The 43952-nt window shown below is 61.9% G+C and carries 39 protein-coding genes and 2 pseudogenes (1 of these 41 cut by a window edge); 28 read left to right on the plus strand and 13 right to left on the minus strand.

Going from position 1 to position 43952, the window contains the following annotated elements; all coding sequences use genetic code 11:
* From J6525_RS27640 to J6525_RS27675, 8 genes are all read left to right on the plus strand, one after another.
* Nucleotides 1–201: the 3' portion of an MFS transporter gene (locus tag J6525_RS27640; protein WP_225647012.1), read on the plus strand. The gene continues 1122 nt to the left of window position 1, outside the view; only the last 201 of its 1323 coding nucleotides appear in the window; its start codon lies beyond the left edge, outside the window; its stop codon occupies nt 199–201.
* 169 nt (nt 202–370) lie between these two features.
* Entirely contained in the window at nt 371–1537 is a 1167-nt protein-coding gene (locus J6525_RS27645) for an enolase C-terminal domain-like protein (protein ID WP_225647013.1), read from the plus strand.
* A 111-nt stretch (nt 1538–1648) separates the two neighbouring features.
* Nucleotides 1649–2332 (plus strand): GNAT family N-acetyltransferase, encoded by a 684-nt coding sequence (locus tag J6525_RS27650; RefSeq protein WP_225647014.1) that lies wholly within the window; start codon nt 1649–1651, stop codon nt 2330–2332.
* A gap of 279 nt (nt 2333–2611) precedes the next feature.
* Complete coding sequence (locus J6525_RS27655) at nt 2612–3340, plus strand: autoinducer binding domain-containing protein (RefSeq protein ID WP_225647015.1); 729 nt, start codon at nt 2612–2614, stop codon at nt 3338–3340.
* Between the two features lie 208 nt (nt 3341–3548).
* Complete coding sequence (locus J6525_RS27660; RefSeq protein WP_225647016.1) at nt 3549–4184, plus strand: acyl-homoserine-lactone synthase; 636 nt, start codon at nt 3549–3551, stop codon at nt 4182–4184.
* A 354-nt stretch (nt 4185–4538) separates the two neighbouring features.
* A complete protein-coding gene (locus J6525_RS27665; RefSeq protein ID WP_376708570.1) occupies nt 4539–4865 on the plus strand; it encodes a Clp protease/crotonase-like domain-containing protein in 327 nt (108 codons plus the stop codon).
* A gap of 606 nt (nt 4866–5471) precedes the next feature.
* Complete coding sequence (locus tag J6525_RS27670) at nt 5472–6740, plus strand: YadA-like family protein (protein ID WP_225647018.1); 1269 nt, start codon at nt 5472–5474, stop codon at nt 6738–6740.
* A 59-nt stretch (nt 6741–6799) separates the two neighbouring features.
* Nucleotides 6800–7543 (plus strand): invasion associated locus B family protein, encoded by a 744-nt coding sequence (locus J6525_RS27675; RefSeq protein ID WP_225647019.1) that lies wholly within the window; start codon nt 6800–6802, stop codon nt 7541–7543.
* Between the two features lie 68 nt (nt 7544–7611).
* Here the strand turns inward: J6525_RS27675 and J6525_RS27680 are convergent, their stop codons facing one another.
* From J6525_RS27680 to J6525_RS27695, 4 genes are all read right to left on the minus strand, one after another.
* Nucleotides 7612–8505 (minus strand): 3'-5' exonuclease, encoded by an 894-nt coding sequence (locus tag J6525_RS27680; protein ID WP_225647020.1) that lies wholly within the window; start codon nt 8503–8505, stop codon nt 7612–7614.
* 233 nt (nt 8506–8738) lie between these two features.
* On the minus strand, nt 8739–9167 hold the full coding sequence (locus J6525_RS27685; protein WP_225647021.1) for a GlcG/HbpS family heme-binding protein: 429 nt from the start codon (nt 9165–9167) through the stop codon (nt 8739–8741).
* Complete coding sequence (locus J6525_RS27690) at nt 9160–12138, minus strand: FAD-binding and (Fe-S)-binding domain-containing protein (RefSeq protein WP_225647049.1); 2979 nt, start codon at nt 12136–12138, stop codon at nt 9160–9162. The genes J6525_RS27685 and J6525_RS27690 overlap by 8 nt, the downstream gene beginning before the upstream one ends.
* Nucleotides 12139–12270: 132 nt before the next feature.
* Nucleotides 12271–13023 carry a GntR family transcriptional regulator gene (locus tag J6525_RS27695; protein WP_092088147.1) on the minus strand — a complete coding sequence of 251 codons (753 nt, stop codon included), beginning with the start codon at nt 13021–13023 and terminating at the stop codon, nt 12271–12273.
* Nucleotides 13024–13155: 132 nt separating this feature from the next.
* Here J6525_RS27695 and J6525_RS27700 point away from each other — a divergent pair, with 132 nt between their 5' ends.
* The 9 genes from J6525_RS27700 to J6525_RS27740 all read left to right on the plus strand — a co-directional run bounded on the left by J6525_RS27700 (nt 13156) and on the right by J6525_RS27740 (nt 23398).
* Nucleotides 13156–14358 carry a pyridoxal-phosphate-dependent aminotransferase family protein gene (locus J6525_RS27700; protein WP_225647022.1) on the plus strand — a complete coding sequence of 401 codons (1203 nt, stop codon included), beginning with the start codon at nt 13156–13158 and terminating at the stop codon, nt 14356–14358.
* A 45-nt stretch (nt 14359–14403) separates the two neighbouring features.
* On the plus strand, nt 14404–15687 hold the full coding sequence (locus J6525_RS27705) for an MFS transporter (RefSeq protein WP_225647023.1): 1284 nt from the start codon (nt 14404–14406) through the stop codon (nt 15685–15687).
* Nucleotides 15688–15815: 128 nt separating this feature from the next.
* Entirely contained in the window at nt 15816–17009 is a 1194-nt protein-coding gene (locus J6525_RS27710) for a pyridoxal-phosphate-dependent aminotransferase family protein (RefSeq protein WP_225647024.1), read from the plus strand.
* A 48-nt stretch (nt 17010–17057) separates the two neighbouring features.
* Nucleotides 17058–17855 carry an enoyl-CoA hydratase/isomerase family protein gene (locus tag J6525_RS27715; protein ID WP_168858734.1) on the plus strand — a complete coding sequence of 266 codons (798 nt, stop codon included), beginning with the start codon at nt 17058–17060 and terminating at the stop codon, nt 17853–17855.
* A 253-nt stretch (nt 17856–18108) separates the two neighbouring features.
* Nucleotides 18109–19086 (plus strand): Bug family tripartite tricarboxylate transporter substrate binding protein, encoded by a 978-nt coding sequence (locus tag J6525_RS27720; protein ID WP_375166564.1) that lies wholly within the window; start codon nt 18109–18111, stop codon nt 19084–19086.
* A 135-nt stretch (nt 19087–19221) separates the two neighbouring features.
* A complete protein-coding gene (locus J6525_RS27725) occupies nt 19222–20097 on the plus strand; it encodes an S-methyl-5'-thioadenosine phosphorylase (RefSeq protein WP_225647026.1) in 876 nt (291 codons plus the stop codon).
* Between the two features lie 41 nt (nt 20098–20138).
* Nucleotides 20139–21239 (plus strand): S-methyl-5-thioribose-1-phosphate isomerase, encoded by a 1101-nt coding sequence (gene mtnA / locus J6525_RS27730; protein ID WP_225647027.1) that lies wholly within the window; start codon nt 20139–20141, stop codon nt 21237–21239.
* Between the two features lie 76 nt (nt 21240–21315).
* Nucleotides 21316–21858, plus strand: a complete 543-nt coding sequence (locus tag J6525_RS27735; RefSeq protein WP_028337728.1) for a tripartite tricarboxylate transporter TctB family protein — start codon at nt 21316–21318, stop codon at nt 21856–21858.
* Between the two features lie 22 nt (nt 21859–21880).
* Entirely contained in the window at nt 21881–23398 is a 1518-nt protein-coding gene (locus J6525_RS27740; RefSeq protein WP_225647028.1) for a tripartite tricarboxylate transporter permease, read from the plus strand.
* A gap of 808 nt (nt 23399–24206) precedes the next feature.
* Here the strand turns inward: J6525_RS27740 and J6525_RS27745 are convergent.
* A complete protein-coding gene (locus tag J6525_RS27745) occupies nt 24207–26180 on the minus strand; it encodes an acyltransferase family protein (protein ID WP_225647029.1) in 1974 nt (657 codons plus the stop codon).
* Between the two features lie 172 nt (nt 26181–26352).
* Between J6525_RS27745 and J6525_RS27750 the strand changes: the two genes are divergently transcribed.
* Together J6525_RS27750 and J6525_RS27755 are read left to right on the plus strand one after the other, a co-directional pair.
* Nucleotides 26353–26598 carry a DUF6471 domain-containing protein gene (locus J6525_RS27750; RefSeq protein WP_225647050.1) on the plus strand — a complete coding sequence of 82 codons (246 nt, stop codon included), beginning with the start codon at nt 26353–26355 and terminating at the stop codon, nt 26596–26598.
* A 216-nt stretch (nt 26599–26814) separates the two neighbouring features.
* Nucleotides 26815–27027: a hypothetical protein gene (locus J6525_RS27755; RefSeq protein ID WP_028337725.1), complete on the plus strand. Its 213-nt coding sequence runs from the start codon at nt 26815–26817 to the stop codon at nt 27025–27027.
* A gap of 106 nt (nt 27028–27133) precedes the next feature.
* Here J6525_RS27755 and J6525_RS27760 read toward each other — a convergent pair whose 3' ends face one another.
* The 5 genes from J6525_RS27760 to J6525_RS27780 form a co-directional block, all read right to left on the minus strand.
* Nucleotides 27134–27733 (minus strand): hypothetical protein, encoded by a 600-nt coding sequence (locus tag J6525_RS27760; RefSeq protein WP_225647030.1) that lies wholly within the window; start codon nt 27731–27733, stop codon nt 27134–27136.
* Nucleotides 27734–27755: 22 nt separating this feature from the next.
* Entirely contained in the window at nt 27756–28139 is a 384-nt protein-coding gene (locus J6525_RS27765) for a hypothetical protein (protein WP_225647031.1), read from the minus strand.
* 351 nt (nt 28140–28490) lie between these two features.
* A complete protein-coding gene (locus J6525_RS27770; RefSeq protein WP_225647032.1) occupies nt 28491–28766 on the minus strand; it encodes a hypothetical protein in 276 nt (91 codons plus the stop codon).
* Between the two features lie 1020 nt (nt 28767–29786).
* Nucleotides 29787–30980: a CaiB/BaiF CoA transferase family protein gene (locus J6525_RS27775; RefSeq protein ID WP_225647033.1), complete on the minus strand. Its 1194-nt coding sequence runs from the start codon at nt 30978–30980 to the stop codon at nt 29787–29789.
* A gap of 131 nt (nt 30981–31111) precedes the next feature.
* Complete coding sequence (locus J6525_RS27780) at nt 31112–31414, minus strand: hypothetical protein (protein ID WP_225647034.1); 303 nt, start codon at nt 31412–31414, stop codon at nt 31112–31114.
* A gap of 200 nt (nt 31415–31614) precedes the next feature.
* On the opposite strand from J6525_RS27780, the gene J6525_RS27785 reads away from it, so the two are divergent.
* Nucleotides 31615–34665 carry a M10 family metallopeptidase C-terminal domain-containing protein gene (locus tag J6525_RS27785; RefSeq protein ID WP_225647035.1) on the plus strand — a complete coding sequence of 1017 codons (3051 nt, stop codon included), beginning with the start codon at nt 31615–31617 and terminating at the stop codon, nt 34663–34665.
* Here J6525_RS27785 and J6525_RS27790 read toward each other — a convergent pair.
* A pseudogene (locus J6525_RS27790) lies at nt 34652–34854 on the minus strand (hypothetical protein); the annotation flags it as partial. The gene J6525_RS27785 and the pseudogene J6525_RS27790 sit on opposite strands and share 14 nt — an antisense overlap.
* Nucleotides 34855–34970: 116 nt before the next feature.
* Here J6525_RS27790 and J6525_RS27795 point away from each other — a divergent pair.
* From J6525_RS27795 to asnB, 3 genes and pseudogenes are all read left to right on the plus strand, one after another.
* Nucleotides 34971–35051, plus strand: a pseudogene (locus J6525_RS27795) (tripartite tricarboxylate transporter TctB family protein); the annotation flags it as partial.
* 477 nt (nt 35052–35528) lie between these two features.
* Nucleotides 35529–37082 carry a lipopolysaccharide biosynthesis protein gene (locus tag J6525_RS27800; RefSeq protein WP_225647036.1) on the plus strand — a complete coding sequence of 518 codons (1554 nt, stop codon included), beginning with the start codon at nt 35529–35531 and terminating at the stop codon, nt 37080–37082.
* A gap of 2 nt (nt 37083–37084) precedes the next feature.
* Nucleotides 37085–38923 (plus strand): asparagine synthase (glutamine-hydrolyzing), encoded by a 1839-nt coding sequence (asnB, locus tag J6525_RS27805; protein WP_225647037.1) that lies wholly within the window; start codon nt 37085–37087, stop codon nt 38921–38923.
* 75 nt (nt 38924–38998) lie between these two features.
* On the opposite strand, the gene J6525_RS27810 is transcribed toward asnB, so the two are convergent.
* Nucleotides 38999–39241 carry a hypothetical protein gene (locus J6525_RS27810; RefSeq protein ID WP_225647038.1) on the minus strand — a complete coding sequence of 81 codons (243 nt, stop codon included), beginning with the start codon at nt 39239–39241 and terminating at the stop codon, nt 38999–39001.
* A gap of 33 nt (nt 39242–39274) precedes the next feature.
* Here J6525_RS27810 and J6525_RS47295 point away from each other — a divergent pair, with 33 nt between their 5' ends.
* The 5 genes from J6525_RS47295 to J6525_RS27835 all read left to right on the plus strand — a co-directional run bounded on the left by J6525_RS47295 (nt 39275) and on the right by J6525_RS27835 (nt 43543).
* A complete protein-coding gene (locus tag J6525_RS47295; protein WP_225647039.1) occupies nt 39275–40015 on the plus strand; it encodes a glycosyltransferase family protein in 741 nt (246 codons plus the stop codon).
* A gap of 8 nt (nt 40016–40023) precedes the next feature.
* A complete protein-coding gene (locus J6525_RS27820; protein WP_225647040.1) occupies nt 40024–40878 on the plus strand; it encodes a methyltransferase domain-containing protein in 855 nt (284 codons plus the stop codon).
* Nucleotides 40875–41438, plus strand: coding sequence for an acyltransferase (locus J6525_RS27825; protein WP_225647041.1), 564 nt, complete (start codon nt 40875–40877; stop codon nt 41436–41438). Before J6525_RS27820 ends, J6525_RS27825 begins: the two co-directional genes overlap by 4 nt.
* A gap of 18 nt (nt 41439–41456) precedes the next feature.
* Complete coding sequence (locus J6525_RS27830) at nt 41457–42386, plus strand: NAD-dependent epimerase/dehydratase family protein (RefSeq protein WP_225647042.1); 930 nt, start codon at nt 41457–41459, stop codon at nt 42384–42386.
* A gap of 227 nt (nt 42387–42613) precedes the next feature.
* Complete coding sequence (locus J6525_RS27835; protein ID WP_225647043.1) at nt 42614–43543, plus strand: glycosyltransferase family 4 protein; 930 nt, start codon at nt 42614–42616, stop codon at nt 43541–43543.
* A 145-nt stretch (nt 43544–43688) separates the two neighbouring features.
* On the opposite strand, the gene J6525_RS27840 is transcribed toward J6525_RS27835, so the two are convergent.
* Entirely contained in the window at nt 43689–43940 is a 252-nt protein-coding gene (locus tag J6525_RS27840; protein ID WP_028343985.1) for a hypothetical protein, read from the minus strand.
* Nucleotides 43941–43952 lie beyond the last annotated feature (12 nt).

The following is a 43952-nucleotide window of genomic DNA, read 5'->3' on the forward strand; positions in this document are numbered from 1 at the left end:
CGCTTCTCTGGCATTGCATTGGCGCGCGAAATGAGCGCGCTGCTGATTGCAGGGCCGACACCATTCATCGCTTCGGCGCTGGTGGATGCGGGCGGTGGCAAGCCAACATGGGTGGTCGTCTATCTGATGTCGGCTTGTGCCATCAGCGTCGTTTCGATCCTCGTCATTCGGTCGCGGTCCCATGAGCGCGGCAGCGCCTGACTCGTGTCAGCAGGGCAGTAGCATGCGGAGAGGACGGACATTCTTGATCGCACCTCCGGGGCTGGAAGGTTTCGCGCTCCTGTTGACCATTGACCGACTGAAAGTCCCGATCTGAGGCCGACGATGTATTCGCGCGGTTTCCGTTATTTCCGTAGGAGGATCATGGCGTATGAGCAAGATATGCAAGGTTGAGATCATCGACTTCGTGTTTGACGTCCGCAATCTGCAGCGCACCGGTTTCGGTCTGCACGTTGGCTTCAAACGCGGCGCGACGTTACAGGTCGTGAAGAACGCCATTGCCATCGAGACGAAGGATGGGCTGCGCGGCGAGTATGTTACCAACTGGTGTGCCAGTCCTGCCACGCGGGGCGAGATGGAGATGCTCTCTCCATTTCTGCTCGGCCGCGACGCGCTGCAACGGGAAGCGCTGTTCGACGATCTCAAACGAGAGATACGGCAATGGTCGGGCATGGGACATGGACCGCTCGACATCTGCCTGTGGGATCTCGCTGGCAAGAAATACGGTGTATCGGTCTCCGAACTCATCGGCGGCTATCGTCACCGCCTTCCGGTATATGCCTCGACCTATCTGGGTGACGCGGAAGGTGGCCTTGATTGCAAGGAGGCCTACGCGGCATTCGCCGAACAGTGCTATGCGCTCGGCTTTCGCGCCTACAAGATCCACGGCTGGAATGATGGCGATGCACGCCGGGAGGCTGAGAACGTCCTACACGTAGCGAAGGTGGTCGGTGACCACATGGTCCTGATGCTCGATCCGGCCAACCAGTTGCGTACATTCTCTGACGCGCTCTATGTCGGCAGGGCCTGCGATGAAGCCAGTTACTTCTGGTACGAAGATCCGTTCCGGGACAACGGGAAATCCGCCTTCGTTCATAGGAAATTGCGCGAGATGCTGACAACGCCGCTACTCCTCACGGAATATGTGAGAGGTATCGAACCCAAGGCAGACTTCATCGTTGCGGGAGGTACGGACTTTCTGCGTGTCGATCCGGAGTACGATCACGGGATCACGGGGGCGCTGCGCGTAGCCCGTCTGGGCGAAGCGTTTGGCCTCGATGTCGAAATACATGCATGTGGCCCAGCACACCGCCACCTGATGTCGGCGATGCGCAACAGCAACTATTATGAGCTCGCCCTCGTCGGACCGGAATGCCCCAACGTGATCGCTCCGGTCTTTACCTGCGGCTATAGCGATCAGCTCGATTGCGTGGGCCAGGACGGATGCGTGCCGGTACCGACCGGACCGGGCCTCGGCGTATCCTACGACTGGGATTTCATCAGGAAGAACGCCGTGGCGAACCGGGTGTTCGCATAAAAGAGTTGGTCGCTCAACCCGGCGCTCGCTGTCGTGTTGTCGAAGTCCGGAGACGTGCGCGTCCTGAGGCCTGGAACGTCACCGTGCTCGAGAGATGGAAGGAGGAAGACCGTGTCACACAAGCCGTCCGAACCGGCGCCACAAGCGTCTGTGACCAAAGGCGATCGTCGAACCGGCTCAAGCGCTGGAGCCGGGCAAGCGACGTTCGCCCCAAATCCGACGATGGCTGTCGAGGTGATCGCTTACAATCGAGCCTCTCGCGCGCTGCGGAAGGAATTTGACTTGCTGCAGTGTCGCGTCTACGCGGAACCGGAGCAGGACGAAAATCCAGCGCCTCTTCACGATCCGGCGCTCGATGCACTCTCGTTCTACATCTGCGCGGACGACGGCAGGGTCATCAGCTATGCGGCTGTGGTCAGCAAGATAATCCGGCATGGTGCGCACACATTCAGCATCACCGGCTTGAGCCACGTAATGACAGATCCCGACTATCAGGGGCGCCATCTGGGCTCGCGCACCGTTGCGGCAGCAACCCGATGCATTGAGCGAAGCAGTGCAGATATCGGCATCTTCACATGCGATCCGCCGTTGGCGCAGTTCTACGAACGGGCAGGCGCCTGGCCCGTCGTATCGGATGTCGTGTTGATTGGCAGCCGGGATGAGGAAGCGCTCTCCAGCGCGACCTTGAAAAAAATTGTCCTCATGCGGCTTCTTTCGACGAAGGCCCGTGCTCAAGCGTCGATTTTCACGAATGCGACCATCGACCTCGATCTGCCCGTCGGTCAATTTCTATGAAGCTCCCATGATTGACGGATGAAGCAAGCGTTTGCTGTCTTTACTGGGCATGATGCAGCTGCGCTGAAAGCGGGCGTCCAACTCTGCCGGTTGCGGTATTCCCCGCTTGGGCCCGTGGCTTTGGACGCATATCGAGCCCCGCGAAGCAGGCGCAGGCGGCGCCGTTGCAGCTTGCAGGCGGTATCCACGCAATCCTGCAGGAGCGCTTGGCCGCGCGGCCCTTGTCGGTACGGGTCCACACTGCGAGTTCAACTCTGCGCCACATACGGGCCGAAAACCATGAGGCGGATAGAGCATTCGTTTCAAGAGTTCGTCGACGCCATCCAGATGGCCAATGGGGCCGCCGACTTCGAGCGTATCGCGAGACGGATCACGGAGCGGCTGGGCTTCAAGTGGTTCGCCTATCTGCGCTTGACCGATAATGTACCGACGCTGATCTCCTCTTATCCGAAATCCTGGACTGAGCGGTACTTCGATCTCGGCTATCAGGATCTGGACCCAGTGGTGCGGCGGGCGCGCCGCGAGCATGACCTCTTTAGCTGGGGAGGCGGGAGCCCGCAGGCAGCGGGTACGCGCGAGCAGCGCCGCTTCTTCGATGAAGCCATGACGTTTGGCATCAACTCCGGCGTCACTGTGCCGATCAGAGGTGGCTTCGGACGAATAGCCGCATTTACGCTCGCAACCGGTGAATCGGCTGCCCAAAGCGAGCAATTGATTGCGGAAGTCAGGGACATCATTCAGCTCATTGGACTCTATTTCGATACCCACGTAGCGGCGAAGCTCACTGTTGGCGCCGAGGCACCGCTCATCAAGACGGTTTTGACGCTGCGCGAGCGGCAGTGCCTCGCATGGGCTTCGCGGGGAAAGACCGTCGCCGACATTGCGCTGCTGGTCGGGACGGCGCCGCGTACTGTGGTCTTCCACCTCGAAAACGCGCGCCGCAAGCTTGACGCAGCATCGATCGCGCAATGCGTGGCGGAAGCGCTGCGCCGGGGCCTGTTGCCCTGATCGAACTCGCCGGCTACTACCCCGCTCGGTGGTGACTGAGGTGATTGATGTGTGCCTGTTCGTGGCCAGGATCCATATTGGTTGGCCATTGCACCCTGCTTCCGTTCGCTGCGCTTTGACGTGATTTCCGTGGCCCCGACCCGCAAAATTCTACAGGCGAAGTCGCTGCGAAGTTTTGATCTGGTGACCGCTTCCGTGGAGGTCACCCATGTATGTTATTGCGCTAAGTTGTGGCCGCTTTGGCCAGCATCTCGATCTTCTGAAGGCGATGTTCCGGCTGCGTCGGCGTGTGTTCAAGGATCGCCTTGACTGGAATGTCTCCGTGTCAGGCGAGTTTGAGCTCGATATTTTCGATGTGCTCAAGCCCGTCTATCTGCTGTGCATATCGGAAGAGCGCAACGTCGTGGGAAGTGTTCGTCTGCTTCCGACCACGGGCCCGACAATGCTCGCCGACACGTTTCCTGATCTGCTCGGTGGTCGGCCGGCGCCGCGCAACGAGAAGGTGCTCGAGAGTTCTCGGTATTGCATTGACGCCAATCAGGGCGAGCTCGCGCGGAACGGTCTCAATCGTGCGACCCTCATGCTGTTCGCCGCGATGATCGAGTACCTGCAAATCGCGAATGCGGAGGCTATTGTAACCGTCACGGACACCAGGCTGGAGCGTATCTTGCGGCGTGCCGGATGGCCCCTTGAGCGCATCGCGGCTCCGCATCCGCTGGGGAACACCATGGCGCTTGCAGGCTTCTTGCATGCTTGCGACGAGGCGCTGGCCGCGATGCGTCGGAGCGCTGGTGTCGAGGGGCCGGTTCTGGTAGAGCCGGATTGGTTGGGGGGCGCGCGGTGACCCGCAGCCGCTCCGCGAATTTCTGCCACTGAGCTAATTCGGCTGGAACGGTATTCCGTCGAAGGAACCGGTGCCGAAATCAGTGTGGCTGCACATGCGGGCGTTCAGCCTATCATCTTGCTAGCCGTGGGCGTTAATGCCCGAAAGGTGGTTAGCGGAAGGGGCGGATCCCGAAGAGAAATCATGGGTGAGGCAAACCTCAGTGGGCGGACGTTTGCGGAGATGCTGGCCAACAGACAGGGCTGCATCTACCGCGCCGGTCAGAATGCGGCCACGAGCATACAAGCAGCGACATTCCCTAAGATTGCGGGATGACGCAAAGAGCGCGCTGAGTGTTAACCCGGCGATCAGGGAATCACGACGCTCGGTCGGGGCGGCAGCGACACCGCGGCCGTTGCGATGGCGGCGGCACTGAAAGCCGAGCGCTGCGAAATCATCAAAGTGGTCGACGAGCATTTGCTCGGCCGATCCGCGTATCGTACCGGATGCAAAGCCATTGCGGCGAGCCGCACGAAACGCTTGCCCGGGATCATTGGTGAGGCCGAGGCGGTCGAGATGATTCTTCTGAGGTTGACCGTGACGGGACCGCGTGCCCACGAAATCGGGACCGTGCATGAAGTCGTCGTCGACCCGCTCGCTCGCGCCGAGGAGATTGGTGCTGAGCTATCGCTATCAGCTTGAGCAAACCTACGGCATGCGGCGTCCAACGATGACTGATACGAGGTCCTCGAGGGGTGCTTACGTTTGCTCTTGAGTTCGGACGGCCAATGCTCGGCCTAAAAGCGGTATTGCCGATATTGAATCGACCGGCCTGCCAATCGCTTCTCTTTCTACGCCAATCTACGACCGACATCGGCGTCTCGTTGCAATCAGTAAAATTCTGCTCTCTCTAATCATCCCCATCGAAGGGCATTCCTTGCCCTTTTCAGTGAGGATGGCGATGAGTTCTATTCACTTAGCTTGGAAGCGATCTCGCGCGGCGCGCGGAAGATGTGTCCCGCGCTCAATCCTGCGATTTCTCTCAATCGCGCACGCGTCAATCGTCGAGGCGACGCTCAAACTGAATGGTCGATCGCCGGATCGATCAAGTGCGCTGCGGTTCGACGGATAACCCCAAACGTTTCGTAGTTGCTTATGGCGCACGAGCTGCTTGGCGAACTGCCCATCACATGAGCGGTCAAGGCCGCGCCGCGCTGTAGAGCGCGAGCGCTCGGCGACGTGACTTCGCGGCCATGTGCGCCGAACTCAGCCGCATTTGTAATTCTTCACGCGAAAGGAGATCGTGACATGTTGAGACCGGTATTGGGATCCGCCCTGTTCCTGTCGGGGGTGGCCATTTGGCTTTCTGCACCGGCAATGGCGCAGGTCCAACACGGCGTGGTAACACCGGCAGTGCAGAAATTTCGGCCGCCCGGCGGCTGCACAGACCAGCTCAGGCAGCAGTGGAAGGCGATGGGCGGCGAACTGGACTGCGCCGAACAGAAGCCGGTGCCGGTGCCGGCCCCACCCGCGACTGCACAATCGATCCCGGCCCCGCAGCCGGTGTCGACGCCGCAGCCGGTGATCCAACCTCCAAGTCCGAAGGACATTGTCACGTCCAATAATGATAATCTCGGCAGATCGACAGCTTCGACCTTCGGAGGAGGGGCCATCTTTGACCCCACGACCGGACAGGTTACTCACTTTTCGACACTCGTGAACGGAATGCCCTCCACCAATGTCGGCGGCGCGCTCGAAGCGATCGAGCAGCAGATTGCCACGATGAGCTCCTCCATGATCAACGACATCGGAAGCGGCGCGGTCGGGCTGGTCCGGCAGAGGGACCCAACAGCGGCCGTGACCATAGCTGCCAAGACGGGTGGCAAGCTCGTCGATCTGACCGGCAGCGACGGCCGTCGGACCTTGACGGGCATCACAAATGGCATTGTCTCAGCGCAATCGTCTGATGCGCTCACGGGGCAGCAGCTGTACCGGTCAGCCGATTCGGTCGCGACCTGGCTTGGCGGGGGCTCGCACGTCAATTCCGACGGAACCGTGTCGCAGCCCTCGTATACGATCCTCGGGAGCACCTATCATGACGTCGCCTCTGCCTTGAATGCTGCGTCTGTGAACAGCATCCGATATGACGTCGCAGCAGACGGTCATCGCCTGAATTCGGTAACTTTGCAAGGCGGCTCTCCCGGCGCTGTAGCACTGCACAATGTGGCCGCGGGTACCGCGGCGAACGATGCGACCAACCTGAAGCAACTGAATGATGGTCTCGCCGCGCTGGGCACTGAAGACCGGATGTATACAGATCGAAAGGTGGCCGCGGTGGACCGGCGCGCGCGAGCGGCTGGTTCGGCAGCGATGGCAGCGGCGGGACTTGCGTTCTCGGATGAGGCCAAAGGCGACCGCTCCGTAGCAATCGCGGTCGGCGCTTTCCGGGACTCAGTCTCATTGGCGGGAGGTCTTGCCTACCGCGCGAGTGATGCGGTGCGCCTCAAGGCAAGTGTGTCCTACACGCCGGACACGGGCGACGTTGGAGCTTCCGGCTCAATCGGCGTCAGATTCTGACCTCCTCGGCGCAGCACCATTGTCGCTCGAATCCGCCGCCATCAATCCGGAAACAAGCCATGCCCAGATCACGCTTACCTCGTGTTGCTGCTTGGCTCTTGCCATTGGCCTTGGCCGGCTTGTCGGCGGCGATCGCGTCCGACCCTGCACCCCGGCCTTCGAGCCAGACTGGAGCGGCCCCTGCCAGCATTGTATCCGAGCCGACAAAGGCAACTTCGCTTGGATTCGAGTGGGCGAGCGTCTTCGCGCCAGGAAAACCGGCCGCGGCGGGCGACTACACCCGCACGATCAGGCCTTTCTTCGATTGGACCCAGGTTTGCGATGAGATCCGCAACGCCCGGCGCATCTGCTATCTGGAAACGATCTCGCACGGTGATGCCGCGCGATTGAACTGGCGTATCGCGCTCACCAAGGATGGACGATCAATGGCGCTGATCATGCTGCCACGCGACAGCAGCGTGGAGGTCGGTGTCACGGTCTCCTTTGGCGGCTTCACGCGCGTCGTCAAGCCGCTGATCTGCGACCAGGCGCTATGTGCCGCAACGTTTCCTGCGGACGCTGCTTTGATCTCGTTGCTGGGGCGTGAGGACCGCGCCACGATCGTGTTCGAGCGAGTTGGCAAGCCCATCACGATTATGGCGAGCTTGCGGGGCCTAATGTTGGCACTGACGGATCTTTCGCAGTCGGTGGCTCCTGCCACCCCGGGACGCCCTCCAGCAGCGAAGCGCTTTGCGCGCCGGACATCGACCGAAGCCGTTGCTGCCACCCAAGGCGACGGCGGCCCCTGGAAGGGCATCCGATAACGCTTCGCCTGATAACTCCCACATGGTCAACGTTCGCGCTGGAGCGTTTTTCTGCGCTCGAAAGCGCCCTATGCCCTTGCTGAAAAGCGGTCGAATGCGGTGAGTGTCTGGATCCGCACCTCAACTTCCCTCTGATAGATCGTGCTCTGCAGATATTCGATCTCGGCTGTCTGATTGGGCTCATCGACGTCAATGTACCAGGACCGCGGCCGGCCATCGGCGCCGTCGCTCCAGCGATAGCCGCGGCGCTTGAGCTCGTCCTTGAGCTCGAACGGCGACTGCTCAGCCCAGACCCGGATCGTCTTGCGGCGGGCTCGCTCGAGCAGCACGGAGAGCACGGTGCGATCGAGCTGGGGCAGGGTCATGGCGAGGATTTCGAGCAGCGCCAGGCAATCGTCGACCGCCCGGTGCGCCTCGTGAAACAGCCCGGCTTTCATCAGGAGATAGGACAGGCGCGATCCCTCGAAGCCAAGGCCGCGCCATTCGACCTCGCTCACCGAGCAGGCCCAGGCCTTGTGCGTCAATAGGGGTGCATAGCGCTCCATGAACTTGCGATCGAAGCCGGCATTGTGGGCGATGACCACGACCGCATCGGAGACGAAGGCGTTGATGCGCTCCTCATCGAGGCCGTGGTCCTTGACCATCTCGTCGGTGATACCGGTCAGCGCCGTGATCTCGATGGGAATTGCGATCGACGGCTGATTGAAGCAACTGAAAGTATCGATGACCCGGCCGATCCTTCCGTCGGAAAGATAGGTGAACTTGACCATCCCGAGCTCGATGATCTCGTCTTTGGCCGTATCTAGTCCGGTGGTTTCGACATCGAGCAGGATTGCGATCTTGGTCGATTGCCCGTCGCTTGGAGCAAATTCGGAGCGGGGAACCAGCCGCCGCAGCACCCGGTAATCGGGTGACTGCTCCAGCATGCCGGCGATCTCGGCAAGAGTCGGTTGAACGGTCATATTGGGCCGTGTGAGAAGATTGAGCTTGTTTGATAGCTCGCAAGTCTATCCGATCGGATCGAGCCCGGCATCGCAGCCCCTGTGGATAGGTCATCGGTGCGCGGAGAGTTCCCGGCACCAGGAGGACTTCTCCCGTGGAACCGGATTGACGATCCGGTCGGTCATCGTCCTGTAATTGAAGCTGTACTTGTTTGAACCAAGCGGCGAGAGCGGCGAAGACCAAACAGTTGTTGTCATCCGATGTTGGCCTTCAGGCCGGCAGCTTCGATGCCAGCTACGGCGCAGATCTCGTCATTGTCCGAGGTGTCGCCGCTGACGCCGACGGCGCCGAGCAGGGAAGAACCGTCCATGATCAGCACGCCGCCGGGGACCGGCACCAGCCGGCCCTGCGCCAACGTGTTCACGGAATCGATGAAATAGGCCTGCTCCTGGGCGCGCTGAAACAGCGCCCGCGATCCCATCCCGAGCGCCAGCGCGCCATAGGCCTTGCCATGGGCGATCTCGGCCCGCATCAGGCTGGTGCCGTCCTCTGCCGCCGTCACCTTCACCGCGCCGCGCGCGTCGAGGATGGTGACGACCAGCGGCTTGAACTTCTTCTCGACCCCCTTGGCCAGCGCGGCATCCAGAATCTTGCGGGCAGTTTCGAGAGTGAGCTCAGCCATGGGCCTCTTCCTTTGTCGGTAACAATCTGTCGGAATTCGATTTCGCACGTTTCAGGCTCATCGCCAATACGCTGGCGACATGCAGCGGCGTGCGACCGCTGCCGTCCTTGATCTGGTGCCGGCATGAGGTCCCGTCGGCCACGATCAGGGTGTCCTGATCCGCGTCGCGGACCGCAGGGAGCAGCGACAGCTCGGCCATCTCGATCGAAGCCTGATAGGTGTCGGCACCATAGCCGAACGCACCCGCCATGCCGCAGCAGCTCGACTCGATGGTCTTGACGTCGAGGCCCGGTACCAGGCGCAGCACCTTCTCCACCGGCTCGAACGCGCCGAAGGACTTTTGATGGCAATGGCCGTGCACCACTGCCTTGCCGGTGACGGCGCCGAGCGGCAAAGCGAGCCGCCCGGCCTCGGCCTCGCGCACCAGAAATTCCTCGAACAGCAGCGCGTGCGCGCTGACGGTCTTGGCGGCCTCATCCGAACGCAGCGACAGCAGCTCGTCGCGCAAGGTCAGCAGGCAGCTTGGCTCGAGACCAATGATCGGCACGCCGCGGGCCGCGAACGGGACGTAGGTCGCAACCAGCCGGTCAAGCTCGGCACGGGCCTGCTCCACCAGTCCGGCCGACAGGAACGTCCGCCCGCAGCACGGCGGCCGCCCACCGTCCGATGGCCTCGGCAGATGCACGCGATAGCCGCCGGCGACCAGGACTTCGATCGCGGCGTCGAGATTTTCCCGCTCATAGCCGCGGCTGAACGTATCGGCGAACAGCACCACTTCGCGGCCATCCACCGGACCCAGCACCGTGGCGTCGGGCCGGAACGTGTCGTGGCGAAATTCCGGCAGCGCGCGCCTGGCGCTGATCCCGGCGAGTTTCTCGAACAGCGCGCGCAGCAGCGGGCTGTGGTTACGCCAGTTGGCGATCGTCGCGAAGCGCGAGGCGAGATCGACATAGCGCGGCAGATAGCCGACCAGCCGGTCGCGCAGCGACAGGCCGTGCGTCGCGGCACGCGCGGCGAGCACCTCGATCTTCATCTTGGCCATGTCGACGCCGGTCGGGCATTCATGGCGGCACGCCTTGCAGGAGACGCAGAGTTTTAGCGTCTCCATCATCTCGTCGGAGGCGAGCGCGTCTGCCCCCAGCTGGCCCGAGATCGCGAGCCGCAGCGTATTGGCGCGGCCGCGGGTGACGTCCTTCTCGTTGCGCGTGGCGCGATAAGACGGGCACATCACGCCGCCTTCGAGCTTCCGGCAGGCGCCGTTGTTGTTGCACATCTCGACGGCGCCCTGGAAACCGCGGCCGGCGCCGGGATAGGCCGACCAGTCCAGCGCCGTCTTCAATTCGCCGACGCGATAATCCGGCGCGAAGCGGAATAGCGAACGGTCGTCCATCCTGGGCGGATCGACGATCTTGCCCGGGTTGAGCGTGTTGGTCGGATCGAAGCGCTGCTTGACCTCGCGGAAATCGGCCACGATGCGCTGCCCGAACATCGCCTCGTGGAATTCCGAGCGCACCAGTCCGTCGCCGTGCTCGCCGGAATGCGAGCCCTTGTATTCGCGCACCATCGCGAAGGCTTCCTCGGCAATGGCGCGCATCGCCTTGACGTCCTTCTCGAGCTTGAGATTGAGCACCGGGCGCACATGCAGGCAGCCTTCGGAGGCATGCGCATACATCGTGCCGCGGGTGCCGTGCCTGGCGAACACGGCATTGAGCCGCTCGGTGTAATCGGCTAGATGCGGCAGCGGCACCGCGCAATCCTCGACGAACGAGACCGGCTTGCCCTCCTGCTTCATCGACATCATGACGTTGAGGCCGGCGGCGCGGAAATCGGCGATGCCGATCTGCAGCGCGGGCTCGATGATCTCGACCACGCCGCCCCATTTGCGCTGCGGCTTGTCCCACCCGAAGCCGAGGTCGGCCATCAGCTCGCCGAGCTGCCTGAGACGGGCAAGGTTGTCGGCCTCGTCCTCTTCGGCGAACTCGACCACCAGGATGGCGTCCGGATCGCCGCGCACCGCAGCCGAGATGATCGGCTGGAACATCGCGATCTCGCGGCCGAGCGCGATCATGGTGCGGTCGACCAGCTCCACGGCAATGGGCCGCAGCTTGACCAGATGCTGGGCCGCGTCCATCGCCTCGTAGAAGCTGCCGAAATGGCAGACGCCGAGCGCCTTGTTGCGGATCACAGGCCACAGCTTGAGTTCGACCTGCGTCGTGAAGGCGAGGGTGCCTTCCGAGCCGACCAGAAGATGCGCCAGGTTGTTCGGCGCATTGCGCGGCACCAGCGCGTCGAGATTATAGCCGCCGACGCGGCGCTGCACCTTGGGGAATTTGTCCGCGATCTCGAGCGCCTCGCGCTCGCCGAGATCGAGCATGTCGCGAAACAGCTTCAGTCCGCTGTCGGACGAATTGACCCGCGTCAGGTCGCGCGGCACCTCGCCGAAATGCAGCAGCGTGCCGTCGGCGAGCGCAGCATCCATCGACAGCGTGTTGTCGCGCATCGTGCCGTAGCGCAGCGAGCGGCCGCCGCAGGAATTGTTGCCGGCCATGCCGCCGATCGTGGCGCGCGATGCGGTCGAGACGTCGACCGGAAACCACAGCCCGTGCTTCCTGAGCTGGCGGTTGAGATCGTCGAGCACGATGCCGGGCTCGACCACGCAGGTCCGATGCTCGACGTCGAGCGAGAGGACCCGATTCAGGTGCTTGGACAGGTCGACCACGATGCCGTCATTGACGGTCTGGCCGCATTGCGAGGTGCCGCCGCCGCGCGGGGTGACGATCCGCCCGGCGTCGCGGACGATCGCAAGCGCTCGCAATGCCTCGTCGACGGTTCGCGGCACCACCACGCCGGCCGGCATGATCTGGTAGAACGAGGCGTCGGTCGCGTAGCGGCCGCGGTTGAAGGCGTCGAAAAAGACGTCGCCGGCCAGTTCGGACCGCAGGCGCTGTTCGAGCGAGGAGGCGTTCTTCATCCCAGATCCGATGTGATCCATGACGCCACGTTGATTGCTCATGGATTATGCATTCTCTCGACGTGAGAATTACATTATGAATTCATAATGGGCAAGGATAGCTGCCCTCCAGCCATCCTTGTGTTGGCCCCTTTAGTCGTTCTGGGGCGTCGTCTCCAGGCCGCTGTCCGTCCCCTCCGCGAGGTGATCGATGGCGGCGGCCCGCTTGTTGCGCAGGTGCTGGAACAGGATGTCGCTGAGTTCGCTTGCCGCGCGCCGGCGCAGCGCATCGAGGATCGCCTCGTGCTCGCGCATCGCCTCGGCCCAGCGCTGCCGCTTGCGGGCGAAATTGGCGGAATAGCGGACGCGGCGGATCCGGCCGGCGAAGTTGGCGTAGGTCGCCTTCAGCGTCTCGTTGCGTGCGGCCGCAACGATGCTCTCGTGGATTTGCTGGTTGGTCTGGAAATAGCCGTGCATGTCGCGGTGCAGATAATGGCCGTACATCTCGTAATGCAGCCGCTCGATCGCGACGATTTCTTCGTCGGTGATGATCTCGCATGCCAGTCGTCCGGCGAGGCTCTCGAGCCCGGCCATGACGTCGAACAATTCCTCGAGGTCGCGCGGGCTGAGCCGGCGCACCCGCGCGCCGCGGTTGGGCAAGAGCTCGATCAGGCCCTCGGCAGCCAGCACCTTGAGTGCTTCGCGCAGCGGCGTCCTTGAGATCCCCAGCATCTCGCAGAGCTGCCGCTCTGGAACGCGGGCGCCCTCGGGAATGTTGCCTTCCACCACATAGTCGCGGAGCCGCAGCAGGATTTCGCCGTGAAGCGAGGCCTCCTGGCGGTCGCTGCCATTGCCGGCGGCTGGCGGACTGATTGGAACCCCGGCTTCGGGAATCGCGGATTTCATATTCTGAACAATAATTTGCGGGCGCGGTCGCGTCGATGCTCTCAATCGAATACCAAAATTGGATTGAAAAGACAAAAAATGAATGCAAAATAGCTCGCTGAGGAGCCGAAATCCGGCGATTGGGAGGTTCTCATGCATCAAGGGCGCCATTTTCTGCAGATTCCAGGGCCAAGCCCGGTCCCAGATCGCATCCTTCGGGCGATGGATATGCCGGTCATCGACCACCGCAGCGCCGAATTCGCCGCGCTCGGCCGTGCCGTGCTCGAGGGCAGCCAGAAGGTGTTTCAGACCAAAGGGCCGGTGGTGATCTTCCCGTCGTCCGGGACCGGCGCCTGGGAGGCCGCGATCGTCAACACCCTGTCGCCGGGCGACACGGTCCTGATGGTCGAGACCGGCCACTTCGCCACACTGTGGCGGCAGATGGCCGGCCGCTTCGGCATCGAGGTGGATTTCATACCCGGCGACTGGCGGCGTGGCGCGGACCCCGCCCAGATCGAAGCAAGGCTTGCCGCCGACACCGCGCACAGCATCAAGGCGGTGATGGTCGTCCACAACGAGACCTCGACCGGTGCGACCAGCCGGATCGCGGACATCCGTACTGCCATCGACCGCACCGCGCATCCGGCGCTCCTGATGGTCGACACCATTTCCTCACTCGGCTCGGTCGATTACCGGCACGACGAGTGGAAGGTCGACGTCAGCGTCAGCTGCTCGCAGAAGGGCTTCATGCTGCCGCCCGGCCTTGGCTTCAACGCCATCTCGGAGAAGGCGCGCGCCGCGTCGCGCACCAATAAGATGCCGCGCTCTTATTTCGACTGGGAGGAAATGCTGAAGCCGAACGCCAAGGGCTTCTTCCCCTATACGCCGGCGACGAATCTGCTCTACGGGCTGCGCGAGGCGATCGCGATGTTGCTGGAGGAGGGGCTCGACAACGTGTTCGCCCGCCATCTGCGGCTGGCCGCCGCCACGCGCGCCGCCGTCAATCAGTGGGGGCTCGAGGTGCTGTGCCAGGAGCCCTCGGAATTCTCGCCGGTGCTGACCGCGGTGATGATGCCGCCCGGACATGATGCCGATCAGTTCCGCAAGGTCGTGCTCGACAATTTCAACATGTCGCTGGGTGCCGGCCTGTCGAAGGTCGCGGGCAAGGTGTTCCGTATCGGTCATCTCGGCGAGTGCAACGAGCTGACGCTGCTTGGCGCGCTGACGGGCGTCGAGATGGGGCTGTCGGTCGCCGGCGTCCCGCACCGCTCGGGCGGCGTCGAGGCGGCGATGAAGCTTCTCGAACAGCGCGACCAGCGCAATACACCGCCGCATCTGAAAGTCGTCGGCACCTAGCAGCCAGCGCCTCAACAAACTCAAAAAAATCGCGGGGGAGGGGATATGAGGCTTCGGTTCAAGGCCACCCATGTCGTGTTGGCCATGCTCTGCGTGATGTATTTCATCACCTATGTGGACCGGGTGAACATCGGCACCGCGGCCGGCGAGATCCAGAAGGAGCTCGGCCTGTCCAACACCGAACTCGGCCTGGTGTTCTCGGCCTTTGCCTATCCATACCTGCTGTTCCAGGTGATCGGCGGCTGGGTCGGCGATCGCTTCGGGCCGCGCCAGACCTTGTTCTGGTGCGGCATGATCTGGGCCGCGGCGACCATTATGACCGGCTTTGTCCATGGCCTTGCCGCGCTGTTCGTCGCGCGTTTCGCGCTGGGGTTCGGCGAAGGCGCGACGTTTCCGACCGCGACGCGCGCGATGCAGTACTGGACGCCGGCGAACCGCCGCGGTTTCGCGCAAGGCCTGACGCATTCATTCGCGCGGCTCGGCAATGCCATCACTCCGCCGGTGGTCGCGCTGCTGATCCTCTGGCTGACCTGGCGCGGCGCGTTCGTCGTGCTTGGCTTTGTCAGTCTGATCTGGGGCGTTGCGTGGGTCTGGTACTTCCGCAACGAGCCGCGGGACCATGGCTCGATCACCGCGGCCGAGCTTGCGACCTTGCCGCCGCGGCCGAAAGGCGAGCGGCCGAAGGTGCCGTGGGGACCGCTGCTGCAGCGGATGTGGCCGGTGACGCTGACCTATTTCTGCTACGGCTGGTGCCTGTGGCTCTATCTCAACTGGCTGCCGCTGTTCTTCAAGAACAACTACAGCCTCGATCTGAAGAACTCGGCGCTGTTCGCGTCCGGCGTGTTCTTTGCCGGCGTCGTCGGGGACAGCATCGGCGGCGTCATCTCCGATCGCATTCTCGAGCGCACCGGCAATGTACGGCTGGCACGACTCAGCGTGACGGTCGTGGGCTTCGCCGGCGCGCTGCTGTCGCTGATGCCGATCCTGTTCGTCCACGACATCACGGTGGTGGCGCTCTGCCTGTCGGCCGGCTTCTTCTGCGCCGAACTCGCGATCGGGCCGATGTGGTCGATCCCGATGGACATCGCGGCGAAATATTCCGGCACCGCCGCCGGGATCATGAACACCGGCTCGGCTTTCGCGGCCATCGTCTCGCCGCTGGTCGCCGGCTTCGTCATCGACGCCACCGGAAACTGGTACCTGCCGTTCCTGATGTCGATGGGACTGCTGCTGGTCGGCGGCTTCTCGGCGTTTCTGATGCATCCCGAAAGGCCGTTCGAGGAGACGAACGAATCGGTGGTGCCGGGCAAGCTGGTAGCCGCCGAATGAGGCGCTGCCGGCCCGGCGGAGCGCCGTCAGATATGCATGACGGACCCCCGCCGGGCCTAGGACAAACCCGGCGAATAGTGATATGCGAGCGGCTCACCACGACCAAGACGAGACCGGGAAAGACGCTCATGACCGTGCATACTGGAAGGCATTTTCTGCAGATTCCGGGACCGACCAACGTGCCGGACCGGGTGCTGCGGGCCATGGATATGCCGACCATGGACCATCGCGGTCCCGAGTTTGCCGAGATCGGTTTCGCCGTGCTTTCTGCGATGCAGCGTGTGTTCCGCACCAAGCAGCCCGTGATTATCTACCCGTCGTCGGGGACCGGCGCCTGGGAGGCTGCGATCGTCAACACGCTGCAGCCCGGCGACAAGGTCCTGATGTGCGAGACCGGCCAGTTCGCGGTGCTGTGGCATGGCATTGCCGACAAGTTCAAGCTCGACGTCGATTTCATCTCGGGCGACTGGCGCCACGGCGCCGACCTCGAGCAGATCGAGGCCAGGCTGTCCGCCGACAAGGCGCACAAGATCAAGGCGGTCTGCGTGGTCCATAACGAGACCTCGACCGCCTGCGTCACCTATCCGCGCGACGTCCGCAAGATCCTCGACACGCTGAAGCATCCGGCACTCTTGATGGTCGACACCATCTCCGGCCTCGGCTCGCTGGAATATGAGCATGATGCCTGGGGCATCGATGTCTCCATCGCCGGCTCCCAGAAGGGCCTGATGCTGCCGCCCGGCCTCGGCTTCAACGCCGTGTCGGAGAAGGCGCTCGCCGTGGCCAAGGCCAATCCGGGCATGCGCTCCTATTGGGATTGGCAGGAAGTCATCAACATCAACAAGGCCGGCACCTGGCCCTATACGCCCGCCACCAACCTCCTGTTCGGCCTGCGCGAGGCCGTGAATATGCTGGAGGAAGAGGGCCTCGAGAACGTCTTCGCCCGCCACAAGCGCCACAGCGAGGCGACGCGCGCGGCGATCAAGGTCTGGGGCCTCGAGACACAGTGCCAGGAGCAGGGCGCACACTCGCCGGCGCTGACCGCGGTGCGGGTGCCTGACGGCCACGACGCCGACCACTTCCGCAAGGTCGTGCTGGAGAATTTCGACATGTCGCTCGGCACCGGCCTCAACAAGGTCAAGGGCAAGGTGTTCCGGATCGGCCATATCGGCCACTTCAACGATTTGATGCTGATGGGCACGCTGTCCGGCGTCGAGATGGGGCTTGATCTGGCCAAGGTGCCGCATCGCGGCGGCGGCGTGCTGGCGGCGATGGAGGTCCTGAAGGGCCACGACGCCGCGCAGTCGAAGGCTGTCGCTTAAAAAGGCTGTCGCCTGAAACCGAATCGCAAACAACAGAAAGAGCGAGACATGAACGCGCCCGTCACTTCGACCGAAGACCTGATCTACTCCGTCGAGGACGGGATCGCGCGCATCACGTTCAACCGGCCGCAGGCGCGCAATGCGCTGACCTTTGCGATGTACGAGCAGATGGCCGCGATCTGTGAGAACATCAATCAGGATCACTCCATCAAGGCGCTGATCATGACCGGCACGGGCGACAAGGCGTTCGCCTCGGGCACCGACATCTCGCAGTTCCGCGCGTTCAAGACGGCGCAGGATGCGCTCGACTATGAGGCGCGGATCGATCGCGTGCTGGGAACGCTCGAGCAGTGCCGTGTGCCTGTGATCGCGGCGATCGCCGGCGCCTGCACCGGCGGTGGCGCCGGCATCGCCGCCTGCTGCGATATCCGGATCGGCACTGAGGCGACGCGGATCGGCTTCCCGATCGCGCGCACGCTCGGCAACTGCCTCTCGATGTCCAACATCTCGCGGCTGGTGTCGCTGATCGGTCCGGCGCGGACCAAGGATCTGATCTTCAAGGCGCGCCTCGTCGAGGCGCCGGAAGCGCTGGCGCTCGGGCTGTTGAATGAAGTCGTCCCCGATGTGGAGACGTTGCAGCGCCGCGCCACCGAGACGGCGAAGCTCGTCGCGGGCCACGCGCCGATCACGCTCGAAGTGACCAAGGAAGCGGTGCGCCGCATCCGCCGCACGCTGTCGCGCGAGGAGGGCGAGGACCTGATCCTGCGCGCCTATATGAGCGAGGATTTCCGCGAGGGCATGGACGCCTTCCTCAACAAGCGCGCGCCCAACTTCAAAGGCAAGTAACGGTCGTCCTGGATTCCTGGCGGAAAGCGCGCTTTTCGCATTGATCCCCGTTGTCAGAAAGCATGGGCCCGAGACAGACTCCGCGCTGTTTTGATTGTTGGTCCTGAGCGTCCCCACCTCATTCCAAAGTCATAGGCCATGCGGCAGTTCGCGGCTTGAACTCACCTTCATTCTCGGCACAATGACGCGAGCCCGCCACCTCGCAGGTTTTGCCAAGCCGAACAAATAGATAGGGAAGAAACACGTGGGACAGATTGTAAAAACCACGGCTGCAATCGCGGCCCTCTTGCTGAGCACGCCGGCCTTTGCCGGCTGGGAGCCGAGCAAGCCGGTCGAAATCGTAGTCGCGGCCGGTGCCGGCGGCGCCTCAGACCAGATGGCGCGCATGATGCAGGCGGCGATCCAGAAGAACAATCTGATGAAGCAGCCGATGGTGGTATCGCTGAAGGGCGGCGCGTCGGGTGCGGAAGCGCTGATGTACATGAAGTCCAGCGAGGGTGATCCCAACAAGGTGCTGATCGCCTATTCGCTGATCTACATGCTGCCGCTGTCGGCTAAGATTCCGTTCAACTGGCGCGACCTCACCCCGGTGTCGGTGATCGCACTCGACCAGTTCGTGCTGTGGGACAACGCCTCCGGTCCGAAGACCGTGAAGGAGTTCATCGCTGCCGCGAAGGCGGCCAGTGCGCCGTTCAAGATGGGCGGCACCGGCTCCAAGCGTGAGGATCACGTGCTGACCGTGTTCATGGAGCAGAAGACCGGCGCAAAATTCTCCTACCTGCCGTACAAGTCCGGCGGCGAGGCCGCGACCCAGCTGGTCGGCGGCCATACCGAGTCCAACGTCAACAATCCGAGCGAGAACCTCGAAGTCTGGCGTGCCGGACAGGTTCGCGCGCTCTGCGTGTTCGACAAGGAGCGCATCTCCTACAAGACCAAGGTCACCGACACGCAATCCTGGAACGACATCCCGACCTGCAAGGAGGAGGGGCTCGACGTGCAGTATCTGATGCTGCGCGCGATGTTCCTGCCGGGCAAGGTCACGCAGGAGCAGCAGGCGTTCTATGTCGACCTGTTTCAGAAGGTGACGCAGACGGCTGAATACAAGGACTACATGGAGAAGCAGGCACTGAAGCCGATCTTCCTCACCGGCAAGGACATGGTCGAGTTCCTCGAGGATGACGACAAGCAGAATGCCTCGCTGATGAACACGGCAGGGTTCGTCGCAAAATAGCGGTCCGGTCCGGAATTGCCTTGCAAGCGGCTGCGGCGCAGTGATTACTGCGCCGCAATATGGCCGAACGTCCGGCGAGCCCGATCGGGCTTGGGTCACCCCTCCGGCGCCGTTGCGGGACCGTGAGGAGCGATCATGACCAAAGCCATGTTAGGGATCATCGGTGGATCCGGCATCTACGATCTGCCGGGCCTGGAACATGTCCGCGAGGAGGCGATCACAAGCCCTTGGGGCGAGCCGTCCGCGCCGCTCCGCCGCGGCGAGATGGCGGGACTCCCGATCGTGTTCCTGCCGCGCCACGGCCGTGGACACGCGCTGTCGCCGTCCGACATCAACTATCGCGCCAATATCGACGTGCTAAAGCGGGCGGGGGTCACCGACCTGGTGGCGCTGTCCGCATGCGGCTCGTTCAAGGAAGAGCTGCCGCCGGGCACGTTTGTATTGGTCGACCAGTTCGTCGATCGCACCCACAAGCGCGAGAGCTCGTTCTTCGGCAAGGGCTGCGTCGTGCATGTCTCGATGGCGCATCCGGTGTCGCCGTTGCTGGCGAGGCATCTCGCCGCCGCTGCCGAGGCCGAAGACATCACGTTCGCCAGCGGCGGCACCTACCTCTGCATGGAGGGGCCGCAGTTCTCCTCGCTCGCCGAAAGCCTGACCTACAAGGCGCAGGGCTATTCGGTGATCGGCATGACCAACATGCCGGAAGCCAAGCTCGCCCGCGAGGCCGAGATCTGCTACGCCAGCGTGGCGATGGTCACCGATTTCGATTGCTGGCATCCGGCGCATGATGCCGTGACGGTGCAGGATATCATCCGTGTGCTGAATTCGAACGCCGAGAAGGCAAAGGCGCTGGTCGCGCGGCTGGCGCGGGATTTCCCGCGCGAGCACGAGCCCTGCCCGGTCGGTTCGGATCGGGCGCTGGATACCGCTCTGATCACGGCACCCGCGGCCCGCGATCCGCAACTGCTGGCCAAGCTCGATGCTGTCGCCGGACGGGTGCTGCGGTCGTGAGGAAGTCCTCTAGCGAACGCGCGACGCGAAGGACGTAGGACATGAAAGTCGATGGACGACATTTTCGCAGCATCTGGCTCGAGCCCGACGGCTGGTCGGTCGGCGCGATCGATCAGCGCCGGTTGCCGCATGAATTCATCGTCGCCAAACTCGCCACTGCGGACGAGGCCGGCGAGGCGATCCGCTCGATGCTGGTTCGCGGCGCGCCGCTGATCGGCGCCACCGCAGCCTATGGCATGGCGCTCGCGATGCGCGCCGATGCCTCCGATGCGGCGCTCGAGCGCGCCGGCAAGATGCTGCTTGCGACCCGGCCGACCGCGATCAATCTGAAATGGGCTATCGACGAGATGCAACGCGCGCTGGCGCCGCTCGCGGCTTCGGTCCGCGCCGAGGCGGCCTATGCCCGCGCGCGCGAGATCGCCGACGAGGATGTCGAGATCAACCGCGAGATCGGCCGTCACGGGCTCGGCCTGATCGAGATGATCGCCGCGACCAAGAAGCCGGGCGAGGTGGTGAACGTCCTGACGCATTGCAACGCCGGCTGGCTTGCAACCGTGGATTGGGGAACGGCGACATCGCCGATCTACCAAGCGCACGATCGCGGCATTCCGGTCCATGTCTGGGTCGACGAGACGCGTCCGCGCAATCAGGGCGCTTCGCTCACCGCCTGGGAACTCGGGCACCACGGCGTGCCGCACACCGTGATCCCCGACAATACCGGCGGCCATCTGATGCAGCAGCGCATGGTCGATCTCGCGATCGTCGGGACCGATCGCGTCGCTGCCAATGGCGACGTCTGCAACAAGATCGGCACCTATCTGAAAGCGCTCGCGGCCCGCGACAACAGCGTGCCGTTCTATGTTGCGCTGCCGTCACCGACCATCGACTTTAGTATCGATGACGGTGTCAGGCAGATTCCGATCGAGCAGCGCGCGGCCGACGAGGTGACGCACCTCACGGGACGCACGGCGGATGGCCGGATCGAGACCGTGCGCGTGGTTCCGGACGGCTCGTCGGTCGCCAATTTCGGCTTCGACGTCACGCCGGCGCGGCTTGTGACCGGATTGATCACCGAGCGCGGCGTTCTCAAGCCGGAGCGTGCTGCACTTGCGAGCGCCTTTCCCGAACGTTCCACCGTTTAGCTGAAGGCTGCATTGACGGTGGTTGCATCTGCACGCTATCCCAATCGTTGCCCTCGCAACCCAGACCGTCTCATCCATGTCCAATACCGAACTTGAGATCGTCGTCGACGATCCGACCGCACCTGAAGATAACTCGCCGGCGGTCGTCAGCACCGGCGTCGTCGACGTCGTCGTGTCGCTGCTTCTGCTTGCGCTCGCCGTGGTGCTCGGCTGGGACAATTGGCGCACCGGTGCGTCGTGGGACTCGACCGGGCCGCAGCCGGGCTATTTTCCGTTCTACCTCTCGGTCATCCTCGGCGGTGCCAGCCTCTATGGTCTCGGCGCGGCCTTCCTCTCGCGCCGGGAAGCCGCCGAGACCTTTGTCACCCGGTCCCAGCTTCGCCGGGTGATGGCGGTGTTCGTGCCGACATTGCTGTTCTGCCTCGCCACCCAATATCTCGGCCTCTATGTCGCGAGCTTTCTCCTGATCGCAGGCTTCATGCGCCTCGTCGGCAAGATCGCGCTGTGGAAGTCGCTGCTCACCGCCTTCGTCTTCACCGCCGTGATGTTCGTGACCTTCGACATCGTCTTCGACGTCATCATGCCGAAGGGACCGCTCGAAGCGGCTCTCGGCCGCTAGCGAACCGACAGGATTTCGAAACATGGAAGCTTTCGGTCTCCTGCTGCACGGCTTTGCCGTCCTTCTAACGTGGAAGACGCTGCTCTTGATGATGGTCGGGCTGGTGCTCGGCATCTTTGTCGGCGTGCTGCCCGGGCTTGGCGGCCCCAACGGGGTCGCGATCCTGCTGCCGCTGACCTTCACGATGGATCCGACCTCCGCCATCGTAATGCTGTCGTGCATCTACTGGGGCGCGTTGTTCGGCGGCGCCATCACCTCGATCCTGTTCAATATTCCGGGCGAAGCCTGGTCGGTCGCGACCACCTTTGACGGCTATCCGATGGCGCAGCAGGGCAGGGCGGCCGAAGCGCTCACCGCGGCGTTCACCTCCTCCTTCGTCGGTTCGCTGGTCGCGGTGCTGCTGATCACCTTCCTGGCGCCGATGATCTCGTCGTTTGCGCTGAGGTTCGGCCCACCGGAATTCTTCGCCGTCTATCTCCTGACCTTCTGTTCCTTCGTCGGCCTCGGCCGCGAGGCCAAGCACAAGACTGTCATTTCGATGTCGCTCGGGCTGCTGCTCGCCGGCGTCGGCATGGATACGGTGTCCGGGCAGCTGCGCATGACGTTTGGCTCCGCGGAACTCTTGCGCGGCATCAACTTCCTTGTCGCGGTCATCGGCCTGTTCGGCATCAGCGAGATCCTGCTCACAATGGAGGAACGCCTCGCGCTGCGCGGACACGCCGCCGGCATCAGCCCGCGCGTTGTGCTCTCGGTGTGGAAGGACCTGCCGAAATACTGGGTGACGCTGCTGCGCTCGTCGGTGATCGGCTGCTGGCTCGGCATCACGCCGGGCGGCGCGATCGCGGCCTCCTTCATGGGCTATAACCTCGCCAAGCGCTTCGCCAAGGATCAGGAGAGCTTTGGCAAGGGCCGTATCGAGGGCGTGTTCGCGCCCGAGACCGCCGCTCATGCCTCGGGCACCTCGGCGCTGTTGCCGATGCTGGCGCTCGGCATTCCCGGCTCGGGGACCGCTGCGATCCTGCTCGGCGGCTTGATGGTGTGGGGCCTCAACCCGGGGCCGCTGCTGTTCGTCGAGCACAAGGATTTCGTCTGGGGCCTGATCGCCTCGATGTATCTCGGCAATGTCGTCGGCCTGGTGCTAGTGCTGACCACGGTGCCGATCTTCGCCTCGATCCTGCGCGTGCCGTTCGCGGCCGTAGCCCCGATGATCGTGGTGTCCTGCGCGATCGGCGCCTATGCGATCCAGAACGCGATGTTCGATATCTGGCTGATGCTGGGCTTCGGCGTCGTCGGCTATGTCTTCAAGAAGATCGGGATCCCGCTCGCGCCTTTCACCCTCGCATTGGTGCTCGGCAACCGCGCCGAGGATGCGTTCCGCCTCTCGATGATCGGCTCCGGCGGCGACATGAAGGTGTTCTGGTCGAACGGACTGGTCGGCTCGATCACGACGTTGGCAATCGTGCTGCTTTTTTGGCCCTTGATCGATGGTTTGGTCGGCCGCGTCAGTTGGAGGCAGCGGAGCAAAACGGAGACACCATGAGAACTGAATTAGATCAGTGTCCCAGTTCTCTTATGTCGCGATGGTCTTATCCAGGCGCGTCGTCTTGGTTCCAAATGTTGCCGCTGCGCGATGCCGGCCAGACAAGCTCTGGATGCGTGTAGTCCTTCCTGCTCAGATGGTTGGTGATGACGCAGCCTGGGCCACCACTAAACCGAACCACCTTCTGCCCCATACGAAACATAGTTCATCTCCTGTATGAATTATTGGACAAGCTGGCGTGCGTTACCCCATGTGTGCGGATACGAGAGCGTCGGCGCATCACGAGCCAAACGACGAACTCAATCACGCCGTAAACCGAAACCAGCGCGGCGAACGTCACTGCAAAGCCGGACCGAACGCGATGAAAATCTCGGACAGCTCCGTTTAACGTCAACAGCGCCTGTATTAACCGCAATTTCAAATTCGAAAATGTGTACGCGGAAGGTCCCCCGGGGCTCGGTACGCTTCCACAGAAGTTGCTCGACGTGTCCGACAACGTGACGCTAGGCTCGATCAAATCATTCAATGAAGTCGGAACGCCAGGCGCGTCAGGCTACGCCGCCTATCGGCGCTTACCCAACGGCGGTTTGCATATTTGGGGACTAACCACGGCCACGGGCGCCACCAATACAGCGGTAATCTTTCCGGCCGTCTTCACGGCAGTTACGACTATTACGACTATCGTATGCTGCAGCACCGCTGGCGGGACAACGAGTCCCGTGAACGCAGTTTCCGCTGCCACTTCAGGCTTCTCGATCAATAACCCGGGAACGACGGTCGTCGTTGCCTGGTCCGCAACGGGCTACATTTAGTTACTTGAAGGAGCGGCCGAAGCTTCCGCGCGAGCAGGCTTCTCCATCAGTGCGTTCGTCAGGCCGATCAGGTCTGCAAACTGGTGTCTCGTCTCCATCGATAGGTTTCGGCGAATGTGGCCACCATCGCGGTACAGAAATTCGCCATTCAGATAGCCCTTACAGCCGGCCTTATCGCAAAGCGCGTCGCGCGGTATGACAGCGGCCACGTCAGATCGAGACGCGGCGATCTGCTTGAGCAGCGTGTCCGAAGTCACTGTATAGGTCTTCATTTGCTGGATTTCTTTTGGATCGGGCGTGCACTCGCGGCGCCACAAGCCGTTAAGGTGCGCCATCGCGCACGGGATAGGATCAACTATGTGTTGCGGAACCGTTCCTACCAAGACGAATCGACGGCCGGGTCTCGCCGTCTTCGCCATGAGGTCCTCTATTCCGGCCTCTATCAGGCCAGATCCGCTCAATTCTCCAAGCGTCCCGTCTTGGAGCGCAATCGCTGGATAGTAAGCCCACGCAGAAGCGAGAACTATGAGGTCAATTGAAGGATCGCTGTTGATGAGCTCAATCGCTTTGCGGCGTTGTTCAGCGCACTGCGTCCGGTAGTTCGGAATACCGGTATACGTTCGGTAAATATGCTCGTTGAAGAACGCCGGGCATGTCTCGTAAAGGAGCCACCCCATATCTGGCTGCGCGGCTTCCATGATCGGGGCGAAGTGCCCAGCGTGGCTATCGCCCCACAAGAATGCTTTCGAGCCAGCCTTCTTCCATGACTGGCCGAAGGTGCAGAACGAAGCGCCTAAGGTCTTCTCTGGTTCGTACTTGCATGGCCATTCCCACATCGCATCAAGGCTGCGCATCGAATAGACGGCAGGTGCGATGCGCTCCGGAAGTCCGTCGGCGCTGTTTACATACATCCCGAGGCAAAAGACGGCCATTCCCGTCGCGAGTCCTGTCTGTACTGTCCGCGTCGGCAACCAGCGGCGTTGCCGGAAAGGTTTCTCGACGAAGCGAAACGACACCACTGCTAAGCCGATCGAGACGGCTGCGAGCACGACTGCCTCTAGGCGGCTTGGCTCGGCGTTATTGATGTAATGGCGGAACAGCACCCACACGGGCCAATGCCAGAGATACAGGCTGTAGGAAATCAGCCCGATCGGACGCAACTTGCCGAGCCAATGGCTGAACCTTGGTTCGTCCCGGCGCGGCCAGATTACGAGCGCAGCGCCGACGCATGGGTAGACCGCGGCCGCGCCTGGGAAAGCAGTGGCGCTGACAAAGATGAAGCCGGCGCCAATCAACGCGAGGCCGGTCGCGATTGCCACGGCGCCGAGGCGTTGCGGAAGAGGGGGCAGGAACACGAGCAACGCGCCGAGTGCGAGCTCCCACGCGCGCGGCAGCACCAGATAGAATGCGCCCTTGGGATCCGCGTCGAGCCAGAGCAGGCTCGCGCCGAAACCGATCACAACTGCGGTGCCGATGATGGCGGCGAGGTCGATCCGCTTTCGACCGGTAGCGACGAGGGCCAAGAGCAGCGGCCACGCCAGATAGAATTGCTCCTCGACACCAAGCGACCAAGTGTGAAGGAGTGGCATTAAATCGGAACTTTGGTCGAAATAGCCGGTGTTCGACAGGAAGAAGAAGTTCGAAGCGCCGAATGCCGCGTAGGCGGCGCTGGCGGCCATCGCCTTGTAATCGCCGGGCAGCAAGAGGAACTTGCCGAGCAATAAGACGGTCAACAAAACTACAGCCAACGCGGGCACAATACGTCGAATGCGACGGTCGTAGAAGTTGAGGATAGAGAAGGTGCCGCTTGCGATCTCGCCAGCGAGTTGCTGCGTTATCAGGAACCCGCTGATTACGAAGAAAACATCGACGCCGGTAAAGCCGCCCGGCAGAGCTGCATTGTAATGGAAGGCCAACACAGACAGTACGGCGATGGCCCGCAAGCCATCGATGTCAGCGCGGTATTTCAAGATTAGTGCCCGCCCGTTCTTAACTGGGTGCGGCAACTTACTCGGCACAACCCGCCCGAGCAAGCGCTGACCGTGACCACTAAGACACACCAAGCCGTCTTTCGGGCGGCTTTTTCTTTGAAAGGTGTATCAATGACCGACCTCGCAGCTTGAAGGTGGCGAATGAGGCTCGCTGGGCCAAAGCCAAGCTGACCCGGAACTTTACCGGGAGCGCGCGAGCGCCTTCCTGAAAGCCGAGATGAAGAAAGCCGACGTGACCTACGCCGATTTGGTCAAGCGGCTGAAGAAGCACGGCCTCAAGGATGAGACCGAAGCCGGGATCACGATGAAGGTGAAACGTGGATCGTTTACGGCGATCTTCTTCCTTGCCTGCGTTGCAGCGCTAGAACTTGAACAGGTGGCGCTGGAAGAAATCTAGGCGCGGTCCTAGAGTTGCGGACATGTACCCGCGCTGGATGGAAATCGCTGGATACGTCTCTTGGATACGTCTCTATCGCCATTGTCGGGGTATTGATCTTTCTCGTCGCGGTTTTGGCCGAGGGATTATATGCCGCCATCGGCGAGATTGTCGGCTTGTTGTTGTTATTTGCCATTGCCCGCCTCAGTGCCTCAGTGGGCGCCCTTGGGGAACAAAATGAGCACAGCAATCAAGGGCCGTTTGATCGGCTTAGCCGCGGTTGAGTTTGTAATAGGCGCTATGTGGCTGTTCGGTACTGTCAACCCGGCGGTTTTCGCCGTGCTGACGATTGGTCTGCCGGTACTGGCTCTGATGGTTGCTCTGCCAATAGTGTTGTTGATCCGGTCAAATCGCTCTTCTCAAAACAAGCCGACTTCAAATTTGAACTAGGCCAAGTGCTCCCGCCGGGGTGACACGCTTCTTTTGGCTTGTGGCGTTTGCGCCATAATACCGCGCTTCTAGCGGTGCCGTTAGTGCTTCGGTTCGATATTGATCTTCAAGAATGAAAATGGATCTTTTCTAGCAGCCAGAAGATCCAGGGCTTACGCGGAGGTATTCTAATCGACTGGAACGGGTCAACAGCTGCCGGTTCTACGGCGCGATATATGCGGCCGTTTGTGTTTGGATTACTGTTGTCGCTTGTCGAGAAATAGAGAAAAACCCAATCATCCTTCCGATAGGAAAACCGACCGTGCCCTATGTCTCCAATTTCGATGTCCGCGCAGTGGGCCGGCCCGAGGGGACGGCCATCCTCGGTCAGTTCAAGTCGCGATTGATGGGGTGCTTCAGCTGTATCGGCTATTGCTCGCGAAACGGATGGCTGGTAGCGCCAAGCGTAGCCGCCATAGTACTCGAACGGCCCGTACATGATTGTTGGATCGGTGGGCGGTAGAGTGTCCAGATAGAGCCCGATCGGGATGTATATGACCAGCACCGCGGCGAGCGCGTGCCATTTGTTGATTTTCAGTATCCGCGTCGTCACGTCCTGAAGAGGAGGGTCCACAGGATTTCCAGAGTGGTCCGTAGACGAAAGGCTTTGAATCGTCGGATCAAGTGCCCAAAATGGTCTGCCCCGAAGTTCTTCAGGCGTGTTCATGATCCGTGTCGTCATCTGAGTGCTATGCAAGCTGCGCGATAAGCCAAGTCAGGTACGTTGCGCCGACCGGCGGGAAGAGCATGGCAGAGCTTTTCAATACAACGCCGGCGCATGTGACCCCACTGCACATTTCCCAGTTAGAAAATAAAAATTGTCCTGCCGCAAATAATCCAACTCCGAAGGAAAGTGTCGCTCGCTCGTCCGTTCCTATGGTCGCGTCTGAAATGACGTCAATAGTCTCTCGGACACTATGCTCCAGGAACCACCAAGCCGGCCAAAAGAGTACGCACAAGGTCTGGCGTGCACCTAAGCGTCCTTCGTGCTTGCGGTAGAAGTGCCCCGCCGTGGCCAGTATGCCCAGCGCGTAGATAAGGGAAAATGGCGCGAGCAGCTTGAATGAAGGCATTGTTTTCCACCCCTTGAACAACAATAACTTTGGTCTACCAACACCTGCGCCGGTGGTCCCGTATCCGGCCCGGATTGCTCGTAGCACGATGCAACTTAGAGAAGCATCTCCGTGACGAGAACGGAAAAAATGGCAATTTACTCGCCCCGGTCCCGTTGAGTGGATAGCAGGCGCGGCAGTGGCGCCATCCGGGGGCGCGGCGCTGCAGCTTCCCCGTCTTCCCAAGTCTTCTCCGATCGCTTGTGCTGGGCCGCGGCAATAGACCCTATCAGCACCAGCGCGAGGCCCGCGGCGATCATGAGAGCCGGAACCATCTTCTCCCAATCAAAAAGCAGGGCACTCACTTGATAGCTATTTGGCATCATTTACGGCTTGCGCCCTCGCTTGAAGGCCGAGCAATTGAGCTTGGATCATGCTAATGCGATTGTTGACCTCTGCAATCAATTTGTAGGTTCGGTCCAACTCAATGCTCTGCTGGGCTAGCCGCTGTTGCTCAATTCGACGCAGCTCGAGTGTGGCATCTATCGCTGTCGAGCCCAATTGCCTTCGCTGCACCTCAGACAAGCCAATCGAGATGATATTAATAACGACGGCAGCAGTAACGATAGCTCGCGTAGAAATTGTCATGAACAGTTTCCTTGCCCGAGGCAGAAGATGCGCAATGACGGCAATCGAAGGCAGCAAGCCGATCAGATAGACCACAGCGAACGGTGTGAGCCGGTCGACACCAGCGCTGTATGACATACCGTGTAATTTTAGAGAACGACACCTCAATCAGGATCTCGCCGTGGGGGAGCCTTATCGAGTGACCGCCGGGTACCTCCGTAGAGTTGAAACGACTCCGACAAACCCTGCTCGCGGCCCTCGCGAAAGGCAAATCGATATGTCGCCCGGACGCACAGTGCGAGGATCAAAATCGAAATTGCCGCGAGAATGAGCCAAGTCATCATGCAGGCCAGCCAATGGTAAGGCGTCGACCAACGTCGACGGCAGCTCGAACATAATAGCGGTGAAAGAGTTTTTTTAATATAAGGACTCCTATCCCTTGGCGGAGGCGGTCACTACCGTATTTTTACGGTGAATCAGTGAGCGGGAGTAAGCGTATGAGTGGGCGTGCGACTACTCGAAAAGAGTTTTATTATTGGGCATCGTTGTTGTTCAGTTTCTCTCCCCTCTGGATTCTTGTGGGACTTCTTATCTTTTTCAAATGGTGATTTCTATCTAGTCCGCAGACCCTCTGGTATGCGACCGGTGGTCTCGCTGTTGGGGAGCTCAAGTATTCGTCCGCGGTCAACCTTGGGATCCAAGTCTTCGGGGCGGATCTCGGCGGCACGACTCCGTTCGGCGCGTTCAGCTTTTCAATCGGTGCGGCGGTGAGTAGCACCGATACCCGAGTCGGTTCGATCGGGCGTCGAGCGTAAGTTCACCCGGAATTGGTCGGCGAAGCTCGAATACGCATTTCGGAAGTAAGACTTACTTCGTCGGAACCGCTAACCAGGCGGACGTCAGCTTTCCACAATCATATTCTGCGTGTCGGCTTCAACTATGCGTTCACTCCAACACCGGTCGTTGCAAATACTGAGCTGCGCAGCGCGAACTCCCTTCGATGCCCGACAATCTACCGGGCATTGTTGTTTCTGACCTGGCTCACACCACCTTGGCGTCCCTGAGCTTGGCAATCTCGTCGGAGCCGAAGCCGAACTCTTTCAGCACCTCGTCGGTCTGTTCGCCGAATTCCGGCGGCCGCACCACCATCTTGCTCGGCGTGCGCGACAGCGTCACGGGCTGGCCGACCAGGCGGATGTGGCGGTCTTCATCGTTCGGCACGTCTTGCGCGATGCCGAGATGCTTAACCTGCGCGTCCTCGAACATCTGGTCGATGGCATAGATCGGCCCGCAGGGCACGCCGGCCTCGTTGAGCTCGCGGACCCAGGTCTCGGTCGACTTCGTCACGGTGCACCTCTCGATCTCGGCGTTGAGCGCGTCGCGGTTTTTTGAGCGGGCAGAGGCCGTCGCGTAGTCGGGATGGCCAAAGAGCTCCGGCGCACCGATCGCCTGCGCGCAACGCTCCCAGATCCGCCCACCCGTGGTGGCGATGTTGATGTAGCCGTCCGAGGTCTTGAACACGCCGGTCGGGATGCTGGTCGGGTGGTTGTTGCCGGCCTGCTTGGCCACCTCTCTCTCCATCAGCCAGCGCGCAGCCTGGAAGTCGAGCATGAAGATCTGTGCCTGGAGCAGCGAGGTCTGCACCCACTGGCCCTTGCCGGAGACCTCGCGCTCGAGGAGCGCGGTGAGAATGCCCATGGCGCAGAACAGGCCCGCCGTGAGGTCGGCGACGGGAATGCCGACCCGCATCGGCCCTCCGCCCGGCGCGCCGGTGATCGACATCAGCCCGCCCATGCCCTGCGCGATCTGATCGAAGCCCGGCCGCTTGTGATAGGGGCCGTCCTGGCCGAAGCCGGAGATGCTGCCATAGACGATGCGCGGGTTGATCGCGGCGAGGCTCTCATAGTCGATGCCGAGCTTCCTCTTCACGTCGGGGCGGAAATTCTCGACCACGACGTCGGCCTTGGCGGCGAGGCGCTTGAAAACGGCGAGCCCGCGACCGTCTTTCAGGTTCAGCGTCATGGCCCGCTTGTTGCGGTGCAGATTCTGAAAGTCGGAACCCCGCCGGGGGCCGCCCGGCTGCTCGCCACCGGCATCCTCGGTCAGCGCGTCGATCTTGATGACATTGGCGCCCCAATCCGCGAGCTGCCGCACGCAGGTCGGCCCGGAGCGGACCCGGGTCAGATCGAGCACGGTTAAACGCGACAGGGCTTCCGAGGCATGCGGAAAGGGCATTGTGAAAGGGCTCCGGGACAGATTGCGGGCCTACCATAGCGCCGAAAGACCCTGCGGCAAGCCTGGGCCAGCGCGGATGCCGCCTGTCGAAATGCAATGGCTGGCGCGGTTTGCTGCGCTGCGTGAAGGGATCAGCGCGACAGGCGCTTCAGTTCCGAGCGCGCCTTCTCGGCCAGCGGGTCATCGCCGTAGCGCGCAATGAAAAGCTCAAAGGCCTCCCGCGTTCCTTTCCGGCGGGCGGCTTCGTATTCCTCGGCCACCGCGGCAGCAGGATCGCGGGCCATTGGCATGGTGGGCGAGCGTCCCGCCTTGCCGCTGTCATCCGCATTGGCCTTCTCCACCATGACGGGCAGTCCTCCGAAGGGCGTGTGATTGTATCCGGCGAGCGCCGCAAGGGCGCCAAACAGGCCGGCCGCGAGTGAAGATCGTTTCATGAAACCCTGCAAATTACCGGCGCCGCGGGAACCGAGGTTCTTGCTTGCGCCTCGTATGAGTACGGGGTTTGATAGCTAACCGCGCATTATGGCAGAGGTCCGGGCGCTCTCGCCGCATTTAAACCAAACGTTCAACTCTCTAGCTAGAATCATCTGTTAACGCCTCGCATCGGATGGGCTTGCTGCTTCGGAGTTTCCCTTTGGCTACCGCTGTCACGGTCACCAAGACCAACGACGCCGACATAGACGGCCTGCTGTCGGGCTACAAATGGTCGGGCCCGATAACCTATAGTTTCCCGGATTCGCCCAGCGACTACGCCAATCCGTACGCTGGCGGCAGCAGCGAGCCGACCACGTCGGGCTTTGCCTCGGCGCCGACCCAAATGCAGGCTGCGATCAACTACGCCATTGGATTGATCAACGGCTACGCCAACGCCAACATCCAATACGCGGGCACGAACGGCGCCGACATCATGATCGCGCAATCGCCGTCGGCTAACCCGACTTCCTACGCCTACTACCCCGGCAATTATGCGTCCGGCGGCGACATCTGGTTCGGGACCCAATACAATTACTCGCTCGCCAAGCTTGGCAACTACTATTTCACGACCGCGCTCCACGAACTCGGCCACGCCGTTGGTCTCAAGCACAGCCAGGAGACCGGCGGAGTTGCCAACGTGGCCGTGCCGAGCGCACATGACGACAGCGAATACACCGTCATGAGCTATCGCAGCTATGTCGGGGCGTCCGCGACGAGCGGCTACACCAATGAGGCCTATGGATATCCGCAGACCTTTATGGCCAACGATATCCTCGCGCTCCAGACGATGTACGGCGCGAACTTCACGACCCAGAGCAGCAACACTGTCTACACCTGGAATCCGACCACGGGGCAGGAGTTCATCAACGGTGTCGGGCAGCTCGCGCCCGGCGGGGGCGTCGGCGGCTCGGCCAACCGGATCTACGAGACTGTGTGGGACGGCGGCGGCGTCGACACCTACGATCTGTCGAACTACACGACGAACCTGAGCATCAACCTCAACCCCGGTGCGTCGTCGGTATTCTCCTCCGTTCAACTAGCCTATCTCGGCGATGGCCATTACGCATCGGGCAACGTCTACAACGCCTATCTCTATAACGGCGACGCGCGTTCCTACATCGACAATGCCAACGGCGGGTCCGGCAACGACACGATCTTGGGCAACGCAATTGGCAACGTCCTGAACGGCGGCTCGGGCAACGATACGATCACCGGCGGCGGCGGCAACGACACCATCTTCGGCGGCTCCGGCACCGACACCGCTGTGTATTTGGGCAACAGGGCGAACTACACAGTTAGCTACAACGCAAGTTCGCAGACCTTCACGATAAGCGACCAGCGCGCCGGTTCACCGGAGGGCATTGATAACGTCACTGGCGTTGAGTATTTCCAGTTTGCCGATCGCACGATCGCGGGCTCCTCGGTGATCCCGCCGATCGTCATCGAAGCCGCCGGCTCGACCAAACTGGACCAGATCGGCAGCAACTATTTTCTCGATCCGGTCAGCGGCGGTACGGGCCCATCAGTCAAATATGCCGGGACGCCTTTTGATGCATCCACTCAGGTCGGAGCCTGGACGCCGATCGGGGCGGAGCAGACGGCAAACGGATATCAGATTGCGTGGAAGGTGATCGGTTCGGATCAGTACTTGGTCTGGAACGCCGACAGCAACGGCAACTATGTCTCCTCTGCGACCGCGGTTGTCTCAGGAAGCAGTACAATCCTTGAAGCATTTGAGAGCAGCTTCCATCAGGACCTCAACGCCGACGGCGTGAGCGGCATACCTGCGGCGAGCGTAACCGTGGTCGAAGCCGCCGGCTCGACCAAACTGGACCAGATCGGCAGCTACTATTTTCTCGATGCGGTCAGCGGCGGTACGGGCCCATCAGTCAAATATGTCGGGACGCCTTTTGATGCATCCACTCAGGTCGGAGCCTGGACGCCGATCGGGGCGGAGCAGACGGCAAACGGATATCAGATTGCGTGGAAGGTGATCGGCTCGGATCAGTACTTGGTCTGGAACGCCGACAGCAACGGCAACTATGTCTCCTCTGCGACCGCGGTTGTCTCAGGAAGCAGTACAATCCTTGAAGCATTTGAGAGCAGCTTCCATCAGGACCTCAACGCCGACGGCGTGAGCGGCATACCTGCGGCGAGCGTAACCGTGGTCGAAGCCGCCGGCTCGACCAAACTGGACCAGATCGGCAGCTACTATTTTCTCGATGCGGTCAGCGGCGGTACGGGCCCATCAGTCAAATATGCCGGGACGCCTTTTGATGCATCCACTCAGGTCGGAGCCTGGACGCCGACCGGGGCGGAGCAGACGGCAAACGGATATCAGATTGCGTGGAAGGTGATCGGTTCGGATCAGTACTTGGTCTGGAACGCCGACAGCAACGGCAACTATGTCTCCTCTGCGACCGCGGTTGTCTCAGGAAGCAGTACAATCCTTGAAGCATTTGAGAGCAGCTTCCATCAGGACCTCAACGCCGACGGCGTGAGCGGCATACCTGCGGCGAGCGTAACCGTGGTCGAAGCCGCCGGCTCGACCAAACTGGACCAGATCGGCAGCTACTATTCTCTCGATGCGGTCAGCGGCGGTACGGGCCCATCAGTCAAACATGCCGGGACGCCTTTTGCTGCATCCACTCAGGTCGGAGCCTGGACGCCGACCGGGGCGGAGCAGACGGCAAACGGATATGAAATTGCTTGGAAAGTTTCGGGCGCCGATCGGCATACCGTTTGGAACACGGACAGCAGCGGCAACGCCATCTCGGATACTATTGGTGTGGTGTCCGGAAGTAGCGCCGCGCTGGAACACTTGGAGCCAAATGTCCAACAGCACTTGGATGGCAACGGAGTGATTGGCATTTCCACGCTTATGATTGCTGTAACCGGCCAGACATCGGTGACTCCATGTCCTGCATCGCAAGGGGCCTGGATCGCAGCTAGCAATGATAGTTTCGTATTTCACCGGGACATCGATGGGGGCGGTGTAGTGAATGCCGGAAGCGCGGAAATTGTCGCACCTGATGGATTTTCTTTGGTCACTACCTGTAAACAGCTGATGGAGCTCTTGCATGAAACGCCGAGCGATCAATCCCACGCCATGTCCGAGTTAGGGAGCGATTTTCATGATGCCGTCATGGGGCGGGATACAACCAACGTACGTATGGCCGACCTGAACACGGGCTACTTCATTGTCCATTAGGCCGTGTGGACAGTTGCCTTAGCCAGAGCGGAGCGGTAGCGATCGTTAAGATGGCGAAGTAATTTCGGGCGGTTTTTCGTAGCGCGTTGCGACGCGCCTGAACCGCTGCAGTTTTGAGAAGCAGCGTTCGATCACGTGACGCTCGGCATGGAGAGGCTTGTTGAACGGATGTTTGATTGCCCATGAGGGGGCGCGATGGCTTGTGTGCCTTTTGCGCCGATGGTTGGGCTTGAGGCGCTTCGCCAGCTTGACCTGCCGTTAGACCGATGGCCGTTCTGCTGCGCGCGCTCGCGTCAGCGCGCGGCTACGACAATTGGCGTACAGGCGCGTCCTGGGATGCGACCGGGCTCGAACCCGGTCACTTCTCGTTCTATCTCTGCATCATCCGGCAGCCTCTACGGCCTCACGGCGGTCCTTGCGCGGCGGCCGAGAGACCTTCGCCACGCGCGCAGGCCCGCCGTGTGATGACGGTGCTCGAGCTGGCGCACGCAGTGAGCCCGGAACGTGCCTGGGTCAGATCGAGCATGCCGAAGCCCGACAGGGCTCGGGATGTGGCGGAAAGGGCATTTAGATACCTCTTGTTTGAACGGGCGGCTTTGGGTCTGTGCTTATCTGCTTTAGAATTTTGACAGGCCTTTCCAATTGTTGCTTGAACGACAAGCCAGGCCGCAAGCAACCAGCATGGTTCCGTGGAGATCGGCTCGTGCCTTTGCTGCGGCCCTGGCCTGGTCCCACGGCTCCCCGCCGTCTGCCAACCCTCGACAATCACCGCGCCGGCTGCTAGCCCGTCGTCATGCCGAATGGGTTTTGCCCTTACGGAAGAGGCACTTGAGGCGTATCGGAGCGATGGACCGAAAGCGGGCATGGCGGTGAAAAAGGGTCCATCCCATCTGCTCGGTAACTCGGCATGGAACGCGACCGCCTTCGCGGTTGCGGTGCTGCTGAACCTCGCGATCCTGCCGTTCGTGATTTTCCGGCTCGGTCTCGCCGCGTTCGGCGTTGCGGGTCTGGTGACGGCCTGTGTCGCGCCGGCGCTGATGTTCAGCAATGCGCTCGGCCTTTCGACGGCGCGGGAGCTCGCGCAAAGGCTGGAACCGTCCGACCACGACCAGGCGCGGCGATTTTTCGCGACCGCTCTCGCGCTTGCCATCGTCCTTGGCGGCCTGATCGCGGCGTTGCTTGCCTTTGCCGGCGCGCCGCTCGCACGGCTGGGATTCCACCTCGGCGGCCCGGCCGCCGACGACCTCGGGCTCGCCTTCGCATTGGCGGGCGCCGGTTGGCTGTTCCAGTGCCTGTTCGCCGTCTTCCTCTCGCTGTTCACGGCGCGTCAGGACTATCGGCGGATCGCGTCGATCAGCATCACGGGCACGGTGGTGACGACGATGTCGATGCTGCTGCTGATCCCGCACGCACCGCGCGCCTCGACCTTCATCGGCTGTCAGGCCTTGGGCTTCGCAACCAATCTCCTGATGGTCGTCGCCTGGTCGCGACGCGCAATCAGTGACTGGCTGGCACGGCCGGCGCTCGATCGCGGCGCGTTGCGTGCACTGGTGAAGCTTGGCGGCTGGCAGGTCGCGGCGCAAAGCGGCGCGCTGTTCGCAGGCCAGGCGGACCGTTATCTGCTCGGCGCGCTGCTGCAACCGCAATTCGTCGGCTTCTACAGCGTCGCGCAGCGGCTGGAGGAGGCTGTCTATATCGGTGTGCTGAAGATCGGCGAGATCTTGTTCCCGTTCTTCAGCACCCTGCAGAGAGAGGATGACGATCGCAAGGTCGACCTCCTGCTTCGCTCGTCCTGGATTCTCAATGTGCTTGCCGCGAGCGCGCTGGGTGGCCTGATCCCGGTCGCAGGCGCATTGCTGCATCGATGGACCGGCGCCGAGGTCGCCGCCGAGGCCCAGCTGGTGCTGGTGGTGCTTGCGATCAGCGGAATATTGGGGTCCAGCGCCAATGTGTTTGCGTTCTATCTGCTGTCGCAGGGGCGCTCCAGTTCCAACGCGCTGATCTCGCTCGTCACGGGCATCTTCACGCTGGCGACCAGCGCCATTGCGCTGCCGTATTTCGGCTGGCAGGCGGCCGGCTGGAGTTCCTGTGTCGGGATGGTTGCGCAGATGGTGATCACGGTGCTGCTGTTGCGGCGTACCTTCAGGCTTTCGGGGATGTGGTCACGGATGCTGCATTTCGTCCTGATCCCGCTCGGGACGGGGATCGCCGTTGCGCTGGCGCTGCGCTCGCAGCTCGGCCATGTGTCATTCGACCAGGCGCCGTCATGGTGGTATGTGGTGTCGCTGTACGGTATGTCGGCGGCGGCGATCTTTGTTGCCGCCGTTGCCGTGTCGCAACTGGGTCCCTACCGCGCCGTCTGCTGGCGCGATCTCCACGTCATCATCACTCGCTTCTTGCCCTTCAAGGCCGTCTAGACATGTGCGGTATCGCAGGCATCGTCAATCTGCGCGGCGCTCCCGTGGAGCCGGCTGACATCTCGCGGCTCACCAATTTGATCGCGCATCGCGGTCCGTTCGGCGAGGGCACCTGGTTCAATGCCAAGCGAAACGTCGCCTTCGGCCATCGCCGGCTCGCCATCATCGATCCAGGCGAGGGTGGCTATCAGCCGATGGCATCAGGCGACGGCCGCCATGTGATCGTCTACAATGGCGAGATCTACAACTTCCTCGAATTGCGCCGCGAACTCGAGGCGAAGGGCGCAGCCTTTCGCAGCCAGTCCGATACCGAAGTGATCCTTGCCGCCTGGCAGGCTTGGGGCGAGGACATGCTGCTGCGCTTCAACGGCATGTGGGCGCTGGCGATCTACGACACGGCCACGGATGATCTGTTCCTGGCGCGCGATCGCTTCGGCATCAAGCCGATGCTGTATGCGCTGTCATCCGAGCGGTTCGTGTTCGCGTCCGAGCAGCGGGCGCTGGCGCGGAGCGGGCTGGTTGAGAGGTCGCTCGATATTGACGTGGCGCGGCGGCTGTTGCTTGATCCGTTCGGGATCGAAGGCAGCGAGCGGACGCTGTTCGCGCAACTGCGCCGCCTGCAGGGCGGCCACTGCATGTGGTTGCGCCAGGGGCGTGTGCAGGTGCGCCGCTGGTGGCGGACCGTGGACCATCTGCCGGCGATTCCGGATACCGAGGCCGAACGGGTCGGACGCTTTCGCGACCTGTTTCAGGATTCCGTCGCGCTGCGGATGCGCAGCGACGTTCCGATCGGGACCTGCCTGTCCGGCGGCTTCGATTCGTCCGCGGTGATCTGCGCCATGGCGACCCATGAGAAAGCCGGCATGGGGCCGCGTGACTCGACCGCCTGGCGGCACGCCTTTGTCGCGACCTTTCCCGGCGCCAGCAATGACGAGCGGCCGATGGCGGAGGAAGCGGCCGCGTGGGCCGAGGTGGCACCGAGCTTCCTCGAGATCGGGCGCTCCGACGCGCTCACCGACCTTGACCGCATCCTCGACGACAATGACGACGTCTATATCGGACTGCCGAGCGCGCCGTGGTTGATCTATCGCGAACTCCGGCGCCAGAACGTCACCGTGTCACTCGACGGCCACGGCGCGGACGAATTGATGGGCGCCTACCTGCAGGAGGGACAGTCGGCCGCATTCCGGATCCGGAACGCAGCAGCCGCGCTCACCTCACGATCGCAGCTGGCGCAACGCGGCATCGACTTCCTGCGCGCGCAGATGATCAGGCGCGAGGGGCACTACTTCCTGCGCGGAGGCGCTACGGCCGCGCCCGCGCCGCTGCCGCTGGTCGCCGAGGATGACGAATTGCCTGATACATGGGGTGCGTTGAACCGGCGCCTGTACCGCATGTTCCATTCGACCACGCTGCCCACCATCCTGCGCAATTTCGACCGGCTCTCGATGGCGCACGGGATCGAGGTCCGCATGCCGTTCATGGACTGGCGGCTGGTCACCTACACGATGGCGCTGCCGGAAACGAGCAAGTCGGCAGACGGCCTGACCAAGGTGGTGGCGCGGCAGGCGATGGCGAACCTGATGCCCGAAAGCATCCGCACCGCGCGCCGCAAGGTAGGCTTCAACTCGCCGATGCCGGAATGGCTGAACGGGCCATTGGCGGGCTGGACAGCAGAGCTGCTCGAGCGGAATGTTCCGGCATTTGCCGAGTTCGTCGACGAAACGCCCCTTCGAAAGGCGGTCGGCCGCTTGACGGCGTCGCAGAGCTGGGATTGGAAGAGTGTCGGCCGGATCTGGCCTTATCTGAACATGAAATGGATGTTGGCAAGGTCCGCGTAACCAATGCGTCTGTTCCAGAATAGCGGTCTCTATCCGTCCTATTTGCCGAGGCTGAACCAGCTCGCGGCAAAGGCGTCAAGTTTCGACGCGCGCCGCGACGTGTTTCTGCACGATCGGTTTGGCGCCGCGCATTTTCTCAAGCCCGTGCTCGACGGCGCAGCTGAAGCCTTCTTCACGAATGGCGACGATGAAGTGCTGCAGCGCCAGTGGGCGCGTGAGCAGGGCATGAAGGAATCGCCGACGCTCGAGGCCATTCTGCTCGCGCAGATCGAGCATCATAGAACCGAGGTGTTCTACAATCTCGATCCGGTGCGCCATCCGAGTGCGTTTGTCGCCAAGCTTCCCGGCTGCGTGAAGAAGACGCTGTGCTGGCGCGCCGCGCCTTCCGGAAATGCTGATCTCACCGCCTATGGCGCGGTGCTTGGAAACTTCCCCTCGATCCTCGAGGCGTGGCGCAGCAAGGGGTGCCGGGCGGAGCTCTTCTTTCCCGCGATCGACCCCGTCATGGAGCAGTACGGCCACGGCGAACGGCCGATCGACGTGGCGTTTGTCGGTGGATATTCGCGGCATCATAGCGCGCGGGGCAGAACCCTCGAACAGGTTGCGGCCCTCGCTGGTGACCGCAACGTCGTGTTCTGCCTCGATGCGTCGCGGCTGACGCGGCTTGCCGAAAGCGCGGTCGGCCGCTTGCTGCCGTTGCACAAGCACCGGCGGCCCGACGCCATCGCGCGCATCGCAAGGCTGCCGCTGTTCGGCCGGGACCTCTACGAGCTGTTCGGATCAGCGAAGATCGTGCTCAACGGCGCAATCGACATGGCCGGCAAGGATCGCGGCAATATGCGCTGCTTCGAGGCGATGGGGTGCGGGGCGCTGCTCGTGTCGGATGCGGGCAACTATCCGGAGGGAATGGATCCAGGGCAGACGATTGTGACCTACGAGGCGGGCAATGACTGCCTCGCCCAGATCGAGAATAGCCTGCGGAACTGGGATGACATGAAGGCCAAAGCCGAGCGGGGGCGGCGAGCGGTGGGAGATTTGTATAGCAAAGAGCGCCAGTGGGTTCTATTTGAAAACCTCTTGGAGCGCATCTAGGAGCAGGCATGCACGTTGACGGTCTCGTTTTCAAAATCAAGGAGATGGCTGACGCGCTTGCATTGCCTGTCTACTTTGCGAGAGGCGGTCGGCCCTGGTCGGTCGGCTATTTTACGCGCAAGAAGAACGCCATTCAGACTGCAATCGACACGGCCGCCGTCCGATCGGGTCGCCCGCTGCCCGAGACATTTGGCATCGGCATCGATGAACGAGTCGTCGAATATCCATGGCTGTTCGACCGGTTGCGCCGCGATGGTGTCCCACTGGGACGAATGCTTGATGCGGGATCGACGCTGAATCACGAATACATTCTCGGCCGCGATCCGTTGCGCAAGGCGGATCTCACGATCATGACGCTGGCACCGGAGAAGCGGTGCTACTGGTATCAGGGCTACTCCTACGTCTTCGGAGATTTTCGCAAGACGAGGTTCGAGGATAGTGCCTTCGACACCATTATCAGCATATCCACGCTGGAGCATGTCGGGCTGGACAACACCATGCTCTACACTGATGATCCGGCCAAATCCGAAACCAACAAGCATGGCTTTGCCGATGCGATGCGTGAGTTTCGACGGATCATGGCTCCCGGCGGACGCTGCCTGATCACGGTGCCATACGGGCGATATGAGAATTTCAAGTGGTTTCAGGTCTTCGACCGGGCGATGATCCAGGCCTTGATCGACGCCTTTGCGCCTTCGTCCCACGAGCTCGAATTCTTCGGCTATGACAAGAGGGGCTGGCGTCGGGCAACGGAGGCCGATGTTGCGAATGCGACTGCATTTGACCCGCATAGCGGACGCGGTCGGCTCGACGACAGGGCGGGCTGTGCGCGTGCTATTGCCTGCATCGAGTTGATCAGATGAATCTCGATTACTGGCTGCAGCGGATACTGGGGCGCGCGACCTGTCGCCTTGGGTCGCATGCCAGGCTGATGCCGACTGCACGCATCCGCAATATTCGCGGTGACAGCGACTGCATCGTCATCGGTTCGAACAGCATTATCCGGGGCGAGCTCTTGACGTTCGCCCATGGCGGGCTGATTGAAATCGGATCATGGTGCTATGTCGGGGAGAATTCGCGGATATGGTCCGCTGGATCGATCCGTATTGGAGACCGGGTTCTGATCGCGCACGACGTCAACGTCTTCGACAATCTGACCCATCCCGTGGACCATGTGGCGCGGCACCGGCAGATTCAGGAGATGTTTACTAGGGGCCATCCGCGTCAACTGGATCTCGATGAGCGCCCTGTCGTGATCGACGACGATGCCTGGATCGGGGCAGGCGTATTCCTGATGCGGGGTGTTCGGATCGGTGCCCGCGCGATTGTGGCGGCCGGTTCGGTCGTCACCGCAGACGTTGCCGAGGACAAGGTCGTCGCCGGCAACCCGGCGCGTGTTGTAAGATCAGTCCTTGAAACTTAGTTTGGCTGGGTCAAACGCATGATCGTCTGGATTACAGGCGCAAACGGGTTCATCGGCCGCCATCTCGTGCACGAGTTGGCGGGGGCGGGCCATGCGGTGCATGGCATCGGACACGGAGCGCTTGACGCAACGGAAGCCCGGCGGCTCGGTTTGCGAAGCTGGATCAACGGTGAAATCGATGCGGCCAATCTCGATGCGCTGGCGGCGGCGCACGGGCTGCCGACGCATCTCGTTCATCTCGCCGGCGGATCGTCGGTAGGCATCTCGATCGAGCGGCCGTTCGAGGATTTCTCGCGCACCGTCGCGAGCACCGCGCGGCTGCTGGAATGGCTGCGCGGATCCGCGCGGGACTGCGCCGTGATCGCGGCGTCGAGTGCGGCCGTCTACGGGGCCGATCATTTCGGCCCGATCGCTGAAAGCGCCACCGCAACTCCGGTGTCGCCCTATGGGCAGCACAAGTTCATGATGGAGCAATTGTGCCGGAGCTACGCGCAGTCATTCGGTATCCGCTGCACGATCGTGCGGCTGTTCTCTGTCTATGGACCCAATTTGCGTAAACAGCTGCTCTGGGACATCTGCTCGCGGCTGCAGGCCAAGGAGCAGACGCTCACGCTTGGCGGGACCGGCAACGAGATTCGTGATTGGACCGACGTTCGCGATGTCGCGAGGTTGCTTGTCGGTGTGGCGGAACCGCCGCCGCAGGAGACCTTCCGGGTCATCAATGGCGGTTCGGGCCGCGGGACAAGCGTTGCCGACATCGCAGCCGGCCTCGTCCGCCAGTGGGGCAGCAGCGCCGTCGTGCGACACTCCGGCGTAAGCCGGCCCGGTGATCCCGTCAGCCTGCTGGCCGACGATGCAATGCTGCGCCAGATCGGGTTCGATTGGTGCATTCCGCTCGATCAGGGCCTTGCCGATTACGTGGCCTGGTTCAAGGGGCAGGCTTCGTGACGCCCCGCCCGTTGCGGTTCGCGTTCAGTCACATTTCGCGACGGCTATGGGCCGGCGGCTACAATTATCAGCGCAATCTGTTTGCGGCGCTTGCCAGGTTTCTGCCCGGCGAATTTGTTCCGATCGTCTTTGCCGGGAACAGGGCCGAGGAGAATGAGCTCGCGGAGCTTGCCGCAATACCGGGTGTCGAGGTCGTTCGATCGGAAGCATTCGATGGACAGCCAGGGTTGGCCGCGGCACTCGGGATCGGTCTGGATCGGGGAGCCGCGGCGGCGTTTCGAGGCGCCGGGATTGATGTCGTCGTCGAATCGGCACGTTTCTTTGGTTGGCGGCTCGCGCATCCGGCAGTGGCGTGGATTCCGGATCTGCAGCACCGCTCGCTGCCGCAACTGTTTCCAACGACGGCACGCTGGCGCCGCGAGCTTGGCTTTCGCATGCAAATCGCCTCGGGCCGAACCATCATGCTGAGCAGCGAGAGCGCGCTGCGTGATTTCAAGGCCTACTATCCAGGCGCAAGAAACAAGGTCTGCGTCGTTCGCTTCGCGACCCAGCCACCGGCCGCGTTCCTGAACACCGACCCGTCGGACGTAATCGCGGAATATAATCTGCCGGCGAACTATTTCTACCTGCCCAATCAGTTCTATCGCCACAAGAACCACCAGCTCGTCGTCGACGCCTTGACGATCCTGAAGGGGCGGGCGATCGACGTGGTGATCTGTGCATCCGGCAGCAAGGAAGACCGGCGCGAGCCGGGCTACTATGATCTGGTAAACTCCGAGATCCAAAAGCGCGGCCTTGAAGCGCAGTTTCGCCACCTTGGCGTTATCCCGCTGCCGCATGTCTACGCGCTGCTGCGCGCTTCAACAGCCCTGATCAACCCATCGCGCTTCGAGGGCTGGAGCACGACCGTCGAGGAGGCGAAGTCGTTTGGCGTTCCAGTGATCCTGTCGGATATCGACGTGCACCGCGAGCAGACCTCAGGTGCCGCCCGCTATTTCGGCGTCGATGACCCGGTCTCGCTGGCGGATCATCTGATGCAGATTTCGGAGATGAATAGCCCTCCGACGGTACGAAACATTGTCCCGCATCAGGACGACAATGTCCGTGCGTTCGCGCGAAGCTTTTCGGACGCTATCCGGCAAACCGCCGTGAGTTGAAGGCCAGCTTCCTGGGGGCGGCAAGACGTGACCCCACGCTACCTCATAAGCGACCACCATGATCGCCGAGCCGGCCATCGACGCTGCTAAGCTTCGCAATTCAGGAAGATAGTACGCATCCGGCGTAGGCCGCAGGCTGGTTGGATCATTCCCGTTGCCAGCGCGTGAGCAGCTTGGGGTTTTCCTTGTAGAACCTGACGAGCTCGATCAGGTTTTCGATGCCAAAGTCGGTGAACGCCTGAACACCATCTTCGCCGACGCCATAGACCCAGATCAGGCCGTCCTCGATTTCCATTTCGATGGCAATGTCGCGCAGCCAATCTTCGTCTTCACCGAGGTCCTTTGCAACCTGGGTTATGATGGTGACGTGATGAACCTTGTTGACGTGCGTGGTCATGCCGCTCGAGCA

This window comes from Bradyrhizobium australafricanum, assembly GCF_020329495.1.
GTDB lineage: Bacteria > Pseudomonadota > Alphaproteobacteria > Rhizobiales > Xanthobacteraceae > Bradyrhizobium > Bradyrhizobium australafricanum.

What these genes read in the sequence shown, in the direction of transcription:
- J6525_RS27645 (WP_225647013.1), top strand. Translation starts at nt 371, where the DNA reads ATGAGCAAGATATGCAAGGTTGAGATCATCGACTTCGTGTTTGACGTC.
- J6525_RS27655 (WP_225647015.1), top strand. Translation starts at nt 2,612, where the DNA reads ATGAGGCGGATAGAGCATTCGTTTCAAGAGTTCGTCGACGCCATCCAG.
- J6525_RS27660 (WP_225647016.1), top strand. Translation starts at nt 3,549, where the DNA reads ATGTATGTTATTGCGCTAAGTTGTGGCCGCTTTGGCCAGCATCTCGAT.
- J6525_RS27670 (WP_225647018.1), top strand. Translation starts at nt 5,472, where the DNA reads ATGTTGAGACCGGTATTGGGATCCGCCCTGTTCCTGTCGGGGGTGGCC.
- J6525_RS27675 (WP_225647019.1), top strand. Translation starts at nt 6,800, where the DNA reads ATGCCCAGATCACGCTTACCTCGTGTTGCTGCTTGGCTCTTGCCATTG.
- J6525_RS27680 (WP_225647020.1), bottom strand. Translation starts at nt 8,505, where the DNA reads ATGACCGTTCAACCGACTCTTGCCGAGATCGCCGGCATGCTGGAGCAG.
- J6525_RS27685 (WP_225647021.1), bottom strand. Translation starts at nt 9,167, where the DNA reads ATGGCTGAGCTCACTCTCGAAACTGCCCGCAAGATTCTGGATGCCGCG.
- J6525_RS27690 (WP_225647049.1), bottom strand. Translation starts at nt 12,138, where the DNA reads ATGAAGAACGCCTCCTCGCTCGAACAGCGCCTGCGGTCCGAACTGGCC.
- J6525_RS27695 (WP_092088147.1), bottom strand. Translation starts at nt 13,023, where the DNA reads ATGAAATCCGCGATTCCCGAAGCCGGGGTTCCAATCAGTCCGCCAGCC.
- J6525_RS27700 (WP_225647022.1), top strand. Translation starts at nt 13,156, where the DNA reads ATGCATCAAGGGCGCCATTTTCTGCAGATTCCAGGGCCAAGCCCGGTC.
- J6525_RS27705 (WP_225647023.1), top strand. Translation starts at nt 14,404, where the DNA reads ATGAGGCTTCGGTTCAAGGCCACCCATGTCGTGTTGGCCATGCTCTGC.
- J6525_RS27710 (WP_225647024.1), top strand. Translation starts at nt 15,816, where the DNA reads ATGACCGTGCATACTGGAAGGCATTTTCTGCAGATTCCGGGACCGACC.
- J6525_RS27715 (WP_168858734.1), top strand. Translation starts at nt 17,058, where the DNA reads ATGAACGCGCCCGTCACTTCGACCGAAGACCTGATCTACTCCGTCGAG.
- J6525_RS27725 (WP_225647026.1), top strand. Translation starts at nt 19,222, where the DNA reads ATGACCAAAGCCATGTTAGGGATCATCGGTGGATCCGGCATCTACGAT.
- mtnA (WP_225647027.1), top strand. Translation starts at nt 20,139, where the DNA reads ATGAAAGTCGATGGACGACATTTTCGCAGCATCTGGCTCGAGCCCGAC.
- J6525_RS27735 (WP_028337728.1), top strand. Translation starts at nt 21,316, where the DNA reads ATGTCCAATACCGAACTTGAGATCGTCGTCGACGATCCGACCGCACCT.
- J6525_RS27740 (WP_225647028.1), top strand. Translation starts at nt 21,881, where the DNA reads ATGGAAGCTTTCGGTCTCCTGCTGCACGGCTTTGCCGTCCTTCTAACG.
- J6525_RS27755 (WP_028337725.1), top strand. Translation starts at nt 26,815, where the DNA reads ATGAGCACAGCAATCAAGGGCCGTTTGATCGGCTTAGCCGCGGTTGAG.
- J6525_RS27760 (WP_225647030.1), bottom strand. Translation starts at nt 27,733, where the DNA reads ATGAACACGCCTGAAGAACTTCGGGGCAGACCATTTTGGGCACTTGAT.
- J6525_RS27765 (WP_225647031.1), bottom strand. Translation starts at nt 28,139, where the DNA reads ATGCCTTCATTCAAGCTGCTCGCGCCATTTTCCCTTATCTACGCGCTG.
- J6525_RS27770 (WP_225647032.1), bottom strand. Translation starts at nt 28,766, where the DNA reads ATGACAATTTCTACGCGAGCTATCGTTACTGCTGCCGTCGTTATTAAT.
- J6525_RS27775 (WP_225647033.1), bottom strand. Translation starts at nt 30,980, where the DNA reads ATGCCCTTTCCGCATGCCTCGGAAGCCCTGTCGCGTTTAACCGTGCTC.
- J6525_RS27780 (WP_225647034.1), bottom strand. Translation starts at nt 31,414, where the DNA reads ATGAAACGATCTTCACTCGCGGCCGGCCTGTTTGGCGCCCTTGCGGCG.
- J6525_RS27800 (WP_225647036.1), top strand. Translation starts at nt 35,529, where the DNA reads ATGGCGGTGAAAAAGGGTCCATCCCATCTGCTCGGTAACTCGGCATGG.
- asnB (WP_225647037.1), top strand. Translation starts at nt 37,085, where the DNA reads ATGTGCGGTATCGCAGGCATCGTCAATCTGCGCGGCGCTCCCGTGGAG.
- J6525_RS27810 (WP_225647038.1), bottom strand. Translation starts at nt 39,241, where the DNA reads ATGGCGCACCGGATCGAGATTGTAGAACACCTCGGTTCTATGATGCTC.
- J6525_RS27820 (WP_225647040.1), top strand. Translation starts at nt 40,024, where the DNA reads ATGCACGTTGACGGTCTCGTTTTCAAAATCAAGGAGATGGCTGACGCG.
- J6525_RS27825 (WP_225647041.1), top strand. Translation starts at nt 40,875, where the DNA reads ATGAATCTCGATTACTGGCTGCAGCGGATACTGGGGCGCGCGACCTGT.
- J6525_RS27830 (WP_225647042.1), top strand. Translation starts at nt 41,457, where the DNA reads ATGATCGTCTGGATTACAGGCGCAAACGGGTTCATCGGCCGCCATCTC.
- J6525_RS27840 (WP_028343985.1), bottom strand. Translation starts at nt 43,940, where the DNA reads ATGACCACGCACGTCAACAAGGTTCATCACGTCACCATCATAACCCAG.